53 protein-coding genes and 1 pseudogene (1 of these 54 running past the window's edge) are annotated in these 57,671 nt (G+C 41.3%); 12 read left to right on the top strand and 42 right to left on the bottom strand.

Translation table 11 applies throughout. The annotated features are described in order from the left end of the window. Both FTV50_RS00270 and FTV50_RS00265 read left to right on the top strand, forming a co-directional pair. Window positions 1–67, top strand: the 3' end of a protein-coding gene (locus FTV50_RS00270; protein ID WP_078192338.1) for a peptidylprolyl isomerase. 212 nt of this gene lie to the left of the window's left edge; 67 of the gene's 279 nt are visible here — the last part of the coding sequence; the start codon falls outside the window, past its left edge; the stop codon is at window positions 65–67. A 197-nt stretch (window positions 68–264) separates the two neighbouring features. Then, on the top strand, window positions 265–639 hold the full coding sequence (locus tag FTV50_RS00265) for a hypothetical protein (protein ID WP_005007840.1): 375 nt from the start codon (window positions 265–267) through the stop codon (window positions 637–639). Between the two features lie 38 nt (window positions 640–677). On the opposite strand, the gene mscL is transcribed toward FTV50_RS00265, so the two are convergent. Next, window positions 678–1,109 (bottom strand): large conductance mechanosensitive channel protein MscL, encoded by a 432-nt coding sequence (gene mscL, locus FTV50_RS00260; protein ID WP_078192339.1) that lies wholly within the window; start codon window positions 1,107–1,109, stop codon window positions 678–680. Between the two features lie 291 nt (window positions 1,110–1,400). Further along, complete coding sequence (gene typA, locus FTV50_RS00255; protein ID WP_078192340.1) at window positions 1,401–3,236, bottom strand: translational GTPase TypA; 1,836 nt, start codon at window positions 3,234–3,236, stop codon at window positions 1,401–1,403. A 173-nt stretch (window positions 3,237–3,409) separates the two neighbouring features. Between typA and FTV50_RS00250 the strand changes: the two genes are divergently transcribed. From FTV50_RS00250 to FTV50_RS00240, 3 genes are all read left to right on the top strand, one after another. Then, entirely contained in the window at window positions 3,410–4,780 is a 1,371-nt protein-coding gene (locus tag FTV50_RS00250; RefSeq protein ID WP_078191151.1) for a uracil-xanthine permease family protein, read from the top strand. 66 nt (window positions 4,781–4,846) lie between these two features. Continuing rightward, a complete protein-coding gene (locus FTV50_RS00245; RefSeq protein WP_180023116.1) occupies window positions 4,847–5,881 on the top strand; it encodes a methyltransferase in 1,035 nt (344 codons plus the stop codon). Further along, window positions 5,881–7,344: an amino acid permease gene (locus tag FTV50_RS00240; RefSeq protein ID WP_180023115.1), complete on the top strand. Its 1,464-nt coding sequence runs from the start codon at window positions 5,881–5,883 to the stop codon at window positions 7,342–7,344. The genes FTV50_RS00245 and FTV50_RS00240 overlap by 1 nt, the downstream gene beginning before the upstream one ends. A gap of 240 nt (window positions 7,345–7,584) precedes the next feature. On the opposite strand, the gene ligA is transcribed toward FTV50_RS00240, so the two are convergent. The 5 genes from ligA to FTV50_RS00215 all read right to left on the bottom strand — a co-directional run bounded on the left by ligA (window position 7,585) and on the right by FTV50_RS00215 (window position 15,877). Further along, window positions 7,585–9,618, bottom strand: coding sequence for an NAD-dependent DNA ligase LigA (gene ligA, locus FTV50_RS00235; RefSeq protein WP_180023114.1), 2,034 nt, complete (start codon window positions 9,616–9,618; stop codon window positions 7,585–7,587). 98 nt (window positions 9,619–9,716) lie between these two features. Next, on the bottom strand, window positions 9,717–10,760 hold the full coding sequence (locus tag FTV50_RS00230; RefSeq protein ID WP_180023113.1) for a cell division protein ZipA C-terminal FtsZ-binding domain-containing protein: 1,044 nt from the start codon (window positions 10,758–10,760) through the stop codon (window positions 9,717–9,719). Between the two features lies 1 nt (window position 10,761). Next, the gene (gene smc / locus FTV50_RS00225; protein WP_180023112.1) at window positions 10,762–14,211 is read right to left on the bottom strand and encodes a chromosome segregation protein SMC; all 3,450 of its coding nucleotides are present in this window, start codon (window positions 14,209–14,211) and stop codon (window positions 10,762–10,764) included. Window positions 14,212–14,221: 10 nt separating this feature from the next. Next, the gene (locus tag FTV50_RS00220; protein WP_180021411.1) at window positions 14,222–14,917 is read right to left on the bottom strand and encodes a GntR family transcriptional regulator; all 696 of its coding nucleotides are present in this window, start codon (window positions 14,915–14,917) and stop codon (window positions 14,222–14,224) included. A gap of 147 nt (window positions 14,918–15,064) precedes the next feature. After that, complete coding sequence (locus FTV50_RS00215; protein ID WP_180008514.1) at window positions 15,065–15,877, bottom strand: sulfite exporter TauE/SafE family protein; 813 nt, start codon at window positions 15,875–15,877, stop codon at window positions 15,065–15,067. Window positions 15,878–15,906: 29 nt separating this feature from the next. Between FTV50_RS00215 and FTV50_RS00210 the strand changes: the two genes are divergently transcribed. Then, complete coding sequence (locus tag FTV50_RS00210) at window positions 15,907–16,662, top strand: biotin--[acetyl-CoA-carboxylase] ligase (RefSeq protein WP_180023111.1); 756 nt, start codon at window positions 15,907–15,909, stop codon at window positions 16,660–16,662. A 22-nt stretch (window positions 16,663–16,684) separates the two neighbouring features. Then, window positions 16,685–17,416: a type III pantothenate kinase gene (locus FTV50_RS00205; protein WP_111884792.1), complete on the top strand. Its 732-nt coding sequence runs from the start codon at window positions 16,685–16,687 to the stop codon at window positions 17,414–17,416. A 1-nt stretch (window position 17,417) separates the two neighbouring features. Here the strand turns inward: FTV50_RS00205 and FTV50_RS00200 are convergent, their stop codons facing one another. The 3 genes from FTV50_RS00200 to ffh form a co-directional block, all read right to left on the bottom strand. Next, window positions 17,418–17,984 (bottom strand): alpha/beta hydrolase, encoded by a 567-nt coding sequence (locus tag FTV50_RS00200; protein ID WP_111884791.1) that lies wholly within the window; start codon window positions 17,982–17,984, stop codon window positions 17,418–17,420. Between the two features lie 390 nt (window positions 17,985–18,374). Continuing rightward, on the bottom strand, window positions 18,375–18,470 hold the full coding sequence (locus FTV50_RS16825) for an alpha/beta hydrolase (RefSeq protein ID WP_373683662.1): 96 nt from the start codon (window positions 18,468–18,470) through the stop codon (window positions 18,375–18,377). A gap of 456 nt (window positions 18,471–18,926) precedes the next feature. Then, window positions 18,927–20,330 (bottom strand): signal recognition particle protein, encoded by a 1,404-nt coding sequence (gene ffh, locus FTV50_RS00190; protein ID WP_078191163.1) that lies wholly within the window; start codon window positions 20,328–20,330, stop codon window positions 18,927–18,929. 138 nt (window positions 20,331–20,468) lie between these two features. Between ffh and FTV50_RS00185 the strand changes: the two genes are divergently transcribed. Beyond that, window positions 20,469–21,278: an inner membrane protein YpjD gene (locus tag FTV50_RS00185; RefSeq protein WP_180023110.1), complete on the top strand. Its 810-nt coding sequence runs from the start codon at window positions 20,469–20,471 to the stop codon at window positions 21,276–21,278. A 133-nt stretch (window positions 21,279–21,411) separates the two neighbouring features. Here the strand turns inward: FTV50_RS00185 and FTV50_RS00180 are convergent, their stop codons facing one another. Beyond that, on the bottom strand, window positions 21,412–21,621 hold the full coding sequence (locus tag FTV50_RS00180) for a cold-shock protein (protein ID WP_067761877.1): 210 nt from the start codon (window positions 21,619–21,621) through the stop codon (window positions 21,412–21,414). 449 nt (window positions 21,622–22,070) lie between these two features. On the opposite strand from FTV50_RS00180, the gene FTV50_RS00175 reads away from it, so the two are divergent. Further along, the gene (locus FTV50_RS00175; protein WP_180023109.1) at window positions 22,071–23,003 is read left to right on the top strand and encodes a tRNA-dihydrouridine synthase; all 933 of its coding nucleotides are present in this window, start codon (window positions 22,071–22,073) and stop codon (window positions 23,001–23,003) included. A gap of 92 nt (window positions 23,004–23,095) precedes the next feature. Here FTV50_RS00175 and FTV50_RS00170 read toward each other — a convergent pair whose 3' ends face one another. The 9 genes and pseudogenes from FTV50_RS00170 to rpe form a co-directional block, all read right to left on the bottom strand. Next, window positions 23,096–23,464, bottom strand: coding sequence for an SseB family protein (locus tag FTV50_RS00170; protein WP_180023108.1), 369 nt, complete (start codon window positions 23,462–23,464; stop codon window positions 23,096–23,098). 62 nt (window positions 23,465–23,526) lie between these two features. Then, window positions 23,527–24,178, bottom strand: a pseudogene (locus FTV50_RS00165) (nuclease-related domain-containing protein). 39 nt (window positions 24,179–24,217) lie between these two features. Continuing rightward, on the bottom strand, window positions 24,218–24,700 hold the full coding sequence (locus FTV50_RS00160) for a methylated-DNA--[protein]-cysteine S-methyltransferase (RefSeq protein WP_168378519.1): 483 nt from the start codon (window positions 24,698–24,700) through the stop codon (window positions 24,218–24,220). A 37-nt stretch (window positions 24,701–24,737) separates the two neighbouring features. Then, entirely contained in the window at window positions 24,738–25,055 is a 318-nt protein-coding gene (gene sugE / locus FTV50_RS00155; protein WP_078191206.1) for a quaternary ammonium compound efflux SMR transporter SugE, read from the bottom strand. Window positions 25,056–25,110: 55 nt separating this feature from the next. Beyond that, window positions 25,111–25,428, bottom strand: coding sequence for a multidrug efflux SMR transporter (locus tag FTV50_RS00150; protein ID WP_078191168.1), 318 nt, complete (start codon window positions 25,426–25,428; stop codon window positions 25,111–25,113). 301 nt (window positions 25,429–25,729) lie between these two features. Further along, window positions 25,730–26,677, bottom strand: coding sequence for a copper resistance protein B (locus tag FTV50_RS00145; protein WP_180023107.1), 948 nt, complete (start codon window positions 26,675–26,677; stop codon window positions 25,730–25,732). Continuing rightward, window positions 26,664–28,646 carry a multicopper oxidase domain-containing protein gene (locus FTV50_RS00140; RefSeq protein ID WP_180023106.1) on the bottom strand — a complete coding sequence of 661 codons (1,983 nt, stop codon included), beginning with the start codon at window positions 28,644–28,646 and terminating at the stop codon, window positions 26,664–26,666. The genes FTV50_RS00145 and FTV50_RS00140 overlap by 14 nt, the downstream gene beginning before the upstream one ends. Window positions 28,647–28,692: 46 nt before the next feature. Continuing rightward, window positions 28,693–29,208 (bottom strand): hypothetical protein, encoded by a 516-nt coding sequence (locus FTV50_RS00135; protein ID WP_180023105.1) that lies wholly within the window; start codon window positions 29,206–29,208, stop codon window positions 28,693–28,695. 614 nt (window positions 29,209–29,822) lie between these two features. Then, window positions 29,823–30,509 (bottom strand): ribulose-phosphate 3-epimerase, encoded by a 687-nt coding sequence (rpe, locus tag FTV50_RS00130; RefSeq protein WP_078192356.1) that lies wholly within the window; start codon window positions 30,507–30,509, stop codon window positions 29,823–29,825. A gap of 245 nt (window positions 30,510–30,754) precedes the next feature. Between rpe and FTV50_RS00125 the strand changes: the two genes are divergently transcribed. Next, on the top strand, window positions 30,755–31,051 hold the full coding sequence (locus FTV50_RS00125) for a DUF2218 domain-containing protein (RefSeq protein WP_180023104.1): 297 nt from the start codon (window positions 30,755–30,757) through the stop codon (window positions 31,049–31,051). Between the two features lie 31 nt (window positions 31,052–31,082). On the opposite strand, the gene FTV50_RS00120 is transcribed toward FTV50_RS00125, so the two are convergent. The 9 genes from FTV50_RS00120 to FTV50_RS00080 form a co-directional block, all read right to left on the bottom strand. Continuing rightward, entirely contained in the window at window positions 31,083–32,144 is a 1,062-nt protein-coding gene (locus FTV50_RS00120) for a M48 family metallopeptidase (protein WP_180023103.1), read from the bottom strand. Window positions 32,145–32,158: 14 nt separating this feature from the next. Further along, entirely contained in the window at window positions 32,159–33,265 is a 1,107-nt protein-coding gene (locus tag FTV50_RS00115) for a YjgN family protein (protein WP_180023102.1), read from the bottom strand. Between the two features lie 130 nt (window positions 33,266–33,395). Further along, window positions 33,396–34,241, bottom strand: a complete 846-nt coding sequence (gene fghA, locus FTV50_RS00110) for an S-formylglutathione hydrolase (RefSeq protein WP_180023101.1) — start codon at window positions 34,239–34,241, stop codon at window positions 33,396–33,398. 28 nt (window positions 34,242–34,269) lie between these two features. Continuing rightward, complete coding sequence (locus FTV50_RS00105; protein ID WP_180021433.1) at window positions 34,270–35,661, bottom strand: C13 family peptidase; 1,392 nt, start codon at window positions 35,659–35,661, stop codon at window positions 34,270–34,272. Between the two features lie 125 nt (window positions 35,662–35,786). Continuing rightward, a complete protein-coding gene (locus FTV50_RS00100) occupies window positions 35,787–36,605 on the bottom strand; it encodes a class I SAM-dependent methyltransferase (RefSeq protein ID WP_218950684.1) in 819 nt (272 codons plus the stop codon). Next, window positions 36,599–37,423: an undecaprenyl-diphosphate phosphatase gene (locus tag FTV50_RS00095; protein ID WP_078191179.1), complete on the bottom strand. Its 825-nt coding sequence runs from the start codon at window positions 37,421–37,423 to the stop codon at window positions 36,599–36,601. The genes FTV50_RS00100 and FTV50_RS00095 overlap by 7 nt, the downstream gene beginning before the upstream one ends. Window positions 37,424–37,435: 12 nt before the next feature. Continuing rightward, a complete protein-coding gene (gene tsaB, locus FTV50_RS00090) occupies window positions 37,436–38,101 on the bottom strand; it encodes a tRNA (adenosine(37)-N6)-threonylcarbamoyltransferase complex dimerization subunit type 1 TsaB (RefSeq protein WP_180023100.1) in 666 nt (221 codons plus the stop codon). Window positions 38,102–38,264: 163 nt separating this feature from the next. Further along, complete coding sequence (locus tag FTV50_RS00085) at window positions 38,265–38,795, bottom strand: gamma carbonic anhydrase family protein (RefSeq protein ID WP_180023099.1); 531 nt, start codon at window positions 38,793–38,795, stop codon at window positions 38,265–38,267. A 35-nt stretch (window positions 38,796–38,830) separates the two neighbouring features. Further along, window positions 38,831–39,439, bottom strand: a complete 609-nt coding sequence (locus FTV50_RS00080; protein ID WP_078192365.1) for a CoA pyrophosphatase — start codon at window positions 39,437–39,439, stop codon at window positions 38,831–38,833. 126 nt (window positions 39,440–39,565) lie between these two features. Here FTV50_RS00080 and FTV50_RS00075 point away from each other — a divergent pair, with 126 nt between their 5' ends. Next, window positions 39,566–40,114 carry an NUDIX hydrolase gene (locus FTV50_RS00075; RefSeq protein ID WP_180023250.1) on the top strand — a complete coding sequence of 183 codons (549 nt, stop codon included), beginning with the start codon at window positions 39,566–39,568 and terminating at the stop codon, window positions 40,112–40,114. A 68-nt stretch (window positions 40,115–40,182) separates the two neighbouring features. Here the strand turns inward: FTV50_RS00075 and FTV50_RS00070 are convergent, their stop codons facing one another. The 6 genes from FTV50_RS00070 to FTV50_RS00045 form a co-directional block, all read right to left on the bottom strand. Then, the gene (locus tag FTV50_RS00070; RefSeq protein WP_180023098.1) at window positions 40,183–42,198 is read right to left on the bottom strand and encodes a hypothetical protein; all 2,016 of its coding nucleotides are present in this window, start codon (window positions 42,196–42,198) and stop codon (window positions 40,183–40,185) included. Between the two features lie 22 nt (window positions 42,199–42,220). Further along, the gene (gene filE / locus FTV50_RS00065) at window positions 42,221–43,570 is read right to left on the bottom strand and encodes a putative pilus assembly protein FilE (RefSeq protein WP_180023097.1); all 1,350 of its coding nucleotides are present in this window, start codon (window positions 43,568–43,570) and stop codon (window positions 42,221–42,223) included. Between the two features lie 14 nt (window positions 43,571–43,584). Further along, entirely contained in the window at window positions 43,585–45,249 is a 1,665-nt protein-coding gene (locus FTV50_RS00060; RefSeq protein ID WP_078192369.1) for an OmpP1/FadL family transporter, read from the bottom strand. 12 nt (window positions 45,250–45,261) lie between these two features. Beyond that, window positions 45,262–46,461 (bottom strand): hypothetical protein, encoded by a 1,200-nt coding sequence (locus FTV50_RS00055; RefSeq protein ID WP_180023096.1) that lies wholly within the window; start codon window positions 46,459–46,461, stop codon window positions 45,262–45,264. A gap of 60 nt (window positions 46,462–46,521) precedes the next feature. Continuing rightward, window positions 46,522–47,355 (bottom strand): C39 family peptidase, encoded by an 834-nt coding sequence (locus FTV50_RS00050; RefSeq protein ID WP_111884773.1) that lies wholly within the window; start codon window positions 47,353–47,355, stop codon window positions 46,522–46,524. A 198-nt stretch (window positions 47,356–47,553) separates the two neighbouring features. Beyond that, entirely contained in the window at window positions 47,554–48,510 is a 957-nt protein-coding gene (locus FTV50_RS00045; RefSeq protein WP_078192372.1) for a DUF6160 family protein, read from the bottom strand. Window positions 48,511–48,765: 255 nt separating this feature from the next. Between FTV50_RS00045 and pabB the strand changes: the two genes are divergently transcribed. Continuing rightward, a complete protein-coding gene (gene pabB / locus FTV50_RS00040; protein WP_180023095.1) occupies window positions 48,766–50,106 on the top strand; it encodes an aminodeoxychorismate synthase component I in 1,341 nt (446 codons plus the stop codon). A gap of 118 nt (window positions 50,107–50,224) precedes the next feature. On the opposite strand, the gene hisC is transcribed toward pabB, so the two are convergent. The 7 genes from hisC to FTV50_RS00005 form a co-directional block, all read right to left on the bottom strand. Continuing rightward, on the bottom strand, window positions 50,225–51,322 hold the full coding sequence (gene hisC, locus FTV50_RS00035; RefSeq protein ID WP_180023094.1) for a histidinol-phosphate transaminase: 1,098 nt from the start codon (window positions 51,320–51,322) through the stop codon (window positions 50,225–50,227). A 181-nt stretch (window positions 51,323–51,503) separates the two neighbouring features. Further along, entirely contained in the window at window positions 51,504–52,805 is a 1,302-nt protein-coding gene (gene hisD, locus FTV50_RS00030; protein ID WP_180023093.1) for a histidinol dehydrogenase, read from the bottom strand. 200 nt (window positions 52,806–53,005) lie between these two features. Then, entirely contained in the window at window positions 53,006–53,707 is a 702-nt protein-coding gene (hisG, locus tag FTV50_RS00025) for an ATP phosphoribosyltransferase (RefSeq protein WP_180021457.1), read from the bottom strand. Next, window positions 53,707–54,963, bottom strand: coding sequence for a UDP-N-acetylglucosamine 1-carboxyvinyltransferase (gene murA / locus FTV50_RS00020; protein WP_078191193.1), 1,257 nt, complete (start codon window positions 54,961–54,963; stop codon window positions 53,707–53,709). Before murA ends, hisG begins: the two co-directional genes overlap by 1 nt. A 6-nt stretch (window positions 54,964–54,969) precedes the next feature. Continuing rightward, window positions 54,970–55,221 (bottom strand): BolA family iron metabolism protein IbaG, encoded by a 252-nt coding sequence (gene ibaG / locus FTV50_RS00015; protein ID WP_078191194.1) that lies wholly within the window; start codon window positions 55,219–55,221, stop codon window positions 54,970–54,972. A 135-nt stretch (window positions 55,222–55,356) separates the two neighbouring features. Then, window positions 55,357–55,689, bottom strand: a complete 333-nt coding sequence (gene hpf, locus FTV50_RS00010) for a ribosome hibernation-promoting factor, HPF/YfiA family (protein WP_078191195.1) — start codon at window positions 55,687–55,689, stop codon at window positions 55,357–55,359. 169 nt (window positions 55,690–55,858) lie between these two features. Further along, entirely contained in the window at window positions 55,859–57,313 is a 1,455-nt protein-coding gene (locus FTV50_RS00005) for an RNA polymerase factor sigma-54 (RefSeq protein ID WP_180023092.1), read from the bottom strand. Between the last annotated feature and the right edge of the window lie 358 nt (window positions 57,314–57,671).

The raw sequence follows: 57,671 nt of genomic DNA, 5'->3' as shown, positions 1-57,671 counted from the left end.
TGAACTGCATGGTCCGATCAAAAGCCAATTTGGCTGGCATTTATTAGAAATTAAGTTTCGGATGTAACATAGCACCCACATTGAACATGCTATAACGAGTATATCGCGAATATGTGCTTTTCATCTTAAAGCACATAATCCCAGTATTTTTTTCAATCGTTCAGAACATTGGCTGGCGGTTTTCAATCATATAATATAAATCATAGCAACCAGATAACATTGCACTAAATCAATTCTACTTAATAATAAATAAAGGACATTCCATTGGGCTATTACAACTATTTTCGTCTTGGCACTGTCGATACAACAGATTTTACAATCATTCGAGGTGAACGAAAGCATGCACTTATCCAAGCATTATATGATGATCAAGATATGAACCCTCATGGTGAAGTCCAGTTGGCACTAGATTTAGATGGGAATCGTAACGATGAATCAAAATGGTATGATGCGATACAGCAAATTAGCAAATTATCCAAAAATCACCCTTTAGTCTTATTTATATTAGGTCAACAAGCCTGCGCACCCGAATCACCTGAAGAAGCAAATGAAGTATTTACAGGCATTCGAAATGGCATTGTTTTTTCGACATCAGAACCTAAGTTTATGAAAATGACGCCTCAACAAAATTCACAATAAAAAACGGCGCTTTAAGCGCCGTTTTCACTGCTAAAGGATTAACCTTTACGTTTTAATTCATCACGAATTTCACGAAGTAATTCGATATCTTCTGGAGTCGCCTCTGGAGCTGGCTCTTCAACTTTTTGACGGCGCAATTTGTTCATCAATTTCACTAACCAGAATACGACCCATGCCAAAAGCAAGAAGTTGATTAAGATGGTTAGGAAGTTACCGTAAGCCAAAACATTAAGGCCTGCATCCTGTGCTGCTTTTAGCGTGGTTAAATTGTTTGGGTTATCGCCCAATACTAAGAACCAATTTGAATAATCAACGTCACCACCAAGGATCCAAGAAATAAAAGGCATGATAATGTCTTTTACCATTGAATCGATGATTTTACCGAAAGCACCACCAATGATGACACCTACAGCCAAGTCCATCACGTTGCCTTTTACGGCAAATTCTCTAAATTCTTGAATAATACTCATGTGATCTCCAGAAATTTTTTTCAGCTTTAATTTTGTGACGAAGTATACATTATATCTATATAACTATTTCCAGCTAATTTACTTGGTTTATATTAGATTCTAAATACCATGTATAAAAATTCACACAAAACATTTTTGATTTTGGTAATACATTCTATTAAAAAGGATTTATCAAAATTATGCATGTCGAATTAAATGAATAAAGTCATTCAACTTTTGCATTTTTATTCAAAACGCCCATGCATAAAAAAACCGCTAACCTAAGTCAGCGGTTTTTTTGAAACTGTAAAATTAAACGTTACGGTTACGTTTACGTTCGTTTTCAGTCAACCAGCGTTTACGGATACGGATTGACTTAGGCGTTACTTCAACTAATTCGTCGTCTTCAATAAATTCAAGCGCTTGTTCAAGCGTAAATTCAATGTGCGGAACGAGAGTCAACGCATCATCAGTACCAGAAGCACGTACGTTAGTTAACTGTTTCGCTTTAGTTGGGTTAACAGTCATGTCGTCTGAACGTGAGTTAATACCAACGATCATACCTTCATAAACTTCTAACTGAGGTTTAGCGAATAGACGGCCACGGTCTTGTAAGCTGAATAGTGCATAGCCCAAGCAAGTACCTTGAACCATAGAAATCAACACACCGTTTTGACGTTTCGCCACAGTACCTTGTTTCATAGGACCGTAGTGCGAGAAGCTTGAAGTCATGATACCTGTACCTGAAGTCATAGTTAAGAATTCAGAACGGAAACCAATCAAACCACGTGAAGGAACTGTTGCTTCAATACGGATACGGCCTTTACCGTCAACTTCCATATTGGTCATTTCACCTTTACGGTGACCCATTTGTTCCATTACAGCGCCTTGGTGCTGCTCTTCAACGTCAAACGTTACGTTTTCGTATGGCTCTTGTTTTTCACCATCAATTTCTTTGATGATTACTTGTGGACGTGATACGCCCATTTCGAAGCCTTCACGACGCATGTTTTCAATAAGAACTGAAAGGTGAAGCTCACCACGACCAGATACTTTGAAACGGTCAGGACTGTCAGTATCTTCAACACGTAATGCTACATTGTGAATCAATTCGCGATCTAGACGTTCACGGATATTACGTGAAGTTACGAATTTACCTTCTTTACCAGCAAACGGTGAGTTGTTTACTTGGAAAGTCATCGATACTGTAGGTTCGTCTACAGAAAGTGCAGGTAAAGCTTCAACTGCTTTTGGATCACAGATTGTGTCAGAGATATGAAGTTCATCAATACCCGTTACACAAACGATGTCACCAGCAGAAGCTGATTCAACATCGATACGCTCTAAACCATGGTAACCCATGATTTTTAAGATACGACCGTTACGTGTTTTACCGTCTTTGTCGATTACAGTTACAGGAGTGTTTAATTTCACTGAACCACGTTGAATACGACCAACACCGATAACACCTACGAAGCTGTTATAGTCAAGTGAAGACACTTGCATTTGGAATGGACCGTCAACGTCAACCGCTGGTGGTTCAACGATGTCTACAATTGTTTCGAACAATGGAGTCATGTCTTCAGCAAGTTCTTCTGGAGAAGGACCAGCCACACCACGAAGACCTGAAGCATATACAACTGGGAAGTCTAACTGTTCGTCAGAACCACCAAGGTTGTCGAACAAATCGAACACTTGGTCAATTACCCAATCTGGACGAGCGTTTGGCTTGTCGACTTTGTTAATAATTACGATTGGTTTCAAACCACGTGCGAACGCTTTTTGCGTTACAAAACGAGTTTGTGGCATTGGGCCTTCTTGAGAGTCAACAAGAAGAAGTACGCAGTCAACCATTGACATTACACGTTCTACTTCACCACCGAAGTCGGCGTGTCCCGGGGTATCCACGATATTGATACGGTATTCAGTGTTAGTACGCTTGTCTAACCATTTGATTGCAGTGTTTTTTGCAAGAATGGTAATACCACGTTCACTTTCAATAGCGCCAGAATCCATTACACGTTCGATCTCGCCTGCGCGATCGCCAAGAGCACCTGATTGCTGTAAAAGTTTGTCTACAAGAGTAGTTTTACCATGGTCGACGTGCGCGATGATGGCAATGTTACGGAGAGTTTTAATATCTGACATGTGAATTCGATACGCCTAAAGTTTGAGGGCAAATTATACAGAAAAAATATAGATTTTAGTAGTGACAGTTTATTGACAATCGCATTTTTTTTGACGACTGGTACGCTTTTGGTTTTGTAAAGCTGTGTAAACAGATTAGAATAGCGCCACCTAGCCTTAATTTTCAGTGCCGCATGTCTGATTTAAACCAATCTCCCGAAGCAAAAGATCAACTCGATTTAGTCTATGGATTGAATGATCGACCAAAACCTTTTATTGCTTTTCTCGCTGCGTTCCAACATTTATTGGCCATTATTGTCCCAATTGTGACGCCGGGTCTGCTGATCTGTTTGGCACTTGGTGTGTCAAAAGAAGACACCAATATGATTCTGTCGATGTCATTGGTGATCTCTGGTATCGCAACCTTTTTACAATGTAAAAAAGTCGGTCCATTTGGTGCAGGTCTCCTGATTGTACAAGGAACCAGCTTTAACTTTATTGGTCCTATTATCGGTATTGGTTCTGCGATGGTTGCGGCAGGCACACCTGTAGAAGCAGTCATGGCATCTATCTTTGGTGTGGTGATCGCGGGTTCATTCATTGAAATGGGTGTGTCACGGATCTTACCTTGGGTGAAAAAACTGATTACCCCATTGGTAACAGGTATTGTGGTGCTATTGATTGGTCTGACTTTAATTAAAGAAGGTCTGATCAGCATGGGTGGTGGTTATCAAGCCATGGGCGATAAAACATTTGCCAATGCAGACAACCTCATCATGTCATGTACCGTTTTGGCACTGATCATTTTATTGAACCGTGTGCGTATTACATGGGTAAAAAGTTCTGCCATCCTAATTGCCTTAGTCGTGGGTTACATCCTTGCAGGCTTTATGGGTCATTTAAACTTTGATGGTTTAAAAGATGCGCCACTGGTTCAAATTCCAACACCGATGCACTTTGGCTTAAGCTTCTCTTGGAGCTTGTTTATTCCAATGGCATTTATCTACCTTGTGACATCTTTGGAAGCGATTGGCGATATTACCGCGACTTCTAAGCTTTCAAATCAAGCTGTAGATGGCCCTGAATGGATGAAGCGTATTAAAGGTGGTGTATTGGTGAATGGTGCAAACTCATTCCTTGCCGGTATCTTTAACACGTTCCCAAGTTCTGTATTTGCGCAAAACAACGGTGTTATTCAGTTAACAGGTGTTGCAAGCCGCTATGTAGGCATTTGGATTGCTGCCTTATTGGTTATTTTAGGCTTACTTCCTGCTGTTGCAGGTGTCATTCAGGCGGTTCCACAAGCCGTGCTTGGTGGTGCTGTGATGGTGATGTTCGGTGCTGTGGCTGCATCTGGTATTAATATTTTGTCAGGCATTCATTTAGACCGCCGCGCACTATTAATCATTGCGATTTCATTGGCATTGGGTCTAGGTGTTGCACAAGTACCACAAATCCTTGAACATCTTCCTGAATTGTTCCGTAATATCTTCAGTTCAGGCGTTGCCACTGGTGGTATCGCTGCCCTTATTTTGAATATTGTTCTTCCTGAAGTGAAGAAGTAAGTTCATTTGTCAAAGAACACTGCCTAGGTTCCGCCCTAGGCAGTGTTTTTTATGATGGAGAAATCTATGGATCTCACAAGTGAAGTCGTTATACGACAGATCGATTTATTACAAGATCGCGTGCTTTTCGTAAATGCACCGACAGATGACTTACTCAGTCAATTGAATGACAATATTAAGCCATCGATTTGGTGCTGGAATTTTAATGATTTTCAGTACTTTCAAAATCAACAGTCAAACGTCCATTTTGGTGTCGATTTTCCTGAAGGTCAGTTTGATCAAGCGGTTATTTTTGTTCCTAAATCAAAAGAACTGCTGAATTATTTATTACACAATGTGGCAAGTCACCTTGCTCAAGGTGCGTCTATTTTCCTCGTGGGTGAGAAAAAAGGCGGTGTTGAACGCGCAGCAAAGCAATTACAACCCTTTGGTAAAACCCTAAAAATTGATAGTGCGCGTCACTGTCAAATGTGGCAAACCCTATTGGAAAAAACTGTAGCACTGAAGCCACTGCAAGAATGGGTGCAAAAATATCCAGTAGAGACCCCAAATGGTGAGCTTACGATTTGCGCACTGCCGGGTGTATTTAGCCAGAACCGTTTAGATGTGGGTACGGCTACCTTATTGCCTTATTTATCACAGGTGACTTCGGGCAAAATTGCAGATTTTGGCTGTGGTGCGGGTGTTATCAGTGCTTATTTAGCCAAACTGAATCCTAAAAATCGTATCTTTGCCATGGATGTAGATGCCTTTGCACTAGCGTCTACACAAATGACATTTGAACAAAATTTGCTTGAACCTGAACAACTTGAGATTAAAGCGGTCACAGGAATCGAGGATGCTCCATTATTTTTACATGCCATAGTCAGCAATCCACCCTTCCATCAAGGGATTCAAACCGACTACAATGCCAGTGAAAATCTATGCAAAACTTCGCGCAGACATTTGAAGTCTGGGGGGGAGCTTTGGATTGTTGCCAACCGATTCCTCAATTATCCGACTTTAATTGAGCAACATTACGGTCAATGTACAATCAAAGCCGACCAACAAGGATTTAAAGTCTTGTTTGCGAGCACGCAAAAAAATCTTAAGGAACAATGATGAGCGAAACTCAAAAACCAGCTCAGCTTCAGCGTAAGTTGGGTGCTCGCCATCTCAACATGATTGCAATTGGTGGATCAATTGGTACAGGTTTATTCCTTGCCTCAGGTGCAACCATTGCCAATGCAGGCCCGGGTGGCGCCCTGCTTGCATACTGCTTAATTGGTATCATGATTTACTTCTTGATGACCAGTCTAGGTGAGCTTGCAACACATAATCCAACTTCGGGTGCATTCTTTACCTACGGCACCAAATATGTCGAGGGTGGTTTCGGCTTCGCTTTGGGTTGGAACTATTGGTATAACTGGGCGATTACCGTGGCATTTGAATTGGTTGCAGTCCAATTCATTATGAAATTCTGGTTTCCAGATATTCCGGGCTTTTACTGGAGCGCGATTTTCCTCGCAATCGTCTTTGCCATTAATGCGCTAACCGTAAAAGGCTTCGGTGAATCCGAATTCTTCTTCTCGCTTGTTAAAGTGCTCGCAATTGTTGCCTTTATCATTATCGGCCTGTTTATGATTGGCAAAATCATGCTGACACCGGGCGTAGAAACATTTGCCAATTGGAGCAAAGGTGAAGCCCCATTTGTTGGTGGTCTATCTGCCTTGATTGGTGTGGCCATGATTGCCGGTTTCTCTTTCCAAGGGACTGAAATGGTTGGTGTGGCTGCAGGTGAATCGAAAGATCCTGAAAAAACCATTCCTATTGCCATCAAGCAAATTTTCTGGCGTATCTTGTTGTTTTATATCGTGTGTATTTTCATTATCGGCACTCTTATTGCCTATGATGACCCACGTTTATTACAAGCAGCATCTACTGAAAATATTGCACTATCACCATTTACCTTACTGTATGAAAAAGCAGGTTTTGCCTTTGCTGCATCAGTAATGAATGCGGTGATCTTAACTGCGATTTTATCAGCGGGTAACTCTGGTATGTACTCCTCTACTCGTATGCTGTTTGATATGGCACGTAAAGGCAGTGCGCCGAAAGTCTTTGGTCGCTTAGATGCACGTGGCGTACCGATGAATGCGCTTTATGCAACAACGGCGATTGCGGCACTGTGCTTCTTAACCACATTTATCGGTGAACAAGCGGTCTTTAACTGGTTACTGAACATGTCAGGTATGTGTGGCTTTATTGTGTGGCTCGGTATTGCAGTTTCACATTATCGCTTCCGTAAAGGCTACTTGGCTCAAGGCAATAAATTGGAAGATCTTGCTTACCGTGCAAAATTCTTCCCATTTGCACCGTGGTTTGCCTTTATTTTATGTACCATCGTGGTCCTTGGTCAGAACTATCAAGCCGTTTTAGATGGTGAGTGGTTAGCCGTTGTTTCTACCTATATTGGTATTTTCTTATTCCTTGCCATTTGGTTTGGCTATAAGTGGAAACACAAAACCAAGTTGGTTTCATATCAAGAAATGGATGTAAAACCAATGAAAGTTGATCAAGAATAATGTGATCACTGAATAAAAAAAGCAGCTCCTAAGCTGCTTTTTTTATGGCTAAAATCGTATCTCAATACATTCACGCTTTAACAAAATGCTTAGTGTCTATTTAAAGTACGCTGTCTCACCTATAACCGCCAATTTATCTACTCATTCGATCATTTTTAAGCGCTCAAATAAAAACGCCCAATGCAATGCATCAGGCGTTTGTTCAAAATTAATCACCTTTTCAGGTTTGATTTTCAATACTTAAGAAGCATTATGCTGTTGTACAAATCTAATAAACTCTTCTTCGCTCATCACAGGTACACCCAACTTTTCAGCCTTTTCTAATTTAGAACCTGCCTTTTCACCTGCAACTACACATTTGGTTTTACCCGAAACACTACCACTGACACGTGCGCCTAAGGCTTGAAGCATTTGCGTCGCTTCATCACGACCCATGGTACTCAATGTCCCAGTAATCACCCAACTCTCGCCATTCAGTGGCTGACGACTTGGTGCAACGGGTGCATCCCAATGAATCCCAGCTGCCAACAAACGATCAACCACTTCAAGGTTATGCGGCGCTTGGAAAAAATCGACAATCCATTCAGCGGTAATATCACCAACGTCTGGCGTTTTTTTCAAGGATTCGAGATCTGCATGACGAATCGCATCAAAGGTTTGGAAGGTATTGGCGAGCATGCGTGCCGTGGTTTCACCCACGCCTCGAATGCCGAGTGCATAAATAAATGCACCTAGTGTCGTTTTCTTACTGTTTTCAATAGAATCGATGAGGTTTTGAACCGACTTTTCACCCATTTTTTCAATGGTCAGTAATTTTTCACGATGCTTATGCAAGCTATAAATATCAGCAACATCTTTGAGCAGATCCAAATGTAAAAGAGATTCCGCCCAACGATCGCCTAAGCCCTCAATGTCCATAGCTTTACGCGATACAAAGTGACGAATCGCCTCAATACGCTGTGCAGCACAGTACAAACCACCTGAACAACGTGCCAAGGCTTCTCCTTCGGGCATCACCACAGGTGAAGAACAGACAGGACAACATTCGGGCAATTGAACTTCAACTGTTTCTACAGGTCGAAATTCAGGCCAAACTTTTTCCACTTTGGGAATCACATCGCCACTACGGTAAACACTCACGGTATCGCCTACACGGACATCTAGGCGGTGAATTTCACCAATATTATGAAGAGTGACATTGGAAACCGTTACCCCTCCGACTGCCACAGGGTTTAAACGTGCGACTGGGGTCAAAGTGCCTGTACGCCCCACTTGCCAATCAATATTTTCAATCGTCGTCAGCGCTGCGACTGCAGGGAATTTATATGCCGTTGCCCAGCGTGGCTCACGGCTTAAAAAACCTAAAGTTTGCTGCTGTTTCAAACTATTCACTTTAATCACCATGCCATCAATTTCAACACTCAGGCTTGGTCGATCAATGATCATTTGCTCATACGCAGCTTGTACGTCCTGAATGCTGTCACATATAAAGTGACGTTCACCGACAGCAAAACCAAACTGTGTCAGCCATTCTAAGCTAGCAGACATGGTGGTTTGACCATGATGTGGTTCGCACTGTGCAATGCCATAAGCATAAAAAGCCAAGGGACGCGAAGCCGCAATTGCAGGATCGAGTTGACGTAAGCTTCCTGCTGCTGCATTTCGTGGATTGGCAAAGGTTTTTTCACCTTTGGCTTCGTTTTCAGCATTAAGCTTTTCAAAGCCTGATTTTGGCATCAGAACTTCACCACGGACTTCAAGCAGACTTGGAATTTCAGTCTGTGTAGAGGTCAGTACTTTAGGTAAATTACGAATGGTTTTTACATTTTGGGTAATGTCTTCCCCTGTTTCACCATCGCCCCGTGTCACACCACGGACTAAAATGCCATTTTCATACCAGAGAGAAATCGCCAGCCCATCAAATTTTAATTCGACATCATATTCAATTTTTTGATTCGGCAAGCGCTCTTCCGCACGACGCGCAAAGGCAAATAAATCTTCTGCATTAAACACATTCCCCAATGACAACATGGGTACTGCATGGGTTACAGATTCAAACTTAGACAAGGCCTTTCCACCCACTTTTGTAGTTGGTGTATCAGGTTGTACTAAATCAGGGTATTGCTCTTCTAAAGCTTTTAATTGGTGAAAAAGTTGATCATATTCACTGTCCTCAATTTCTGGCGTGTCCATAACATAGTAGGCATGGTTATGCTTCGCCAAGAGTTGAATCAGTTGTCGCATCTGTGCAACGACAGTGGATTGTTGTGTCATACATTCACCATAAAAAAGGGCGGTTCATGCTCCGCCCTCAAATTTCATTATCTGTTGCTATTATAGAAACCCACTCGGTGAGTTTCAATCAAAGACGCTTAGACTTCGATAGCTTGACCTTGACGATAATCAATGGCTTGATGACGCCAATGTTCACGCATCTGCGGTGTAAATTCTTGGTTATTTTGATCATACACAGTACCGTCAATTTCACGGGCAATTAGACGTGAAATGCTATCCATGGTATCAAAGGCATTTTGTACATCGCTGTGTGGCAGCGCCAAGAAGAAAGCCAAACCTTTTACTTCTTCAGTCGATAAAGTTTCAAGATCAAAACCTTGCGCAGCGCCATCATTATTCATTTGCAATACAGAGAATAATAACTTTGTACCTTCTTCATCATAGCGATGGAAACAGGCCATTTCGCCAAAACGCAGGCCATATTTGAGTAAAACTTTTAATGCTTTTTCACCTGACAATGCACGGCTATCTGGGAAAACATTTAAGGCGATATAAGTTTCCGCAGTTGCTAAAGCACTTTCTTCATCAACAATTTTTTGTTCATGTAAATGAGCATCCAAAATACTGCTTTCTTCATCAAAATCGCTGATTTCAGCTTTTTCAATTGCGCTATTTACACTAAACTCTGGCGCTTTTTCCGCAGGAACAGCGTCAGCCTGAACGTGTGTCGCAGCAGTCGCTGCGTCATTGGCATCGGCGGCTACAGATGCAACAGTTGTAGATTCAGTTGCTTCTGTAGACAATGTACTGTCTTCTGTTGCAGTTTGAGCGTTTTCAACTGAAACGGGATCTGTCGTTGTCGTCTCAGTCTTTGCCGTAGCCTCAACACTCTGCTCTGCTTGTTCCGTTGCCGTTGCTTCTGGCGTTACATTTGCTTGAACAGCTTCAACCGCTGTAACTTTTTTCTCAGCCAAAGTCGGCTCTACACGTGGCGTGGTTTCAGATGTATTTAACTGATTTCGTACATGGCGCGGAATAACAGGTTGCTGACTATCAGGATTAATATGTAATTCGGTGTCAAGTGATGGCGCTGCATCTGCAGGTTTACGAAACATCATTCGAATACCCACAACCATGATAATTACAGCGATTACAATCCCAGCTATAGTGGTGATTTCCATGTTATGCCTCCGCAGCTAAACCGTATTCTTTGGCTTGCTCTATATTCACAGTCACTAATTTTGAAGTTCCTGGTTCTGGCATGGTCACACCAAGTAAGTCAGTTGCCATTGTCATAGCCAGTTTATTGTGTGTAATGTAGATAAATTGCACTTGTTCTGAAAGCTCTTTTACAAGATTACAAAATCTTCCTACATTTGCATCGTCTAAAGGTGCATCGACTTCGTCTAAAACGCAAAATGGTGCAGGATTTAGGCGGAAAATCGCAAAAACCAAAGCCAATGCGGTCAGTGCCTTTTCACCACCTGACAATAATGCCAAAGAGCTATTTCGTTTACCCGGTGGTCGTGCCATCAGTTTTACACCCGATTGCCAACCATCTTCAAGGCTTAAACTTGCTTCACCACCATTAAATACTTTCGGAAACAACGCTTGAAGTTCTGTATTGACCTTATCAAAAGTGGTCATAAACAGCTTCCGCGTTTCCTGATCAATGCTTTTCATCGCAGCTTGCAGTTGTTCAACGGTCTTTTGCAAGTCATCAATTTGGTGGCTTAAATCATCAAAGCGTTTAGAAACTTCAGTATATTCTTCTGCCGCAGCCAAGTTGACTGCACCCAATTTATCAAACTGCTGCTGTGCTTTTTCTAGTTTTTGCTGATGGGATACCACATCAATGCTTAAGCCCGTCAGCATTTCGCTGTTCATTTCTTTCAGCTGTTCAGAATAATGCTGTAAATCAGACTGCGCGGATTGCCAAGCCAGACGCTTTTCTTCCAATTGCATACGCAATTTTTCATCTTGCTGTTGATGTGAATGGCGTTGTTCCGTCAATGTCTGTTGTTTGCTCTGAACATTATTGAGTTCAAGCTGCCAGTCATTCCAGGTTTTTTGTAAACGTTCAGTGACTTGGGCCTGTTCAGAATACTGGGACTCAAGCGCAGGCAATTCTAACTGTACCGGATCGACAAATTTCTTTGCCTGCTCCATCTGTCCAATAATTTGCTGAGTTTGCGCTTTCAAAAAGACCGTGTCTTTTTCTAATAATTCAATCTGTTGTTTCGTCTGTACAGACTGACGACGCACGATTTCCAATTCTTGCTGACTGTGTAATGCCAATTGTTGAGCACTTTCCAGCGCTAGACTCAATTCCTCAACTTGGAATTGCAAGGTCTTATAATTGGGCAAGGCTTGCTCAAGCTTCATTGTCAGCGCATGCAGATCAATTTCCAAATCGTCTTTTTGCATGGCATCTTCTTCAAGCTGTGCTTCAAGTTGCTGCAATTGATCTTCTAACTGCTGCTTTTGTAAAGCAAAAGCCTGATTGGAACTTTGTACCTTCGCAATGGCAACATCAGTATTTTGAATGTCTTTTTGCCAAGTTTTTAATTGGCTGTGTTGCTGTTGCAGACTTTGCTGTAAAGCTTGTACGGCATTTTGCAACTCAGGCAATTGGCCTTCTAGTTGCGTTAGCTTTGGCTGCTGCTCTGCAAGTAATTCATTCAATTCATCTAAGCGAATACGGTGGCTCAATGCACCTTGCCCTGCTTGGCTGTCCTCATCATAATCTAGACCAATCACCCAATCTGCACCGACATGATAACCATCGAGCGTGAGTATTGACTGACCTGCGGCCAGTTTAGCCTGATGGCTCAATGCCACCGTCAATGTTTCAGCAATCGCGACCTGCTGCCAGATCGAAAGTTGAGGGGCTTCAATCCACGTCGCCAAAGCGTCTAATCCAACGATTTGTACTGCGGTGTGGTGATTGCCTTTGACCTGACGTGCAATACTGTCTTGAAAATTATCACTGTGTCCTAAGACTTGGGCACTCAGCCATTTAGACAAAAATTTTTCGACCAGTTGTGCATGCTGTTTACCTTGTGTGCTCAACTGCAACTGCTGCATTAAATGTTGACGCTGGCTTTGCTGCTTTGGACTGGCTTTAATCATCAATTGATTTAGGTTTTTTTGCTCTGACAACAACACCTGTATTTCTGACTTTAGCTGCAGCACCATATTTTTATGCTGTGCCTGCTGTTCTTGTGCAGCTGCAAGCTGTGTCTGCGTTTCGGCAATCACCTGCTCTTGTTGCGTAATTTGTTGTTCGAGCTGTTGCTTATCTTGCTGATACTGCTCCAACTCATCTTGCTGCGCCTGATGCTGAATTTGACCTCGTTGCTGTTGCAGAGTCTCACGTTGTTGCTCAATACGACCAATATTTTTGGTCAATTGTTCACTCTGCGCCAGCATCTGTAGCTTTTGCTGTTGCTGCTTTTCAACTTGCCCACGGCATTGTTCAAATTGTTGAACCGCTTGTTGATGCTGAGCTTTCAAATCGGCTAACTGCTGGGTCTGTTCCTGACTACTGCTTTCTTGACGCTGTAATTGTTCAACAAATCCATCTTGTTGTTCTTGCAGCGTTTCCAGTTGTAACTCTAATAGCTGTAAACGTTCTTTGGTTTGCGCTTTTTGCTTTTCAAGCTCCACCAAACTTGCCGAATTTTGTGCAAATAAACTCTGCTTTTGCTCCAGCGTCATTTTCAACTCAGACAGTTTCTTTTCCGCCTGTTGCCATTCGCTTTGTAATGGCGTGGACTGTTGAATAAGCCGTTGAAATAAAGCACTGGTGGAAGATAAGTCATGCTCTAGAGTATTCAGCTCAGAACGAACCAGTTTGAAGGTTTCCCCGAGCTCATTCATCTGAAGCGTGTATTCTTGCTGTAAACGCGTGCTTTGTTCACATTGGAAAGACAACACTTCGATCTTAATGGTACGAATTTGGGTTTCTAATTCTTTGTATTGCACCGCCGTTTCAGACTGGCGTTTTAAGGTTTTCAGCTGAGATTTCAGTTCTGATGCAATGTCTTCGAGACGTTCTAAGTTTTGAGTGGTGTGTTCTAGATGCTGTAAAGTTTCACGACGACGAGCTTGATAGCGAGAAACCCCAGCGGCTTCTTCAATATACACACGCATTTCTTCAGGTTTGGCATCGACCAAACGGTTGATCATGCCCTGTTCAATAATCGCATACGAACGTGGACCTAAACCGGTACCTAAGAAAATATCGGTAATATCACGACGGCGGCATTTGGTGCCATTGAGGAAATATTCGGATTTACCATCACGATTGACCTGACGACGAACTGCTAGTTCAGTATAGGCATTATAAGCGCCACCTAGCTTGCCATAGGTATTATCAAAACGCAGTTCAACACTCGCCATCCCGACTGGTTTACGCTTTGCCGTTCCGGTAAAAATAACATCTTGCATGGTGCCACCACGCAATTGACGGGCACTGGACTCCCCCATAACCCAACGAATGGCATCAATCACATTGGATTTACCACAGCCGTTCGGTCCAACAACCGCACTACGGTTGCCTTCAAATTTTAGAGTTGTGCTATCGGCAAAAGATTTGAAGCCGGAAAGTTTTAAACTGCTTAAACGCATAATGTCCTGATCAGCGGCGTGAACGTCTCGCCCACGCTAATTCGATTTGTTTCATCCGTGTTAGTGATTCCAACACAAGGTTGCGTAAGTGTCGACAAAAATCTTCCATAAATAAAGTGGCTTGATGTGATTTTCTGATTAAAACTGCATCAGTCACTAATTTAAACAAATCAAAAGATTCTTGTATTTCACGTCGTGAAATATTCAGTGTCAGAAAATAACTACGTCTGAGTGATGGCAACAATTCTTGGTAATAACGCATCAGGTAGGTATTTCCCACCATTTCATGCTGACGAGCCATGCCCTGAAAAATCAGATCATAAAACTTTTCAGTATTGCCTTGGCGAGTTTCCACGTCTAATTGTTCAAGTAATAACTGAATACGCTCAGCTTCATGGCTGCGCCACGTTTCCGCCATACGATGCACAATTTGGCCCAACAATAATGCTGCAATATCAAATAATGAGCGCACTTGTAAAGCCGACATTTCAGAGACTAAGGCGCCACGTCGCGGGTAGATTTCAATGAGCTGGGTCCGTTCTAAAATCAATAAAGCTTCACGAACAGAGCCACGGCTCACATCCAATTCGGCCGCAATTCTGAGTTCCTGAATACGCTCGCCTTCGACCAACTCACCGCGAATGATTTGTTCACCGATGTGTTTGGCAATTTGTTCTGACAAACTGTCCGCTTCTTGTTGTTGCATACTGTTCCTATCTTTTTTTTATAAGATGCAATGTTCAGATTTACACTCAATCTATTTGCATTAGAAACGATAAGCAACCTAATTGAACATGACATTGTCTGACAATCTTGTGTCAACAAAGCCAATTTTGTCAGTCAAAACGGACAATCAAGCGCCAAAGGCTTGCACACCTTGATAAATAAAATAGCAACCAACTGTTGTTAATAAGCATGCAAAACAACGCTTTAGCATAAATGGCGACAACATATGAGCCACTTTCGCACCCAATTTCGCAGTGATAAAGCTCATTACACTAATCCCGATAAATGCATAAATATGGATATAACCAATAGTATTGGGAACCACGATATCGGCTTGATGACCAAACCACATAAAGCCGAGGGCCCCAGCAATCGCAATCGGTAAACCACATGCAGCAGACGTTGCGACCGCTTTTTGCATAATGACGCCATTTTTATTCAAATATGGGACGGTTAAGCTGCCACCACCAATACCGAAGATCGCAGAGGCAATCCCAATACCACCCCCTGCTGCCATTTGCATGGCTTGTGAGGGTAAATGTTTATTCGGATCGACTGGTGTCGCTGCACCGCGAAACATTTTAAAGGCCACCCAGACCGCAAAAAAGCCAATTAACAGTTGCAAACCCTGCCCTGATAAATAATCTGCAATGCCTGCACCGAGAAATGAACCGATCACCAAACCCGGTGCCAAATTCCGAAAGACATTCCACAGCACGGCACCTTTTTTATGATGCGCCGAAACCGAGCTAAGTGAGGTGACAATAATCGTGGCTAAAGATGTGCCCACCGCCATGTGCATAATCACACTGGGATCATACTGAAGTTGGGTAAAGACGATGAATAAAATCGGTACAATAATCAGGCCACCGCCAACACCAAATAGCCCCGCAGCAAAACCAGCGATTGCACCAATCAGTAAATATATGATTAACTCCATCAATATTATTCCACAACTCTCAGATTCAAATGGATTTAGAGACCAGACACTTACAGCAATTGCTGAGCACAGTACCTCAACCGCCTGAAGTTTTATTACTGAAGCCCATAACAACATCGACCAATGACGATGTCCGTGAGATTGCCAAAAAAGGCATTCAACATGTTTTGGTATGCAGTGAAGAGCAAACTCAGGGGCGTGGGCAACGCGATCATCAATGGGTCTCACCCGTTGGTAATATCTATTTAAGCACATTGCTGAATTTACAGACAGCTATAGATGGGCGGCTTGCACTCGAAATAGCCTTAAATATCTTACAAATGCCTAGTTTGCAAAATCTCGCATTACAAGTGAAATGGCCCAATGACCTATATAGCCCACAAGGCAAATGGGGCGGGATTTTGATTGAACCAATTTCGCCACATCAAGCGATTGTCGGCGTGGGCATGAACTTATTTCCGATTCCATCCACAGGAATTGAGCAACGCGCAACGTCGTTATATGAACTCGGACTTCATTCGCCAAACCGTTTACAGTTAATCGCTGAACTCTATGCAGCGATTCAACTTGCAGGTGAATGGTTCGATCATAACTGCTATAACCTCGCTGCAAGATTCAACCATTATGCTGCATTTATGCAACAGCCTGTTGAGCTTGAACACCTACAAGGCAAAAGCCAAGGTCTCTTTCTCGGTATTGAAAATGATGGTTCGATCAACATCCAAACTTCGCAGCGCTTAGAAAATCATTTCCAAGGTCGCTTACGTTTAGCAGATCAATCATAAACAGGATTGCAAAGGCCTACTGATGAAAAAATTATGGCTCGATGTCGGTAATACTCGGCTGAAATACTGGATTACTGAACACGATCAAATCATAGAACATGCTGCGGAACTGCATTTACAGTCGCCTGCCGAACTCCTACTCGGTTTAATCCAGCACTTTAAAAGTTTGGATTTAGATCAGGTCGGGATTTCCTCGGTACTCGACAAGAAAAATAATGATCGGATTCAAAAAATTCTTAAATTTTTAGCCGTTCCTGTCACCATTGCCAAAGTTCATGCCGAATATGCGGGCTTGCGCTGTGCCTACGAAGATACCAGTAAATTCGGGATCGACCGTTGGCTGCAAATGCTGGCTGTGGTCAAAGACCCTACACAAAAATACTGTGTGATTAGCTGTGGAACAGCACTCACCATTGACTTAACGGATGGATTACAACATTTAGGTGGCTATATTTTGCCAAATTTATATTTGCAACGTGATTCGCTCATCCAAAACACCAAAGGCATTAAAATTCCAGATGCCATCTTTGACGAGCTGTCTCCTGGTAAAAATACCATCGACGCTGTTCATCATGGCATATTGCTCAGTTTGGTCAGCACCATTGAAAAGGTGCTTGATAAATATCCCAGTCGCTTAATTTTAACTGGGGGCGATGCTGCGCTATTTGCCAAATACCTGCAGCGCTTTACGCCTGAAGTCCATAATGATCTGCTTTTAAAAGGCCTACAAAGCTATATTGGCCAACAACCGTAGATTAAGCCCGGATCAAATACGGCTCCACAGCATCCCAGACTTCGGGCAATTCGGTACAGCCTTCAGAGTCAATAAAATGCCCCTGATGACGCGCTTCAATCACCTGTGCATCTAGGCTTTTTGCCTGAGCCAAGCTGAATTCGGGTTGCACTCGCTCATCGCCTTTTGAATAGATCACTACCCGATGCTCAACCTGCTGTTTTAGCAAGTCAAAATCTATTTTAGCCGCATCTATAAAAGGATTCACCTGCTCTAGACGTCCCAAGCGGCCATTAAAACCGGCCGCAAGCACAAGAGCTTTTATGTTCTGATGCTGCAGTTTTTGCGACAGATAATGCAGTGCAGCGATACATCCCAAACTATGGGCAATTAATATAGAGTTTTCATTTAATGCGTCAATCTGCGCATCCATTTGCTTCATCCACACATTTAAGACCGGTGTTTCGGATGGATCAAGCCGAAGCACCTTTAGGCTGACGCCCGCTTTTTTTGCCTTTTGCGCGATCCACGGAAACCAATTCTCTTCAGGGCTCGCGGTATAGCCATGCACCACAATTACTTGCGCCATTTCATACTCCATTCCTCTTTTTGAATTCAGTCTGAAATAAAAATTAGAGATTGAGGGTAAACAATTGTGAATTTTTGCAAAACTTGACTATTTGCTAGAACACTTTCATGAGCTGATTCAAAATATCCAGCAATTCTGGAAACATTATGAAGCCATAAAAGTCCTGTATTTTCCCTTCAGTGTTCTACCTTTGGATCACTATTGATAACTTCAGCGTGAACGGTGGCGGAACAAAAGGATCATCACTGGACAGCATGCGCACGGCCAATGGCAAATGCTGATGCAGCATATGACGGTTCAATTTGCATTTTAAAATAAAGCTGCCTAATTCAGAAAAAAATTAAAGGAATACACAAATCCAGAAATAAAAATGTCCGCTTAAATCTTGCCTTACCGCTGGCTGAAATGCGCTGTCAAACAATGCAGCGCTGTCAGACAACCCAAACTGTGCGCAATAATAATTTTATTTTCATCGAGCTTAGGTATTTGCAGGGAAATAAACTTCTAACAATCGTCAAAATCTGGTTGTACTGCATTTGCCATATCAATGCGCCAAGAATAATGTCCTACCCCTTGCTGCTTTTGTCTCAATAAGGAAACTAATACTCATTAGGGGAAGCCTGATGAGCATGAATCAGATAGATGTTTTGGCTCTCTGGCGTATAAGGTGTATTCATTATTTGATTCTTATTTTGGGTAAAGCTTTCAATTTGCAGTTAGGCAAACTTTCACCTCTGTTTTAGACCTGTCATCTACACGGTCTCAATGTCAATTTCGCATGTTTTTGTAATGATGTAGCTCAGTTCGGTATATATCGGATCATATAGCCAAATTGCTCTAGTACTTTCTATCAAATGCACTCAATCACTTTGCTTAAGCGCACAGTCTCGTCAAATTGCAGCCATAAAAAAAGGCGCTAAATGCGCCTTTTTTAAGTCCAAATTACTTCGGATCTTTACTGCCGAACAATGGACCCATGCCACCGCCGCCAAATTGTTTTTGCATATTGCCCAATGATTTCATCATTTTTGCCATACCCGTTGGGTTGGCAAATTTCTTCATCATTTTCGCCATTTGCGCATGTTGTTTGATGAGTTTGTTCACTTCCGCAACATCCATACCACAGCCTGCTGCAATACGTTTTTTACGGCTTGGATTCATCAAGTCTGGGTTACGACGTTCTTTAATGGTCATCGATTGAATAATCGCTTCCATTTTCTTCACTTGCTTTTCAGGATTTGCTTGTGCAATTGCATCTTGAATCCCTGAGTTGCTCATGCCTGGAAGTTTATCCAAGAAGCCCATCATGCCGCCCATTTTGTTCATTTGTTCAAACTGCATAAGCATATCTTCAAAGTTGAAGCTACCGCCTTTTTGCAGTTTTTTCGCCATTTTTTCGGCTTTTTCTTTGTCGATTTTACGTTCAACTTCTTCGACCAAAGAAAGTACGTCACCCATACCCAAAATACGCTGTGCGATACGTTCAGGATGGAATGGCTCTAGGGCATCGAGTTTTTCACCCATACCCAAGAATTTAATTGGCTTGCCAGTAATGGCACGAACAGAAAGTGCCGCACCACCACGGGCGTCACCATCCGTTTTCGTTAGGATCACACCGGTTAAAGGCAAAGCATCGTTAAAGGCTTTTGCAGTATTCGCCGCATCCTGACCGGTCATGGCATCAACCACGAACAATGTTTCAGTTGGCTTAATTGCTGCATGTAGCTCTTTAATTTCATCCATCATTTCGTCGTCTACATGTAAACGACCTGCTGTATCGACAATCAAGACATCAGCAAATTGAATTTTTGCTTGCTCAATCGCACGATTTGCGATGGTAATCGGTTTTTCGTCTGCGCTTGATTCAAAGAAAATCGCGCCAACTTCACCTGCAACTGTTTGTAGCTGTTTAATCGCTGCTGGACGATAAACGTCGGCAGACACCATTGCTACTTTTTTCTTTTGACGTTCTTGTAAGAAACGTGCAAGTTTTGCCGCAGTAGTAGTTTTACCCGCACCTTGCAAACCTGCAAGAAGAACTACAACTGGTGGTTTTGCCGCTAGGTCTAGGCTTTCATTCGCCTCACCCATCATTTTGGTCAATTCGTCATGAACGATTTTGACGAAAGCCTGCCCCGGTGATAACTGAGTCATCACTTCTTGGCCCAATGCTTCTTCCTTAACTTTCGCGATGAATTCACGAGTTACAGGTAACGCAACATCGGCTTCAAGAAGTGCCATACGTACTTCGCGTAACGTATCTTTAATATTGTCTTCGGTTAGCTGCCCTGAGCCAGTAACATTTCTTAAACTCTGCGTGAGTCGTTCTGTTAAGGTATCAAACATTGCAAAATCCGCTTAAAATAGCCATGAGCAAAAAATTGTTTCTTAAAATAGAAAATTTATGCATAGAATGCTATAGGATACTTTAGTTCTTGCAGAATTTATATAAATGAATATTCAACATCCTGAAAAAGGTTTGACATGATCAGTCTCCCCTTGGTTTACACGATCCTAGCATTAATCGCTTATACCACGTCTTTTTGGTATTTATTCAGCCATTTAATGTCTAAACGTGCGCCGAACCATTGGTTTATTGGTGTTGTACTTGGTTTAGGCATGTTATTGCATGCAGGTGTTTTATATAACGACATGTTGACGCTTATGGGTGTGAACTATGACGTGTTCAACCTGATGTCTTTTACTTCAGGTCTCATGCTATTACTCAGTGTATTATTTAGTACCTATCGGCCTGTGCTTGCGATGAACCTATTGGGCATTCCTGTGGCAGCGACGGGATTGATTTTGGGCTTTGCATTTAGTCGACAAAATCAATTTATAGAACAACATTCACTGGGTTTAGACATCCATATTATTTTGTCACTTTCCGCATATGCCGTCCTGCTGATGGCAACAATTCAAGCGGTTATTTTGCGTTTACAAGACCGTGAACTAAAAAACAAGCAGAAAAAGCGTGTATGGGTGAGCCTACTTCCATCCTTCCAAGCCATGGAATCTTTGCTATTTGATTTATTGATTGCTGGATTTGCACTACTGACCGTGGCACTTGGGTTTGGTTTCTTCACCATCGATAACTTCTTTGCACAGCATTTGGCGCATAAAACTGCCTTTAGCATCATTTCATGGTTCGTCTATGGAGCTTTGCTTATTGGACACTATCGATTTGGCTGGCGTGGTCAAAAAGCTATTCGCTTTACCATTATTGGTTTTTGTCTCTTGGCAGTTGGCTTTATTGGATCTAAGTTTATTTTAGAAATGGTTTTGGGCCGCTAAGTCGACGATGAAACGATTTAATATTTTATCAAGAAGGGAGCTAAAGCTCTCTTTTTTATAGCTTGATTATTCACACAGAAATAACAGGCATAAAAAAAGCGCTATACAGCGCTTTTTTTTCATTACGTCTAAATTATAGAGCAACGATGTTTACAGCATTTGGGCCTTTTTGACCTTGAGCGATGCTGAAAGAAACCTTTTGGCCTTCTTGCAAAGTTTTGAAGCCAGAACCAGTGATTTCGCTGAAGTGAGCAAAAACGTCAGGACCGTTGTCTTGTGCAATAAAACCGAAACCTTTAGTTTCGTTGAACCATTTAACTGTACCAGTAACTGTATTAGACATAATAATACCTATTAATTTGTTGATTTAGCCATTGGATGATGACTGACTATAACTTGGAAAATAATAAAGAATTGAACTTCATTTCTGTAAAAAACGAAGGATTATGACTAACACTGCGATACTTAAAGAAAATTTACGAAACAATACTTTTTTTCTAGTTGCAGCCATCATACATGAAATCTTAAAAGATTCAAGCACAGTATATGTTGTTGATTCCATTAAAAAACAACAGTATAAGCCATCTTCTTATTATTACTATCCATATGTATTTACTCATTTTATTGTTAAAGTTTTATGTCAGTCAATACTTTACGACTTTGGTCCTAATTTCACCAAATAGTTACATAAAATCTTGTCATTTCGTATTCCGCGTCACCATAAGCACAAAACCTAGACATCCCTTTCAAAACCACGTATAACTCCGTTTTTCAATTTTTGGCTGTGTGACCGTGAAACTTGTTCTTGCGCCGATGGAAGGCTTAACCGACCCAATTATGCGAGATGTGTTGACGCATGTGGGGAGTTTTGACTGGTGTGTAACCGAGTTTATCCGTGTCACGGACTCTGTCCTGCCCGATCATATTTATCATAGCTATTGTCCTGAACTAAACAATGAAGGCAAAACTGCAGCAGGAACACCGGTTCATGTGCAGTTCTTAGGTAACAATCCCACTATGCTCGCGGCAAATGCTGTACGCGCGGTAGAACTTGGTGCCCCTGCGATTGATATGAACTTTGGTTGTCCTGCAAAAACCGTCAACCGCCACCGTGGTGGTTCAGTTCTGCTAGATGAACCTGAAGTGGTGTATGAGTTAGTCAAAGCTGTGCGTGATGCTGTTCCGAGTCATATTCCTGTATCGGCAAAAATGCGTTTGGGCTATATGGACCGTAACTTCACTATGGAAAATGCGCATGCCATCGAAGATGCCGGAGCTGCATGGGTTACAGTCCATGCGCGGACTAAAGCCGATGGTTATACCCCGCCTGCCTTTTGGGATCAGTTGCAACCCATTCGTGAAGCATTGAAAATCAATGTGATTGCCAACGGTGAAATTTGGAATAATGCCGATGCCAAACAGTGCCAACTCGAATCCGGTTGTGAAGACCTAATGATTGGTCGTGCTGCGGTGACCACTCCTGACATTACACAGTGTATCCGTCGTAATACCGATGAACCGCTAATTACATGGCATGAACTACTTGGATTACAAATTCGTTTCTTAAATGGCTCGTATAAAAAAGAAATGAATATGGTCGGTCGTTATAAACAATGGCTCGGCATGATGTCGAAGCACTATCCAGAAGCCAAACTCCTTTGGGATGAAGTAAAACGTGTCAAACCACTTGATGAAATCGTGCAAAAACTCAAAGCCGGTATGTAAGTTTTAAAGCACATCGCCCAATATGAAAACGAAAAAGTGTGAAAACACCTATCTAAGCGTAGCCGCAGAGCCTTTGATTATACCTACAGTGTTCAAAGGCTTTGTTGTTTGGCAAACTCTAAAATTGCGTCGATCTCATCTGCCAAGAACTCTTTAGGATGTTCCGAAGTCGGGTTCATCACCAAGCTTGCGCCTTTGGTAATCGCAAATAATTTTTCAGCACTGATCATGACAAACTCTGCATCTGCACCAACATCCTGTTGAAGCATCGCAAGACTCAGAAAAAATGGAATGGCTTGCTCGCCTTGCTCCGTTTCCATCAATTGAAAATGTAAATGCTGCTCTGTATCACGCTCACCCAAACAATATACTTGGCTGGCTAAAAGTTGCTGATAAAAGTCTTGGTATTGCTCAGGATGATCTAAAGTCGATTCATAAAGATGTTGAAGCGTGTCGTTCATTGTTATTGTCCGTCTATTTTTATCATTCAGATATTGTTCACAATCCACAGCATACAGGAAGTTTATGAATTATGCCGTTGATTTAAATCTTCAACGTGCTGTCGATTTGTTTTCCACGGTTTTTCTACAATTTCTTTTTCTAAACGCAATTGTATTCGTTTAAGTTTCATTTCAGAGACCACGAGTTGCTGAAAGGTTTGAACATAGTCCACCCAAGCTGTACCCCGAAATACATTCGACGGCATCTCTGTTTTAAACACTGCTTCAGGCATAAAAACAATCACAGAATGCATATTGTCTTTATCCACAATATCGCTCAACACCTATTCTAACACTTTCATATGTTTATAATTTTGGTGAATTGGATTTTGAAATTTAAAACTTTTTTTATAAATCTTTTGCGTCCATTGTTTTTGTCTCTCGCTCCCAAAAATCCAGCCCTTATAGTTTTTAGTTTCAATCACAAACACACCAAATGGGCTTAAAAGAAGATGATCAATTTGAGTTGTAGCTCCTTCGCCATCTGGTAAGGTCAAATCATTTAACAATATATAATGGTCTTTCAAATAAAGTTTGACATGAACGGCGACAGCACCCCCCCATTTTCCCCTTTAAATAAGGTTTAAATGCTTTGATTGCCCCCACAATCAGTAACAATGTAATTAGCCACCACAACGTCGAAATGAAGGGTGCAAAGATTTGATAAATATTCATTAATTTGATTCATTATTTTAAATAAGTATATTTTCTATTTTATTGTAATTTCTCAATTTTTAACAATATTTCTTTATTTTCTAGACCACCCGCAAAACCCACTAATTTTCCATTTGCGCCCACGACACGATGACAGGGTGCAATAATTGAAATTGGATTTTTACCATTGGCTGCACCGACAGCACGTACGGCTTTGACATTGCCGATCTGCTCTGCAATTTGTTTATAGCTGCGAGTTTCTCCAAAAGGAATCGTCAGTAAAGCTTGCCAAACTTGTTGCTGAAATGCGGTGCCTTCAAAGTCTAGCGGCAAGTCAAATTGCTGTCTTTTACCTGCAAAATATTCATTTAATTGCTGTGCGGTTTTGAGCAAAATCGGGTGTTGCAGATCTTCAACCAAAGCCGCCAATCGCACACGATTAGGGTTTTCATTTTCCCAAAGAACAGCCACCAATGCGGTTTCATGTGCAACAAGTTTTAATTGTCCAACGGGTGAATCTAAAAACTGATAAGAAAGTTGCATAACATACTCCAAGCTCAAAATCGCAGCACTTCATTATTCAGGAGGACGATAATTTCATCAAGACTAGTCCTGAAATAATCAGGACCGCAGCTAGCATACGCATGGCATTGGCAGGCTCACCCAATACAACGATGCCGAGGATAAATGATCCCACTGCACCAATGCCTGTCCACACGGTATAGGCTGTACCCAGCGGTAAGGATTTCATTGCATAAGACAATAAAGCAAAACTTGCGATCATGAAAACAATGGTCAAAATACTTGGCGTCAGTTTGCTAAAGCCTTCAGAGACTTTCATACAATATGCCCAGACTACCTCAAGCAATCCCGCTACAATTAATAAAACCCAAGCCATATTTTTACCCATAAAAAAAGCACAAAAGGCTTTTACCTCTGTGCTTTAGAACATATTAACTTGAAGATAATTTCATCAAGATTAGACCAGAAATGATCAGTACTGCGGCTAACATCCGCATGGCAGTTGCAGGCTCACCGAGTATAAAAATACCCACGAGGAAAGAGCCAATCGCGCCGATTCCTGTCCAAATGGTATAAGCCGTTCCTAGAGGCAACGTTTTCATGGCATAGGCCAATAAACCAAAGCTCAGGATCATAAAAAATAAAGTGACTAAACTTGGGCCAAGTTTTGTAAAGCCTTCTGAGAGCTTCATCGAATAGGCCCAAACGATTTCAAAAATACCAGCGAATACTAGAACAACCCAGGCCATGATGCCTTCCTCCATATTAGTAGAGTCAGGTCGTCCTGACGATTTTTCTTACTGGCTTTGAACAAAGATGTAAGGGAGGTCGTTCCTCCGAATATTTTCTCAGTATAGCAAATATGCTGAATTTTAGTGCAGTCTTTACATTTTTTGACCAAATTCAGGGCGTTATTCAGTTAATGAAAAACTTGCACAGATGAATTGTGCCAAAACATGGCATGTCTGTTCAAAGGATAGATTCAGACATAAAAAAAAGGCATCACCAAAACCTGTTGATGATGACCTCTTTATTTGGTCTATTTTTCTATTAGAACTTCAGACGAAAGCCTGCGCCATACCACCAGTGTTTTTCACTTCCAGTTTCAGCTTGCCATGCCGTATGCTGATTTCCTTTTTCGTAGCTGTAAGCAACATCGATAAATGGCATTAACTTTTTATTGATTTCATAGCGTGTTTCTAGCCCTAGCCATACAGAACTGAGTCCTGTTTTTTGTGCATAGGCGGAGTCATCACTCAGCACTACATCTAGGTTTAGATACGGTTTTAAAATTAGTTTTTGCGTCAGCAGCAAATCACGTTCGGTTTCTAAAGAAAAACTGACCTGTTTATCTGCACCAAGATATAAATAAGCATCGGTTTCAAAGAAATAAGGTGCCAGACCATGCAAACCCACCACAGCATCTAACTGTTCTTTTTCCGTCACTTGATGTTCATCGACCCGATAACGCGCACCAATTTGCGCATCCCAAAAGTCTGAGATCATACGGCTATACATCACTTGAGCCGCATAATCAGCGTCTTGAGATTCTGCTTTATCGGCATGTAGTTTGATAAAGAGCTCATTTTTATCGGTCCCGATTCGACTCTCAATTTCGGTCTTTAAACTTCCACTGCCATCGGCATTATTGAGCCATCGATTGTCGATCTTGGTCGCTTGATAAATCTGTCCACCATGTTCACGCTTATGATCAACAGGATGCTGCGCAGAATCAGCACGTGACGCAATAGATGATGCTTTTGCATGTTCTGCATGTTCTGCGTGTTCTGCGTGTTCTGCGTGTTCTGCAGTATGCACCATCTGGCTCGATTTAATCTCTGTTTGCATCTCTTGATGCGACGAATCATGTGAGGAATGCGACTCATGTTGAGTTAACATCGACATGCTGTGATGTGCATCTTGCGCCATGGTCATTTGAGTGACCGATGCCAAAGCTAAACTTAGAACCGTATATGTGCATGGTTTAATGATGCGCATGAGACACCTCCTTTTGCGGTACAGATGTCGTTTTCGTATTCTCTGCGACATTTGCGACCACAAGTTTATTCATCATCCCTGCAGACATGTGATACAGCAAGTGACAATGAATCGCCCATTCCCCTAATTCATTGGCCGTTAACAGAGCCGTGATAGTTTTCCCCGGCGGCACAATCACAGTATGTTTATTTGGCATTTCAGAAGACACTTGCCCATTTTCCAATTGCATGAACATGCCATGTAAATGCATCGGATGCGCCATCATGCTGTCATTGACAAATTTCAGTCGAATTCGCTCACCATATTTCACCTTTAGTGGTTCAGCTTCACTGAATTTTTTGCCATTCATGGTCCACATATAGCGTTCCATCGTTCCACCCAAATGAATGACCAAGTCTTGCGTCGGTTCACGTGTATCAGGCTGCGGGGTTAACGCTTTTAAATCACTATATTGCAGTGCCTTATCACCGACAGGTGTTGAAGCATTGGCCCAACCCATAACCGTTGCTGAATTTTCAACTGCCCGCATCTCTCCTTTAGACTGTGCATGCTCCATCGCTGTATGCATATCATGTTTCATAGATGAATCTATTGAGGAGTGGTTCATAGATGAATGATCCATCACACTATGATCCATATTGGCATGCGCTGAATCAGACATATTCTGTTTATGCATATCTGGATGCTGCATAGTAGTATGCGCAGTCACTGGAGAATGGTCCATGTCATGTCCCATAGCTGCATGATCATGAACTTGTTTCGGCTGAATATTTGACGGATTGACAGTATGCGCGCTGTGCTCATGAGCATTCGCTTGCTGGATTGCTGAAGTTTGGGTTGAACCTGTAGTCGTATGTCCCATGTTGCTATGGTCCATATCCGACATTGAACCATGGCCCATATCTTCCATGGTCAGCAAAGCGCGTGGCCGAGCTTTTGGCATGTGAATGCCTGAGTGCTGAGGCTGCGTTTCATCATGTAAAGTACCTATCGCAAATCCTGTCCGATCGATCGACTCAGCCTCTATCTGATAGTGCGCAGATTTAGGCTCTACGATCACATCGTAGGTTTCCGCAGCACCAATTCGGAATTCATCGACATTGACCGGTTTTACCGCTTGGCCGTCTGCACTGACCACCGTCATTTTGAGCTGAGGAATGCGCACATCAAAAAACGACATGGCCGCAGCATTTACAAAACGAAGTCTGACTTTTTCATTGGGCTTAAACATCCCCGTCCAGTTCTGCTGTGGTGTTTTGCCGTTTACTAAAAACGTATAACCCGTGACATCAGACAAATCCGTTTTCAGCATACGCATCTGATTCCACATCGAACGATCTTTCCAAGTGTTTTTTAAACCTGTTCGTTGAATTTGCGTCCATACATCTGAAACTGTTTCACGCTGATTTTGATAGTATTCGGCAGACTTTTTCAGATTTGCCATAATCTGAGCGCTAGATGATTCATGAAAATCCGATAGCATGACCACATAATCACGTTGTGTCTGTTCATGTGCGGCAAGTGATTGTTTACCTTTCGGATAAATCACTAAAGCGCCATACAATCCGTCTTGTTCTTGACCTTTGGAATGCGCGTGATACCAATAGGTTCCGCTTTGACGGACTTTAAATTTGTAAGTAAAGCTACCGTCGGGCTGAATTTCATTGAAACCATTAAAACCGGGTACACCATCCATTAAACCGGGCAGCAATAGACCATGCCAATGCACCGAGGTATTTTGTTTTTTGAGCTGATTATGTACATGGATGACCGCATCATCGCCTTCTTCAAACTCCAGTAAAGGCGCTGGAAACTGACCATTGACACTGATTTTTTTGACCGCTTTACCTGTCAAATTGATGGTCTTTTCATCAATATTCAGATGATATTCTTTAATGGCTGCAAATGCCCACGTTGGAGACAGCAGACATACCCCGAGCACGAGGCCTGATTTAAATAAATTAGACATGACTTAACCTTTATAAAATAACGAAAAAACGTATTTAATACTCAGGTTAAGCTTGCGGAGGTCTTAGAATTTCTTGCCAAAAGCCTTTTAAATGCTGTCCAGCAAAAATGAAACGAGGGGGTTCTGCATAGTGATGCACATGGAAGGTCTGCAATGCGACCAAGGCGCTATCGACATAAGAGGTACTGATTTGGCAATGTGCGAGTGTACAGTCCTGACAGTCTGCACTTTGTGTCGTTGAATGATGCGCTTGACCATCTTGCAGTGCAGATGTCGCATCTAAAGATTGATGACAATCCATCATTGAAATGACTTCAGGTGTCGTCTGCTTGCCATGATGTGCTGCATGCTCAGGAGCAGCTTGCCGCTGATTTTGATGGCAATTTGTCATATTTAAATGCGAAGGATCAGCATGTGCTGCACGAACTGATGCCTGATGGGCATTTGCGTTCATCATTTGTTGATGTTGAAAATTTTGCTGAGCACTGACCACACTGCTCCACCCCATGACAAACGCCATGAGCCAAGCAAAGCCAAGATGCTTACGCAAAAAATTGAACAATTTAGTATCCTAATTCAACCCAATGATGCACTGTGACAACATGTGCCTATTAATACATCTTTAGAAACATCACGCGATCAGTTCAGCCGAAATCCGCATGAAACACCATGATGATATTATTTACGATTCAAATGCAATCACATGACATTTGTATCAACATGACATGCAACTCGACCGATTTATCCATCATGAACGATACATTCAGAAATATCTAAAAGCACTATCTAGTGCGATCTATGATGTGTTTTGCCAGTCACAGCGTATCTCAATAGTTGCTAACAGCATAATTAATTGTGCAGTTATTCACAACAGTTTTAAATTTATTGCGCTGTCATAAAAAACAGTGCATATCGTCCAGTTAAAACATAAAAGTTATTTTTTAAACTGATTAATTATTTACCATAGATTAATAAACATACAGTATTTCAAACACTTTTCCCCATAAAAAAAGGACTCAATTGAGTCCTTTTTATACTTAATACGTCTAATTATTAAACCATTGATGCACAATCGTTTATAATTTATCCAAGTTATCCATATAGTTATCTACACAGATATCCATACGGTTATCCATATAGTTATCCACAATCAAGGAGTAACTTATACCCAAAGGCTTAAGCCTCTTGAGCATGCACTTTTGCCAACTCAGAACGCATGTCATCAATCACAGCTTTATAATCAGGCTTACCAAAAATCGCTGAACCTGCAACGAACATATCTGCACCAGCTTCAGCAATGTCACGGATATTGGCTGGAGTAACACCACCATCCACTTCTAAGCGAATATCACGGCCTGAAGCATCAATAATTTTTCGTGCTTGACGCAGCTTTTCCAAAGTCATTGGAATGAACTTTTGACCGCCAAAACCAGGGTTCACACTCATCAACAAGACTTGGTCAACTTTATCTAAAACATAGTCTAAATAATGCAAAGGTGTCGCAGGGTTAAACACCAAGCCCGCTTGCGCACCGCCAGATTTGATTAACTGTAAAGAGCGGTCAATGTGGTCAGTCGCTTCTGGGTGGAAAGTGATGATATCTGCGCCAGCTTCCAAGAAATCACCAATCATACGGTCTACCGGTGAAACCATTAGATGCACATCAATTGGCGCCTTAATGCCGTATTTTTTCAATGCCTTACAAACGCCCGCACCAAAAGTTAAGTTCGGCACATAATGATTATCCATGACATCAAAATGAACAACATCTGCACCTGCTTCTAGAACATTTTCAACTTCTTCACCTAAGCGCGCAAAGTCTGCTGACAAAATTGAAGGTGCGATTAAGAATGGCTTGGACATGAAAAACCTAGCTTTGAAAAGGGAGTGATTGACGCATTATAGCAAAATGTCCCCCTATTCGCTGCCCATACCCTTAGTCGTTTTTTCGATGCCAATGATTGAGATAGCCGGGATGGAGAAGTTTATGGATAAATATGGATAAAAATTTTAGTAATAGAAACACAGCGTTGCATTTTTAGACTTAACGGGCATCTATGTACTTTGCTAAGTTAAAGGACTGACAACTTAACAATAAAATTGCAACTATGAAAAGTTCAACACACATCACCACCGCTCAAGCAGCACGTGTTGCTAAGCGCTTAGTCAATCATTGGAAACATAAATTTGAAGTCAATGAACAGCTCATTGGAGAAAATACTGCATTCAAGATTCAACTGCCGTCTGCAGAAGTCAGTCTTTTACCACAAACTGCATTTTTAGATGTGGTGATTTCAGCCCAAGATCTAAGTGCAAATCTAGATCAATTGGAGCATGTAGTTTTAGATCATTTGATCCGCATGGGACAAGAAGAACTCAGTGCAACATGGCAACGTGAACCATAGTCTACGTCGCCATATTGTCAAAGCCTTTCACTCAATGCTGATGTGATTGGTAATTTCTGACTGCATCAATACGGGCTTTCGTGGCTGGATGCGACTCAAAGAAGTCTGTCCATGATCTCTGATTTTTGGCAGTTCCATCTTTGGCATCTTTCTCTTTTGCTGTTTCAGCATCAGCTTTATCTTCCATACGTTGTAAGAAATTTGCAAAATGCGAAGTTGGTATTTGATGTTTTGAAAGTTGTTTTAAGGCATATAAATCTGCTTCAGATTCAAAGTCTCGTGAGTAGCTCGCACCCACCGCAGCTACCGGTAAACTGGTGAGAATATCTGAACCATCTCCTGTTATCATCAACAAAATAATACTGATGCCTAAACCTGACAAACTTTGCTGCAAACTATGGCGTTGAACTAAATGCCCCTGCTCATGTGCAAGTACACCTATGAGCTCATAATCATTTTTCGCTAATTTAACCAACTCATCTGTCACGATAATGGTGTTATTGGGTATCGCCAATGCATTTGCACCGATGCTGCCACCACCACGGAATAACAACTTCGCAGGACGATTTTCAGCCACCAATTGTTGATATTCTTGCTTCAACTTATCTTGCCGTGCTTGTGGTAATTTTGTGGGTTCAGTTATATCGATAATATATTTTTCCGCCTGATCCCCCCAACTCGTTAAAGCTGTCTCAGGCAGTTGATTGGCCACCACATGTGATGCCGCAGGTATGCCCCATTTAATTAATACAAAAGCAAAAGCCACCACGAAAATCACACTAAAAATGATTAAGGAGGGCGAACGCTCTAATTTCCAAATCGAATGCCAACGCGACTTTACATCGAGATTAAACCACTCTGGCAAAGGTTGATGAAACTCTAAACGAGCATCGTCCTTTAACTCAATCACTGGCTGAATATCACCTAAAGCACCGATCAGCGTCATATCTTGATAGGTGTAATGCTGTGTTTGTTCTAGGTCTTGACCATAACGCACAATCACAGCATGTTCCCCATCTGCGCTGATTTGAGCAACAAAGGGTTTTGACACTTTCCCATCATAATAGGTTGCATTCACTACTGATGTTTTCATGTAATTCACCTGCGTTATAAGGAAATATCTAGGTCAAAAATATCGGATAATTCTTCAGCAATCGCATTGTGATCTTGCTGCATTTGATTTTGTAATTGGTCAGGATCATCGACCAACATTAAGTGTAAAGATTCAGTCTGATATTTATATAGTCGTACAACTGCCCATGGTGTCAGTAAACCGAGGCTAATCACTTTAGCCAACCAATTACTCAAGACAATCCATGCATAGCGCCATTGATTACAGTCCGTATGAAACTGACTGCGGCTCAACGTGGTGTTATTCCAAGTGGTAATAAAAATACGTGCAGCTGTGAGTGGCCAAATAAACATATAGCCAATCAAATACATACCAAAAATAATGAAGACATAAGATGCGTCATTTAAACCATCTGAACTACCAAACAGTATTGCAAAGATTACTGCCAGCAATGCACCAAAGCCCATAAACAGAAATAAAGGCACATACATGGCACGCATATAATCGCCCCACGTATTATTCAGATTAAATTTTAACTGACCCAGATACAAATGATTCAGACATTCACGTTTATATAGCCAGACCGCAACTGGTGTAAACAAACCAAGGGTAAAGACAACCACCGCAAGACATTTAACAAAGCACCAATACGCGCTTTTATTTGTCCCTGAAAAAAAGAATCGGCTATTACTAAATTTACTGTTGCGAGCACGGAAACGAATCGTAGATCGAATAAGCCAAGGAACCGCAAAGAAAATCAGGACAAATCCCGCTAAGAAAGCTTCCCAAGAATACTTTATAGCAAAAGAGAAACCACCATAGACCACTAACGCAATGATTCGTCCAACTAAAATTTTTGTAGGCAAACCAGTAAAATCAAAACGACGCTGAAATACCCAAGTATTACCGTAAAAATAACGTAAACGGCGGACCTTTGCCCAAGGCGCATAAAGTCCAAGCGTGACAATCGTCAGTAAGATATTCACAATCCAAATACCGAAATATTCAGACGCATTACCTTTAAACCTAAAATGATAATTTCGTCCCAAGACATCAGCCTGTTCTGTCTCACCAAATAGACTCGGTGGATTCATTACGGGCAGCTCTGGCGGAAGCGGCGTTTCCATTTGTGAATTTTGCATAAGTACCCTAAATTATTTTTTTTGGTATGTCGAATTTATTCATCTGCATGGTAATGCTCATCACCATGCTTTATTTATACGTATATTAAAGCAAGTTATGCCTCAATATTTTTAACCACTGGCTTTTAGATTAATGAACTACTGTTTGCAATTGGACAGCGTGAAATTTCAAATGATCGTCCATAAAACTTTGAATAAAATAATAACCATGATCATAGCCTGCATGTTCACGCAGTTCGAGTGGCTGCCCAACTTGCTCACACGCTTGCTGAAACAACGCCGGATTTAACTGGCTATAAAATTGATCATCAATACCTTGGTCAATCAAAATGGCTTTAAACAAAGCCCCTTTAGATTGAACTAATGCTGTTGCATCATGCTGAAGCCACTGCTGACGGTCTGAACCTAGATATTGACTAAAAGCTTTTTCGCCCCATGGACACTGACTCGGCGCACAAATCGGTGCAAAAGCAGAAACCGATTTAAACAGGTCCGGATGCTTCAACGCTAAAGTTAATGCACCATGACCGCCCATACTATGTCCGAATATGCCAATCGCAGCTTTTTGTACCAGAAATTCAGCCTGTACTAGCGAATACAATTCTTCAGTGATAAAACGTTCCATTTGATAATGCTCGGCCCACGGTTGTTCCGTTGCATTAATATAAAAACCTGCGCCTTGCCCAATATCCCAATGATCACCTTGTGCTACCTGTTCCCCACGTGGAGAAGTATCAGGGCTAATTAAAATCAGGCCGAGCTGCGCAGCTAAACGCTGTGCATGCGCTTTAATGGCAAAGGTTTCTTCAGTACAGGTTAATCCAGCCAAATAAAACAATGCAGAACACGCTTGGCCTTGCAAGGCTGCTTCTGGCAGAAAAATACCAAACTTTGTCGTGGTCTTTAGACTTGAAGAATCCAATTGATAAATGCGCTGCTCACCCGCAAAACAAGTATTTCGTTGTACTAATTCCATGATCTTTATCCTAAACTTTTTTAATCTTTTAAGGCGTAACCGTCGTAGCCGGTGCAGTAGTCGTCGGTGGGAACAATCGTTGTTCTAATTGAGGCAACATTAATGCCATATTTTTCCCCATCGACCACTGCGGTTCAGAAGGTTCGAAACCTTGCGCTGCTTCCCATTTTGCTACAGTCGCTTTGGTTTCATTAAATGCCGCTTGAATACTGGTCTGCTCACGCATCGCCTGGTCAAAGAACGCACGACCAAAATAGGTGTATTCAGCTTCATTCGAACAGCCAAAAGACTGTCGATCAGCTGCCGATGCTGTAATGATTAAAGTATTATCATTTTGTAGTGCTGGAATAAAACTGCCTGAATAACATGAAGAAATGACAATCACACGCCAACGAATTCCGGATGCATCCAAGGCTTCTTTTAACCATTTAGGATCGACTTGCGCCAAATCCAAAGGTGCATTTTCCATTTCAAAGACATTCGGTAAACCATGTGAGGTCATATATAAAAATAAGACATCACTTTCTCGGTTCATCTGCTGACCAATACGACGCAGCGCCAACTCCATACTGGTTTTAGATGCCAGCGGAATTTCAGTGCGCGTTGCAGGGTTATTGATAAGCTCAACCGAACGCCCATAGGTGCCAAAACGTGTATCAAACTGTTCTTTAATCCGTTCAATTTCCAGTTTAAAGACATCTTGATAACTCGCACCTGCCACCCCTAAGAAGTACCAATGGGATTGGGCAAATTCACCATATTCCACTGCGTCTAAAGATTTATTGAGCAAACGGCTTTGTGCATAAAATGCATCTTCAGCAAAGCTTGGAGGAACTTCTTCTACTTTCCAAATCGGCTGATCTTTGACTGAGACTTGCCACACGACCAAAGTAAATAGCGTCGCACCCATAATCAGTGCTCGCTCCCACCATGGCCATTTCAGCTCACGTGAAAACACCCAAACGACAGCCAGACTTTGCCAAACAAATAGAATAATGAATAACGTTGGAATGTAGTCATACAGAAAGTATGGAAGAAAATCGAGATCTCCCAAATATTGAATCAAACATTGAAACAACATGATGTGCGTATCAAGCACCAACCAAAGCAATGCAGGGACCAACATTAACCGTGGATTATTTACACGTTGTGATAGGAAAATCCCCACAATTAAAGCAATAAATGGCCACAATGCATAACTTATAAGACCTTGAGCGTTAAATTCACCAATACGCCCCGTGCTCAGCCAACTAAATAAACTGTTGGCACAACCACCTAAAATCCCCCAAAACACCAATTGTAAAATCGATGGACGAACGATTTGTAAAGAACGACGAGACCCAAAAAATAACCACATCCCCGCAGTTTGGTTGCTTTTAAAATCATGCCAAAAATTGATGGAGGGTTTGAAATCAATCATAGAGTTCTAATGGTGGCCTTGGCTCGCTTAATTGCACAAATAATTTTATGCCTGATGTCGTTTTTAGCAATGCTATTTTTTAACTATATAACAAATCTTTGAACAATATTGAAGCAAATATCATTTTAAGTCACAAGATCATGTTGGAAATATGCATCAAAGCGACAAGCATCACCTTGCCACTGATGTTGTGGCTCTTGATTCGCTAAAAAAACCGCCAATCGTGGACGTTTAACCACGACACGTTTAGCAATTTTTTGTGCTAAATCCAGTAAATTATCACCTAAATCCATTTCGCCATCTTCAGGCAACAACAAATGCAGTAATTGCATTTGTTTTTTGACCTGCGCTTGCTTTTTGACGGCTTGCTGGTTTTGATCTCGCTGTGGAAACATCGGATCGAGATACACCACATCAAAGATTTGATTGGTCGTCGACAAATGTTTCAAAAAGTCTGCCGAATCTGAAAAGACCAATTCAATTCGAGCTACAACCGAACTTAAAAATGCATCTTGCTGCGCACGTTGATGTGAGTCTTCCAATAGGGTAAATAAAATCGGATGACGTTCCACAAGGGTCACATGAGCACCCAAATGGGCCATCAATAGACTGTCGTGCCCTAGCCCTGCGGTTGCATCCACAAGCTGTGGCTTTTCAGCCAAATTACACGCACGTGCAATCATCTCAGACTTTAAGGATGCTCGCTTTAAACGCCCCACTTCTGCTTTCCAATCGGGTTGTATCTTCATGCCATTGGCCGCTAACCACAAACCATCTGCATCGACACACAAACTGAGTTCAGGGTTTAAACGTAAAAAACGCGCGTTTAATTTTTCAATTAATTCAATATTTACAGATACGCCACGTGAAGAAAGCACAGCAGAATACTGCTGTGCTTTCTCATGAAACTCTTGTTCTGTGTATAAGCGGATTTCGCTTACCATAATTTCCAGCCTGTAAATGCGAACAATAAAATCAATAAACCTGAAACAATTCGATACCACGCAAAAATCATAAAATCACGTTTTGCCACATAAGCGACAAGCGCACGAATTAAAATCAATGCAGAGACAAATGAAACGATTAAACCAACGGCGATCACAGTCCAATCTTGAGTGCCTTGAAATACATCATAGCTTTGATATAAATCCAGTAAACCTGCACCGACAATAACAGGAATACCCAAAAAGAATGAAAACTCAGTGGCTGCTTTACGAGAAACACCCAAGAACATAGCACCAATAATAGTTGCGCCTGAACGTGAAGTCCCTGGAATTAAAGATAAAACTTGAATTAAACCAATCCAAATCGCATCTTTAATGGTTAAATCTTCTACTTCTTTGGCACGCACCTGCGGTGGATTTTTTTCAATCCAAATAATGATCAAACCACCGATAATCAACCCCATAGCAATCGCAATGTTATTGAACAGCAGCTCTTTCACCGTCTGACCAAACGTCAAACCAATCAACACGATTGGAATCGAAGCGAGAATTAAGCCAAAACCTAAACGGCGACCTTTTTCTTCACCAGTCACCATACCGGTTGCTGCGCCCCACAGGCGGCCCCAGTATTCATAAATCACCGCCGCAATCGCACCCATTTGAATTGCGATCACGAAAACATCACTTTTTTCTTTGGTCCAAAAGTTCATTAATTCTGAAGCCAGAATTAAATGCCCTGTACTTGAAATCGGTAAAAATTCGGTAATACCTTCAACAATACCCATGATTGCCGCTTTGAGCAGCAGTAGAAGATCCATATATAACCCTAATTATGGCTTGCCTTGTTCTGAAATTTTCTTCCAGGCGTTATCTCGTAAATAAACGGGCAATGCAAGTTCAGCACTCACCCATGCTTTTCTTTGCGCCGCTTCGCGGGCAATAGTAGCAATATCTTGTGCTGTTGCACTTAAGTCTTTGTATTGTGTTTGTTCTGATTGAATGAGCTCACTACCAGAACCCACGACAGTAAATTTGATCTGTGGTGTGGCATCTGCGTAACTTAATAATTGTTCTTCATCTACAGCCTGCATAATGCCATTGGCATCGAGTTGATAGCTTGCGATATACACTTCTTGCATGCGAGCATCAAGGACTGCTGTTACTTCAGTCAAACCATGTAGACGATGCGCCGCTTGAGCCAAAGCTTGCAAAGTCGAGACTGGAACAACAGGTACGTCATTGGCCCATGCCAAAGCCTGTGTTACCGCTGCATTAATACGAACACCACTAAATGAGCCAGGCCCACGACTAAATGCAATTGCATTTAAATCCGCTAACTCAATAGCAGTTTGATTAAGCCCTTGCTCAATCATTGGGAGAATGGTTTGCGTCTGCGCTTTTGCCCGTAAATCGAGTTGAAAATAAAGCTCTTGAGTTTCATCTACAATCGAGACGGAACACTGCTCATTGGCAGTTTCCAATGCCAGTAATTTCATGCGCAACCTTAATTAAATTTAATCTTAAAAAACGTTGAATATGATACTCCACTCCATCGCAGTTCGCGAGATTTTCCACCTCAGACACAGCGCTTTCTATATTTAATCTATAAAAAAAGCCTCGACAAACGTCGAGGCTCTTTTGCTTGCCATATATAGCGTTCTAAAGTTCAGCGACTTCGAGTTGAGTAAAATTTTTAAAATGAGCGGCATAGTGCATGGCACTCATTTTTAGACGTGCTTCGGCTTGTTCATCTAAAGTCTTGACGACTTTACCCGGTGAACCCATCACAACAGAATTATCCGGAATCACCTTCCCTTCTGGAATTAAAGCATTCGCACCAATGATGCAATTTTTACCAATCACAGCATGATTTAGAACCACGGCATTGATTCCGATCAGACTATTATCACCTACGGTACATCCGTGTAGCATGGCTTGATGCCCAATCGTGACATAATCACCAATGATCATTTCAATGCCCGCATCGGTATGCAGCACCGCATTTTCTTGTACATTGGTAAAATCACCCAGTTTGATACGACTGTTGTCCCCTCGAATGACGGCTCCGAACCAGACACTCACTTCTCGGCCTAATTCAACTTGCCCAATGACCGTTGCATTTTCTGCAACCCAACCATCCCAAGGTTGATGCGTGGCTTTCGGGCTATATCCTTGAAATTTGTACAACATGATCAAACATCCTATTTTGACTTTCTAAAAATGATTTATGGCTCACGGCCCAAATGAAATGAAGGAGAATTTAATAAAAAAGGCCATTCTTTTTGATAATTCAGACCATATTGAAATAAGGAAATCAGCATCCGTGCAGTCAAGCCCCATACGATTTCGTTTTCGATTCTTAAACTGGGAAAATAAAGCGATTGCTGGGCAAAACGAACTTCATATGGCGTTGGCGGTGTTTCTAAAAGCTGTCTTAATGATGCAAAAAAAATACGGTCAATTTCAGTGGGTTGAGGTATCAAATTTACGTCAGGCGGGATCAATCCCACGATCGGTTTAACTAACATTCCATTCCGTGCTTTTTGCATTGGTAAATCACCCAAAAGTTGCACATCAAATGGATTTAGAGCGGTTTCTTCTTGAGCTTCTCTTAACGCCACCACGATATTACTGGTGTCTTGGGCATCACGTTTGCCACCGGGAAAGGACACCTCACCGGCATGATTATTCATATAGAGTGAGCGGCGGGTCAATAAAATGCGTGGATTATCTTCTTGGGTAATCGCAATCAATACAGCAGCATGCGCAGGTTGAATACGCTTAGAAAAACGTAAACTTTGCTGCAATCGCTGAGTCAATAACCCCTCATCCATCCACATTACATCCTTATAATTATCTTGTTTTCATCATAGCTGAATTTCGGCCAAGCTGGTTAGAAATGATGCCAAAGTTTTATTTTTAAGTTATTCTAACGGTTCACACAATCCATGACGATGAATATGAACTTTTGCTCAAACTGCGGACAAAAAACAAAAGAAGCGATCCCGCTTGGAGATCATCAGATACGCCGTATTTGTACCGCATGTGGGTTTATTCATTATGTGAATCCTAAAGTCATTTGTGGTGCTTTAGCCGTTTGGGACAATCAAGTTTTACTTTGCCGTCGTGCGATTGAGCCACGTTATGGGCTGTGGACATTACCCGCTGGCTATATGGAACTCTATGAGACGATGGAGCAAGGAGCAGCGCGTGAAACTCGCGAAGAAGCCGAAGCAGAAGTCAATATTGAGCAACTGTATTGCATGTATAACATTCCCCGTATTGGGCAAATTTATGCCTTGTTCAAATCTGAACTAATCAATGGAGAGTTTGGTGCGGGTGATGAAACCATTGAATCACGATTATTTAGCGAAGAAGATATTCCTTGGGATGATTTAGCCTTTCCTAGTGTGGAAAGAACGCTGCGGCATTATTTTGCTGACCGCAGAACAGGTCAGTTTGAAATGCATCTCGAAACTCTCGGTACGCGACTCGATCACACAGGTTAGTTTGCAGATCTCTTAAATAAAAAAGCCCATCACGGATGGGCTTTTTTATTTTTCCAAGATTTAAATTTTTATTTTACCTTGATGGTGTAACACGGGGCCAATTCTAAAGAAATATCACCACCGCTTAACTTCGCCGTTTGAGCCGCAGCAGTATCATTTGGATTCTTTAAGCTATAAATATAACTAAAGCTGGCCAAACTATTCCCCCACTTCACCACTTTATTATCCGAATCTGTCAAAGCAACGCCAGAGGGACGTGTGCCTGCATTGGCATTAATCATATTGTGTAACTGCACTAAGGCACCGCCTACAACCATTGATGTATCCGCTGAAGTTTTCACACTTGAGTTCATTCCAATCAGCGCGCCATCAAGCGTATGGAAATATGGGTCAGCTAAAATCATACGAATCGAAATGGTATTTGGATTGATATTTCCTTCAGGCGTAAATGTCCGTGTTGTCGTTCCAATACGGTATTGCTGTACACCTTTTTCATCTTTCATTAGCAGTGGATCGAGCACATCTTTTCCGCTACAGCCTTCCGTCGCGTGTGTAGACAAATCGACAATTTGGCTATCTTGACGAGTAAATACATCGTCTGGCACGCCAGATTTTATATTTGTGCGAATATCACCATTACGGTCAATCACCACACCCAATTTCACTGTTTTAATCGAAGTATCGGTAAATTTAAAGGTTAAATCTGCATACAACGGGAAGATATAATTTTGTCCAGCAGCAACATTTTCAACAGACTTAAAGACTTTTTTGTCTAAATACGACAGCGGATAAAGCTTGTATAAATCCATCGTGCCTTTAAATTGCACTTGGTTAATATTTTGCTCCCAAAGACCTAATTTTTTCTTATCATCGGCCGTCAGAACATAATCATCTTTTTTAGCCGTTAACGTTTTATATAAACTTCCACCTGTACCGACCACCATTTTGTCGGCAAGTAGCGTCCCTTGTTTAATAATCAAAGGGCCAGAGTTGGCTTCTTCTGCATCAAAACGGAAACCCAGAATGCCAGGTTTATCAATTTGCTTGGTAAGCGGATCGATCCAATTGTCCTGTGGCGTTGCTGTTAAACGTGTTGGTCGAACCTGCGTCAAGAGCAAGACATTCACACCACCAATGGTACTCAACTGTTGATCAACTTTGCCCTTCCACTGTAAACCGCTACCAAAGGTCATGCCTTGACGGTCCGTCATTAACATGAAATGACCAAATAAATTGACTTTTGAGCTATCGGTCGGCAAACATTCATTTTTGTCACAGCCGACCAGTCCATTTGAACCACTGGCATTGGTAATTACGCCATCAGTTGAAAATAACGCAAACTCAGGCTGATATACCGCAGCCGTTGAGATATTCATGAGTTTTGAAACTAAGGTAAATGCATTTTCATTGCTGACTTCGGACAGGTCTAGCCAAGGTGTAAACAGGTCATTAAATTCCGTATCTGAACTGATACTGAAATCTGCTGTCGCGACATTTCGAGTGATTTGATCAATCAATACTTTATCTGCATTGTTAATATAAACCGCTTGGATATCTGTAGCTGTAACTGCGCTATTATTTTTCAAAGCCAAGGCTTGAATAATTTTGGCTAAACGCATGGCCACTTTAACTGTTGCGTCGGTATTTGAAATCGTTGCAGCAGGTTTACCCGCGATGCCGGCAGCCAAATCCAATAAGGTCAAACGTGGGGGTGTCGTGCCACTGGCTACATTTGAAATTTGTTTCAAATCTACTTTACCCAAATCAATTCGACGTGATTTTTCACCTTGGACAAAGAAAGTCACCGTATCGCCAATTTTACAGGCACCTGTCGAAACACCTTCTTTTAGATCAAATAAAGTAATGTAGGTATTTTTAACGTCGCTCGAACAATTAAAATTCAGACCTTCAATTGGATAATCTAAAACGAACTCAACACAGCCTTCGGTATTACTTTTACAGGTACCATTGGTTGTACTGGTATCATAAATTTCAGGATTCACATTTGCACTTTCACCGCCACAGCCACTAAGCGCTGCAACCAATGCCGTTAAAGCAAACGGTAATAAAATTTTATTTTTCATCCTAATTCTCTTTCTTATGTCCTTAACGGATTGCTGTTAATTTAAGTTGGCCTTGATTGGTTAATACGCGGCCATCGACGTCTATTGCAGTTGCTAAAGGCGTTAAGAATAAATACTGGCTACCTTTAGGCACTTGAATCACGCCTTCAATTTTTTCATGGTAAAGATGATCCGCTTCACCTTGGTTATTTTTGAATCCACCTGCGCCTTCCATGACACATCCATTTTTGTCTAAAAATACCGCAAATGGCCAATAAAATGTAGGATTTTGTACTTTGGATGCAAATGAATGTATACGAATATTTTGTAATGGTGATTTTAGTTTTACGACTTCATAGTCAAATTCGTCAGACAATGGTGCTCGAGGCCATAAGTTAATATCTTGAGCTAAGTCGAGCTCTTTGGCTTTCTTCATTTTTTTATTCGAAAAACATTGCTGACCTAAACCTTGAATGGTGTCAGCTTGTGACACCCGATAATATGATGTGGCTAAAGTGATTGGGCCTGTATCTTCGGGTTGATTACGTTTAAATAAATTATCAATGACGGAGCGACTGACACCTTTTTCACGTTCAATGGTTTGCATCCGCGTTTGCCCCATCTTGCTATCAATAACGCCTTCGGGCATGGTGTAAAAGCGCTTTTTGCCTTCTAAGTTAAACTCTTTATCTTCAAGATATTCATTATTGACATACTTTTCACCAGCCATCGTCGAAAAGCCTTGCTCTTGTTTTGCCTTAGCCGATTGTTTTGAAGGATGATTTTCTAAGTTTTCACCTGAAGATCGTACGGATTGATCAGTACTGACTACTTTCTCAGCAAGGATGTTTTTCTCGACGACAGGTTTATCTTTTTCAGCTAGAACTTTGGACTGATACGCTTCACGAGGTTGGGTTAGCTCTGATTGCTGTAACTTTTCTGTCCATGCGGTTGAAGGTACCACTTTTGCTGTCGTATCTGCCGCTTGTGCTGACTTTTCAGATTTGCGAACTTTATCCCCTGAGACGTCTTTAATTTTATCTACTGTGACAGCTTTAATTTCATCCCGTTTTTCCGGCTCGCGCATACTTAAATGTTGAGAATTCACCGGTCCAACAGCCTGTGCTGTTGGACTCGTTTGACGTGTCATCGGTGTCTTAGTTTGAGACGGACTAATACTTACGGATGGTTGAATAATTTGTTGTACAGGTTGAGAGTCTATCGTTTTAGCAGTTGGACTTTCTTTAGGTTTCTTTGCTGGTTTTTCTTGCACTTGTACCACCATTGGGCGCCCATCTGGCCCAATAATGGTATGAAACGCTCCAGCGTTGGCATACGACACTTGCACCACAGACAGTGCAAGTAACGTTTTTATGAATAAAATCCTTTTCATTCTGTCTGCTTATCCTACCAACGAGTTCTGTAATTTAATCCTAGGATGGTGATTTTCGTATCAGTTTTTACATTCAGTCCAGCATATGGGTTTAAAAGTAAGTTATTCACACCGGTTAAGTTTGCAAGACTACTAGTATTCGCTGGAATGTTATCTTTACTGCGTAAAAAGCCGATTGATAAATCTAAATCCGTATCTGCATCAAAACGATATCCAATCCCCATACCAAAGAGCTGCGCACCATTAATTGGGACCATAGTATTTCGCTTACCATCAGGAATAGAGGTACTCCGTGGTTCATAGCCTGCACGTAATTTCAAACGATCTGTTGCAGAATATTCAATACCAATACCCCAGTTCCAAGGCGATGTAAATTTCAAAGGTAAGGCCAAAGAATTATCGGTCACATTTTCAGATAATAATTTTGCAATTTTCAGCGCTGAAATTTGACGGTCGAATTCAAAACGGAATTTGTCCCAAGCACGATAATCGGTCCAGCCCACATCAAAATTAATTTGTAAATCAGGCATAACCTTATATTTGATCCCGGCCTGTACGTGCTGTGGATATTCAAAATCCATCGAAACCAAACCCGACTCCGAGTTAGGCACGGCATTTGGGAAACCCAAAATTGCAGCTAAAATTTGACCTGTTGGTGATGACATTAATCCCTTAATCATCTCCTGAGGCGCTTTTGCATTATGAATGCGATAACGACCTTTCATGCGCATTTTCGCAGCGCTTTGGTACACCATACCAAAACTAAAATCTTCGCGTGGCTCCCACAAAACCCCTAAGTTATAACTTGGGCTCAGTGACTGCTCTAAAGCCAATTCCATCTGACCAAATTTGCCAAATGGATTCATTCCTTCTTCGGTATTACACATCCCCAATAGCAAGATGTCGGTAATAATGTCCGAATTTTCCTTGAATGGCGTACAGACGACTTCATCAATCATCCTTAACATGCCGATCAACTCATTGGGAAATCGTAGATCTGATTTCAATCCAATGGCTTGATAGGACATCCCTACACCACCACCAATCGATAACTCATCACTAACTTGATAACCCACAGTTGGCGATAGATAAGTAATACGCTCTAGAGCAACTTGTTGCCCCATGAAATTACCTGGGTTGCCATTTTCAGCACCAAAACCCGCAATCAAAGGCGCATAAACGGCGGATGCAAATGTTGCTTTAGAACCTGGTGGATTATAGGCAATCCCCATCGTTGGTGCGGCAATGGGTTGTCCAGCACCAAAATCCACCATCTTTTTTAAGACAGGTACATATAGGGATGCATATTCAACATCACCAGAAACCTTATCTTTAAAGTCCGTACATATATCTGCCGTTACTTCAGGGCCATCATTACAGACCATTGGGTCATCAGAATAACCAAAGACGTTATAACCCGCAGGGACGGTAAATTCACGTTGAATATCAAAGTTTGCAATGATCCCCTGCATATCGGTTTGCAAACCTTCAATTTTAGTTAATGCTGCAGGGTTAAAATGCACGGCACTAATCCCCGGAGGATCAGCAGTTACTGCATTCCCTAATGCAAGTGACCGTACATCAACTGAAAGATTGGTACCCAATTGTGCAAAAGCAGCACTAGAACAGCCCGTTAAAACGATCGCACTAACAAGTGGGCTGAGTCGAATTTTACGCATACGACAGCCCTCTTAACGAAGTTTTTTTCCAAAACCTAGAATATCTAACGGGAAAGAAAGCCCTAATGACACATCTGGTGCATCTTCAGTTAAACCTAGCCCCACCGTACCATTCACAATCGTATCTGGAGATACACGTACACCTAAAGAAATTGCTAGAGTTGAACTAGTTTGGTCTGCAGGTGAATAGGATTCGCCCCTGCTATACGTAAATTCTGCGCCAGTGTTGAAACTTTGTTGATATGACATGGTGAGGGAAACATCGTAGTTAAATGAGTATGCAAAACCGAATGCAAAACCACCACTAATACCCGGCTCAAATTCTTCTATCGTTCTTAAGCCGCGCTTTTGATTTAACCCTGTTTCTTTAAAACCATAATTTGCCGAAACAGAGGCGAACAACACTACGGGATCAATATATTTACGTGTACTTGCACCGATACCTACAGAGTAATATCCCTTGCCAGTGGCTAAATCTTTTGTTGCATTTACTTCGTATGGACTATCACCTGTTTTCGTAGACAAATTACCAAATAAAATCAGTGGCAAACGACCTTGCTTCAATGGGAAGGGTTCCCAACGTGCGCCTAAAGAAATATCCCCTAAACCAGCAGTTGAAGTATCTTTTAATAAATCAGTTTTTGCTACTAAAGGCACAGATGCAGAGAATGTCAAATTGTCCATTACACCGTATTGCACGGTAAATGTATTGGTCATTGAGTGTGTGGCATTCTCTTGTACACGGAGTTGATAAAGTTGGCCTTGTGCCATTTCCATATCAAGTTGAGTATCACGGTAATAGGTATAATCGATATCGTAAAAAGATGATATTTCACCTTTTTTAATCAATGAATACTGACGTTCATTCGAGCTAAATACTTCCTGTAAGTTAGCTTCTTGACTCGCATCACCCTCTTGCTGTTGAAGTGCTGTCGATGCCTTTTCAGTGGCAGTAGCACTTTCGACTTGTGGTGCCTCAGATTGTACTGGCTCTTCAACAGATTCATACTGTCCAATTTCAGGCTCGGCAGCAGCTTCTTGTGCAGTATCAGCTTGGCTTACAGTAACAGGAGATACAGACTCTTCTACGACTGTCTCTTGTTCAACTGGATCATATTCTCCAAGGCTTGGCTCTTCAGCTGCATAGGCAACCCCCATCACCACCTGAATACTCATGGCTAGTAGTGTTTTGTTCATCCATTTACGATTCATGTTCCTTCCCACCGTTGTTATTTTTTTAATCCTGACACTTTGTTATACGCTTTCATCTAATTATTTACTCTTGTAGTAAAGCCTTAGAAAGTTGTAATTCGATTTACCATAAGACTCCGACTCTTCATTCATGTTTTTATCAAGTCGTATCGTAGATGCCTTGTCTGCAATTTTTTCCATGTAAAACTGCGGATATTGAATATCAACCAATGCATAACGGTTCACGGTTGCATCTTCAACATGTCGCAAGTCTGAATCTTGCAAAGCTAATAAATTTTTACGTTGCTCAGGCGCAACGTTGATTAAGAATAATGTGTTGTTTTCCCATATTTCTTGGAATCGAACTTCATCGAAACTGATATTGCCCAGTGCTGGATCTGCAACATAAACACGCCCATCTTTATAGGCTTTAAAAACCACAAAATGTTTAAAACCAGCATATGAAATCGGAACAATCGCAGGTTGGCCTTGCTTAACTAGATCTGAAAACTCACCTTTGTAGCCCCCACTGTCTAATCCGACAGCAGCGACAAAACGTTTCATGTCTAATAAGGAGAAACTTCGACGTTCGATAATTTTTTCAGTTTCACCAAATTTCAGCAAACCATTCATGGTCTGTTGCTCAGTTAGCTGTGTCCCTACATAACCATTTAATAAAGTGGTTAAGGCCGCCGAACCACAACTGTAGTCGTATGCTTGCCGAACGATGCCTCGAAATTGATCTTCTATGGCAGGTTTAATTTTTACAGATTCACGGTGCATCCGAGTAAAGGAATCATTTCGTGAATCCAATGTTTCGGTATAGTGAACTGTTCCGACTGGCTTTTCTTTTAAATCGAAGGACTCTTTGGCAAAGTAATACATCAATGCCGAGCCTACAGCTATCTCTAACATATCTTCTAACTTTTAGTTATCGGCAATGATGTGCCTTTTTTCATTATTTTTTTAGAGCTAATGCTCTACATCCATGTATTATGCAAGATACCTTTTTTTTTATAAAAAAACAGCATTTTTTTATGCTTTATTGGGTCATTCCGCACTTTTTTGTAAAAAAAAGCGCGTGATCAACACGCGCCTTATTTTTATTCTAAATTACTTACTAGAAATTGTAATTACAGAACCTTGGTTATATACACCCATTGCTGGGCTGTAGAACGTTTGTAAGCCTTGAACTTCGATATCACCAATTGAACCAGCGTCTTTACTTCCTAAATGAATACCTTTCACATAGTTGTCAATTGGACCAGAGTTGCTTACCATTTGAATATAACCATTGTTTGTGCCTTCTTTACCATAAACACGAACATCTTGGTTAATCGTTAAGTCAGTTTTATTAGCATCAGCAACTTTGATGCTTTCGATAAAGATTTCACCTGCTTCGCGTGTAGCCGTTTTAGTTGATGCATCTAGGATACCCAGATCTTTAATTTCTAAGCCACCAACCATTGTCGTACTCAGTTTAATCATTGCACCTTGTGGAGCAGCACCCAACTGAACATTTGCAGTCATTGGACCCGTTTTTAGAGAAAGGCCAGATAAAATTGCATTGTAGTTGTTATCGTCACCACCACGGCGAATGCCTGTAGTACCCGCTGTACCAGATGCTGTTACGCCAATTTCACCGATTTTGATATCTAAACCAGAAACATCAGCTGCGATGTTAATGAATGCACCATTTGCACCAGTACCAGCATCAGTATCAATACGTAAATCAGCTAAATTGCGAGAAGCTAGAAGATAAGCCCCACCGTTATCATAGTTTGCACCAATAACGATACCTTTATTTTCTAAAGGATCACCAGCTTTCTTGTTACCTTGAATAACGATCGCACCAGCAGTACTTGTACCGCCCTTAGCTGTATCCGTTAAACCGTCGTTATCGTGAATGAAAAGTTTTTCAATTTCAATTTTAGAGATACCAATCCCGATGTTAATACCATCTTGACCAGTGGTTGAACTCAGTGCAGCATCGTCCATTGCTTGCATAGCCATAGCATTCGCACTAAATGCGATTGAAGAAACTAGAGCTAATTTAGTGAAATTTTTCATACGGTACTCTCCCAAGAGTATTTATTTTTTTTGATTTTCAACCACTCGATTTATTCAGCTGTAATATTATTTTGTGACAACTGCTAAATCTTTCCTTGAGTTGTTTGCTCGCTCGATTAAATTATATCCAAGCTGAAATTTGTTCAACTGTTGTTGGTCGCAATCTAATTCTTACCGATAAACGGTATTTGCAAACCAAATGAATTAGGAATGGTATAAAATCCATTTTAGTCTTTAAAGTTAATTTTTCTGTTGATGCAAAAACCAATTTCTTTTAAAAAATTTATTCTCAAACAAACTGTTAGTGCTCAAAAAATTTTGCAAGCGCTTGCGCCCTTGCCACATGTGATTTTTTTAGAAGATCAAAACCAACCTGTTATTTGCTTTTTGGCAAATCAATATCAACAATTGAAGAATGATGAACTTAAAGCTTATGTCCGTACCAATTTAGATCAATATGAGGAATCTGATACTCAGCCCTTGCAAAATATTGCCTTCCAAGATTTATGTTCAAACTTAGGCAGCGGGTTTTCTGGGGGCTGGGCTGGTTTTATTAGCTATGATTATGCAGCGCAGCAACAGATTTCCTTGCACGCCAAAGTACAACCTCGCTTGTTTTTAGGACAATTTTCCAGTTTTTTAAAATTAGAGAATGATGGTTGGTATTTTTATAGTTCAGATCATTCTGCAGCTAAGATTTACGACTACATTGATCAGTTCATTCAAACAGAGATCACTCAGAATCAATTTAAATTAAGACAAAAATGTACTGCAAGATGGTCTAAGTCAGACTACACGAAAGCCTTTGATCAAGTGCAGGAATATATTAAAGCGGGTGATTGCTATCAAATTAATTTAACACAAGAATTCACAGCTCAAGCAAACGGTTCACTCTTAGATACCGCTCAAGAATTTTGGTCACTGACTGATGCACCATATTCAGGCTACTTACGTATTAATGATTTTGAAATTTTAAGTTGTTCGCCTGAACTTTTTATGGATTTTAAGCCTAAACGCAAGATTATTACTAAACCAATCAAAGGCACGATGCCTCGCTATGAAGATCCAGTTTTAGATGCGCACTCAAAACAACGATTAAAATCATCTGAAAAAGATATGGCTGAGAATGTCATGATTGTCGATTTACTGCGTAATGATTTGAGTGTTTATGCTGAAACAGGCTCTGTAAAAACACCAAAACTTTTTGATATTGAAAGCTTTAATCAGGTGCATCACATGGTCAGTGAAGTAGAGGCCGTGCTGAAAACCGATGTAAACCCTTTTGAGGTTCTGATGTCAGCACTGCCGGGCGGTTCGATTACCGGCGCGCCTAAAATTCGCGCGATGCAAATCATTGATGAACTTGAAGGTGCTCCTCGCGGCGCCTATTGCGGCTCGATGGGTTATTTTAATCACGATGGCACGGGCTCTTGGAATATTTTAATCCGCTCTATTCAAAAATACCAAGATCAGGTTTCGCTGTGGGCAGGTGGCGGAATCACCATCGCGTCTGATTGCGATGCTGAATATCAAGAATGCTTTGATAAAGTCAAAGCGATGCTGGATTTGTTAAACACGTGGTATACGAAAGATTAAACAAAAAAAGCGATTCAATTGAATCGCTTTTTTATAACCCTCCCCTTGCGAAGCAGTGCTTCTCACCTTTTCGAAAGGAAGATTAGGGTAGATTTAAATTTATAGTAGCTTGCAGCAATCAAGCCAAAATATCGTTTTTAAGCGTATCCACAAGGCGCTGATTTTGTTCATCTGTACCAATGGTGATACGTAGGAATTGATTAATCCGCGGCTTATTGAAGTAACGCACAATAATCCCGCGTTCGCGTAATTCAGCAGCCAACTCACCTGCATCTTTATTTGGCAATGAGGCAAAAATAAAGTTTGCCGCAGACGGCAATACCTTAAAGCCCAGCTCAGACAGCTGACCTACAAGTTTTTCACGGCTCGCAATCACCTTGGCATTTTGCTCTTCAAAATAGGCTTGATCCTCAAATGACGCCACGGCTGCTGCAATCGCAAAACGGTCCATCGGATAAGAGTTAAAGCTGTTTTTTACCGCCTCAAGCGCTGCGATTAAATGCGGCTGCGCAATCGCGAAACCGACACGCAAACCGGCCAATGAACGCGACTTAGACGTGGTTTGACAAACCACAAGGTTTTCATATTTGGCAACCAAAGCCACAGCAGATTCCGCACCAAAATCGACATACGCCTCATCAATCACAACCACTGAATTCGGATTGGCTTGCAGGACTTCTTCAATTGCAGACAAACCTAAAGCAATGCTAGTAGGCGCATTCGGATTGGTAATGATGATGCCGCCATTCGGCTGTTTATAGTCATCCACCACAATTTCAAAGGCATCATTCAGGGGTAAAATTTTAGTATTGGCCGCAATGCCAAAAAATTGGCTATATACCGGATAAAAACTGTAGGTAATATCTGGATACAAAACCGGCAGCTCTTGCACAAAAAAGGCTTTAAAAATATGCGCCAGCACTTCGTCCGAACCATTACCAACAAAGACCTGTTCAACAGGCACATGCTGCTGTTTTGCAATCGCTTGCTTTAACTCAGACGCATCTGGATCTGGATATAAACGTAAAACATCAGCAGAATTTGCTAACACTTTTTGTACTGCGTCCACCACTTTTGGCGATGGCGGATATGGGTTTTCATTGGTATTGAGTTTTAAAATATTTTGGATTTTAGGCTGTTCACCCGGTGTGTACGGTTCTAATTCACGTACATCAGGGCTCCAAAAACGCATTTGTTCAGAGGTAATATTTGGCATTTTATTTTGCTCTTTTTCACCCTCTCCTAACCCCTCTTGCACTTCGCTTTAAAGGAATCCTTAAAGCTCGTTCAGGGAGAGGAATATTCATTTTATGAGATTTCCCCTCTCCTTTCAGGAGAGGGTTAGGGAGAGGTTTATAGTTTTGGAAAACTAAGTTTTTCACCTAGTCTATATTTTATTACTGGTAACGATATCTCGCAGATCTCGCATGCGCATCTAAGTTTTCCTGCTGCGCTAATGTATCAGCCGTTTTCGCTAAAGTTTTCACGCCATCTTCAGAACACATGATTAAACTTGAGCGCTTTTGGAAATCATAAACACCGAGCGGCGATGAGAAACGCGCTGTGCCGGAGGTTGGCAACACGTGGTTTGGACCTGCACAATAATCACCAATCGCTTCTGGTGTATAACGCCCCATGAAGATTGCGCCGGCATGGCGGATATCTTCAGCCATTTCCTGCGCTTCATCTAAGCACAGCATCAAATGTTCAGGCGCAACTTGGTTAATCAATTCGGCGCCTTCCGCTCGGTCTTTGACTAAAACCAATGCGCCGCGGTTTTCGATTGAAGTTCGCGCAATATCTGCTTTAGGCAAAGCTTCTAAATGCTTTTCAATCCATTGCTCAACTTGATCTAAAAGTTCTGCATCTGGCGTAATAAATACCGCTTGAGCCACAGTGTCATGTTCCGCTTGTGACAATAAATCCATTGCCAGCCATTCAGCATTGTTTTGACCTTCGGCATAGACCAAAATTTCGGATGGCCCTGCAATCATATCAATACCGACTTGACCAAATACTGCACGTTTTGCTGCAGCAACAAAACGGTTGCCCGGGCCAGTAATTTTGTCCACAGATGGAATAGTTTCTGTACCATAAGCCAATGCTGCAACCGCTTGCGCGCCGCCAATGGTAAATACACGGTGTACGCCGGCTAAGTAAGCTGCTGCCAAAACCAATGGATTCAAATCACCATTCGGCGCAGGCACCACCATAATAATTTCAGGCACGCCAGCAACATGCGCAGGTACAGCATTCATCAATACAGAAGAAGGATAAGAAGCTAAACCGCCCGGCACATAGATACCCACACGGTCCAGCGGTGTGACTTTTTGACCAAGCGTATTTCCTAAAGCATCAACATAGGTCCAGCCGTCTTGCTTTTGCGCTTGGTGAAATTCACGAACACGGTTCGCAGCTAGTTCTAAGGCTTCACGCACTTCTGAACTTAAACCCTCAAATGCTGCTTTCAACTGTGCTTGCGTCAGCTCTAATTCTGAGAATTGATGCGCTGGATGTCGATCGAACTGCTGTGTCAATTTAAGAACATGAGCATCACCATGCTGACGAACATCAGCAATGATTTGGTCAACGGTTTTTAAAAGTTCTGGATCATTCACAGTTTCAAAAGCCAACAAGTCAGCAAAAGCTTGCTTGAAGTTTTGATCTTGAGTCGATAAACGTCGCATCAATTTACCCACAAGGTAATCTATTGGAAAAGATTAGTTTACCTGTTTTACAGCAGCTTGTGGACATCTATCGCATGTGTTCATGTGGAGTTTTATTGAAAATAACTTTCGTTAAAATTGGTGAAATACAGTTTTAACATTATTTTTCAGTTTTCATAAAAAAACCGCCCAAATTTGAGCGGTTTGATCAGCATAGCTAGAAACTTAATAACTTATGCTTTTTTTGCTTGCTCGCGTTCTTCCACGGCTTTTTCTAGCTGTGCAAGAATTGGATTCAACAAAGTTTGTTTACGTTTAAAGCTTGCTTTGTTCACGATTAAACGTGAAGACACTTTACAGATTTCTTCCAAAGGCTCTAAACCATTGGCACGTAAAGTATTCCCGGTATCCACAACATCGACAATGTAATCACCTAAACCAACCAATGGTGCAAGTTCCATAGAACCATACAGTTTGATCACATCAACTTGTTCGCCTAAGCTTGCATAATATTGACGGGTCAAATTGACGTACTTGGTTGCAATCTTTAAACGACCTTTCGGACGAACCATGCCGACTTTACCAGCCGTCATTAACTTACAGTTGGCAATTTTTAAGTCCAATGGTTCATACACATTTTGTGCACCATGTTCCATCAGCACATCTTTACCTGCCACCCCAATATCTGCAGCACCATTTTCAACATAAGTTGGTACATCAGAAGCACGTAAAATTAAAATACGTACGTGCTTATGGGTCGTTGGAAAAATTAACTTACGAGATTTATCCGGATCTTCCAATAAGTTAATGCCAGCTGTTTCCAACAATGGCAAAGTTTCTTTTAAGATACGTCCCTTACTTAATGCTAAAGTTAAACCATGATCAAAATTGCCCATTACGTCAAAATTGGGATCATCGTTTCTCATATCGCTCATTAACTTACTCGCTTAATTTGGGCACCTAAACCTTGTAACTTCGCTTCAACATCTTCATAACCACGGTCAATATGATAGATACGGTCAATCAACGTTTCCCCATCAGCGGCAAGTGCTGCTAAAACCAATGAGAAAGAAGCTCGTAAATCAGTTGCCATCACCGGTGCAGCAGATAATTTCTCTACACCTGTAACAACAGCATCATTACCTTCAACCTGAATATTAGCACCCATACGTGCTAATTCAGGTACATGCATGAAACGGTTTTCAAAAATCGTTTCTGAAATTGTGGCAAAACCACGACCAATTGCATTCACCGCCATCAGCTGTGCTTGCATATCGGTTGGAAATTCTGGGTGTGGTAAAGTTTGGAAACTTACTGCTTTCGGGCGTTTACCCATCATATCCAGTTCAATCCAATCTTCACCGCGCGTAACTTCCGCGCCCATTTCTTCAAATTTATCTAGCACAGACTCCAACAAGTTTGGATCGGTATGTGTGGTTTTGATTTTACCACCTGTGATTGCTGCAGCAGCAAGATAAGAACCTGTCTCGATACGATCTGCAACAACGGCATATTCACAGCCATGTAGGCTTTCAACACCTGTAACAACTAAAGTATCAGTGTCCAAACCTTCGATTTTTGCACCCATCTTGATCAACATATTAGCAAGATCGGTAATTTCAGGTTCACGAGCCGCGTTACGAATGGTCGTTACACCGTCTGCAAGAACCGCAGCAGTTAGAATATTTTCAGTACCACCAACTGTGACCATATCAAAGACAACTTCGCCACCTTTTAGACGACCATCCACTTTGGCATGCACATAACCTGCTTCAACTTCAATCTCTGCACCAAGTGCTTCTAAAGCTTTTAAATGTTGATCTACAGGGCGTGAACCAATTGCACATCCACCCGGCAAAGACACTTTTGCACTACCATAGCGCGCCAATAACGGCCCAAGCACCAAAATAGATGCACGCATGGTTTTCACGAGTTCATATGGTGCAAATTGGTTATCTAAGCTAGAAGTATCTGCCTTAACCGTATCACCTTCATAACTGATTTGAACACCTAAACCTGCGATCAATTTCACTAAGGTGTTCACATCTTTTAGATTTGGAACATTGGTTAATGTAATAGGTGTATCCGCAAGGATAGTTGCAGCGAGTAATGGCAATGCAGCATTTTTCGCACCAGAAATACGAACTTCACCTTCGAGCTTAGTACCGCCCTGAATCAGAAATTTATCCATTAATTATTAAGCTCCGAATAAGCTTGCTTTGCGCCATTCTTCTTTGGTCATTGCACGAATTGTTACTGCATGTACTTCACCGCTGGCAATGTAGGAGTTCAAAGGTGCATAAACAGATTGTTGACGAGCAACAGGACGTTTGCCTTCAAATTGATCATCGACGATGCGTAGATCAAATTTGCCGCCTTGCCCACTAACTGCAACCTCAGCTTCTGGAAAAGCAGCTTTTAAAATTTCAGTGAGCTGTTCACTATTCATCACAAGACCCCATATAGGACTAACGGTGTAAAACCCGTCATTTTACTATAAATCTAAAAAATAATTCATTAGTCACATACATTATATATATAAAAAAAGAGGTTATAAAAAACCTCTTTTTGTACAATGTACAATCTAAACCGTTAAAGGCATATAAATGAGCTGCATTTTTCGATGTTTATGCAATTGTTTTTTTAATTTTTCAGACAATTTTTTGATCGAGGTATACATATCATCAGCGCAAGCTTGCGCAAAAAGTTCGGTCCCGGGTAATCGTATAATCGCTTCTGCAATGTGATTATCACTGCCTTTTTTTGAACGTTTATCAACTTGATGATCTTTAGTCAACTTAACTTGCATACTATTGACCTGATCTAAATGTTTGGTCATTTCCGCAAATTTAAGACGAATATTTTCTTCTATTGCTGGCGTAATTGTTAAATGGTGGCCACGAATTGTAATCTGCATAATTCTATCCCTCACCTTCTTTCAGGACTGGAAAAGTTCAAGCCGAATTATCCAACTCAATATGCGAAGCATACATTTACACGATCAGATCATTTCGGCTATTCCTTATATAAAAAAGAGATTCATTATTTCGTCATAATGAACCTCTAGAATAGTCAGATTTTCAAATTTAGATCAACACTTTTCGCTCTGAAGATGATGGAATATGTAACGATTCACGATACTTCGCAACCGTACGACGAGCAACATCAATACCTTCTGCATTAAGCAACACTGCAATTGCATTATCAGACAAAGGTTTACGTGTATTTTCTTCTGCAATCAACTTTTTAATTTTTGCACGGATTGCAGTCGAAGACGCTTCCCCACCCGATGACGTTCCAACATGACTTGAGAAGAAGTATTTCAACTCAAATAATCCACGTGGTGTGAGCATATATTTATTTGTAGTTACACGGGAAACTGTGGATTCATGGAGTTCAACTTCTTCCGCAATATCACGCAGTACCAAAGGCTTCATTGCCTCAGGCCCTTGTTCAAAGAATGCTCGTTGATGCTCAACAATACAAGTTGCCACTTTTAATAAAGTTTTATGTCGTTCATCAATGCTTTTAATGAAATTCTTAGCTTCAAGCATTTGATTACGTAAATATTGATTGTCATCGCTTTGATCAGCACGCTTGATCATATTAGCATAAAAAGAATTTACCCGTAGTTTTGGCATTACATCAGGATTTAATTGAACCAACCAATGTTCATTCTTTTTTAAGACCACAACATCTGGAATTTGATAGTCTGAATCTTTATCTTCAAATTCTTGCCCTGGATGTGCCTTTAATGTTTTTAACAAAGAAATGGCTAGTTTGAGCTGTTCTGTATTTAATCCTGTTTGCTTAATCAACTTGGGTAATTCATTGGTAATAAGCAACTCATAATTTTTCAATAATAAAATAGCTTCATATCGATATTCAATATGCTCAGGAAGATTTTCAACTTGTACCATTAGACATTCAGCAAGATTGCGTGAGCCTACCCCTACAGGATCTAGACGCTGAATATGCTTTAAAACCACCAAAACTTCGTCATCTTCGACTTCTTCTTCATAATCCATAGAGTCTAAAAGATGCTGAACCGATTGGGTAATTTCATTTAATTCGCAATCTAAAAAACCTTTGTTATCTAGTGCATCGACAATACAGTGCGCAATTAATTTATCGATCACAGAAAAGTGTAAAAGATTAACTTGCTCAAGCAAATGCGCTTGTAAACTTTGATGCCCCTGCCGATTATCTTCGCGCTCTTCAAATTCAGCAGCGCCTAAACTTGTTGGTTGATGGGTATATACATCATCCCATTCTGTATCCACTGGTAACTCATCAGGTAAATGATCGGCATTTAATTCATTGGTTAAGTCTTTATTTTCCCGTTCTTGTTCTTGCAAGCTATTTAAACTTTCAACGGTATTCTGCTCTTCAACTTTCTCTAATAGAGGATTACTGTCGAGTTGGATTTGAATTTCTTGTTCCAATTCCAAACTTGAAAGCTGTAATAAACGAATAGCTTGTTGTAATTGAGGTGTTAATGATAAGGAATTGGCAACCTTTAACCCCATCGCTAATTTCATTAATAACTCCCCCTATAATTAACCGCACTTTATAAGCAATTTTTATGCCGTTTTATTTTTTATAGCATAATTTTGAACAGAACGCCCGATTTTTTGTCTTTTATAGACTCATTATTCAGCTAATTTATTCTTTTATTAGGAACAATTCGCCTTATAAATGAATTATTTAATTAGATTTATTATTAATTTTACTCTAATTCCCTCTCCATTCAGCTTCCCCTTTTTCTTCCGACATAAAAAAACACCCCCTGAGATATCAGGGGGTGTTTTCGAATAATGAGCTGGCGATGACTTACTCTCACATGGGTAACCCCACACTACCATCAGCGCTAAGAGGTTTCACTTCTGAGTTCGGGAA

The sequence above is a fragment of the Acinetobacter sp. YH1901134 genome (assembly GCF_013416965.1).
GTDB lineage: Bacteria > Pseudomonadota > Gammaproteobacteria > Pseudomonadales > Moraxellaceae > Acinetobacter > Acinetobacter amyesii.
This window is presented reverse-complemented; position numbering and strand designations above follow the sequence as displayed.

Bases quoted from the DNA above. Each gene is read 5' to 3' on its own strand.
- mscL (WP_078192339.1), bottom strand. From the start codon at position 1,109: ATGAGTATTATTCAAGAATTTAGAGAATTTGCCGTAAAAGGCAACGTG.
- typA (WP_078192340.1), bottom strand. From the start codon at position 3,236: ATGTCAGATATTAAAACTCTCCGTAACATTGCCATCATCGCGCACGTC.
- FTV50_RS00250 (WP_078191151.1), top strand. From the start codon at position 3,410: ATGTCTGATTTAAACCAATCTCCCGAAGCAAAAGATCAACTCGATTTA.
- FTV50_RS00245 (WP_180023116.1), top strand. From the start codon at position 4,847: ATGGATCTCACAAGTGAAGTCGTTATACGACAGATCGATTTATTACAA.
- FTV50_RS00240 (WP_180023115.1), top strand. From the start codon at position 5,881: ATGAGCGAAACTCAAAAACCAGCTCAGCTTCAGCGTAAGTTGGGTGCT.
- ligA (WP_180023114.1), bottom strand. From the start codon at position 9,618: ATGACACAACAATCCACTGTCGTTGCACAGATGCGACAACTGATTCAA.
- FTV50_RS00230 (WP_180023113.1), bottom strand. From the start codon at position 10,760: ATGGAAATCACCACTATAGCTGGGATTGTAATCGCTGTAATTATCATG.
- smc (WP_180023112.1), bottom strand. From the start codon at position 14,211: ATGCGTTTAAGCAGTTTAAAACTTTCCGGCTTCAAATCTTTTGCCGAT.
- FTV50_RS00220 (WP_180021411.1), bottom strand. From the start codon at position 14,917: ATGCAACAACAAGAAGCGGACAGTTTGTCAGAACAAATTGCCAAACAC.
- FTV50_RS00215 (WP_180008514.1), bottom strand. From the start codon at position 15,877: ATGGAGTTAATCATATATTTACTGATTGGTGCAATCGCTGGTTTTGCT.
- FTV50_RS00210 (WP_180023111.1), top strand. From the start codon at position 15,907: ATGGATTTAGAGACCAGACACTTACAGCAATTGCTGAGCACAGTACCT.
- FTV50_RS00205 (WP_111884792.1), top strand. From the start codon at position 16,685: ATGAAAAAATTATGGCTCGATGTCGGTAATACTCGGCTGAAATACTGG.
- FTV50_RS00200 (WP_111884791.1), bottom strand. From the start codon at position 17,984: ATGGCGCAAGTAATTGTGGTGCATGGCTATACCGCGAGCCCTGAAGAG.
- ffh (WP_078191163.1), bottom strand. From the start codon at position 20,330: ATGTTTGATACCTTAACAGAACGACTCACGCAGAGTTTAAGAAATGTT.
- FTV50_RS00185 (WP_180023110.1), top strand. From the start codon at position 20,469: ATGATCAGTCTCCCCTTGGTTTACACGATCCTAGCATTAATCGCTTAT.
- FTV50_RS00180 (WP_067761877.1), bottom strand. From the start codon at position 21,621: ATGTCTAATACAGTTACTGGTACAGTTAAATGGTTCAACGAAACTAAA.
- FTV50_RS00170 (WP_180023108.1), bottom strand. From the start codon at position 23,464: ATGAACGACACGCTTCAACATCTTTATGAATCGACTTTAGATCATCCT.
- FTV50_RS00160 (WP_168378519.1), bottom strand. From the start codon at position 24,700: ATGCAACTTTCTTATCAGTTTTTAGATTCACCCGTTGGACAATTAAAA.
- sugE (WP_078191206.1), bottom strand. From the start codon at position 25,055: ATGGCTTGGGTTTTATTAATTGTAGCGGGATTGCTTGAGGTAGTCTGG.
- FTV50_RS00150 (WP_078191168.1), bottom strand. From the start codon at position 25,428: ATGGCCTGGGTTGTTCTAGTATTCGCTGGTATTTTTGAAATCGTTTGG.
- FTV50_RS00145 (WP_180023107.1), bottom strand. From the start codon at position 26,677: ATGCGCATCATTAAACCATGCACATATACGGTTCTAAGTTTAGCTTTG.
- FTV50_RS00140 (WP_180023106.1), bottom strand. From the start codon at position 28,646: ATGTCTAATTTATTTAAATCAGGCCTCGTGCTCGGGGTATGTCTGCTG.
- rpe (WP_078192356.1), bottom strand. From the start codon at position 30,509: ATGTCCAAGCCATTCTTAATCGCACCTTCAATTTTGTCAGCAGACTTT.
- FTV50_RS00125 (WP_180023104.1), top strand. From the start codon at position 30,755: ATGAAAAGTTCAACACACATCACCACCGCTCAAGCAGCACGTGTTGCT.
- FTV50_RS00120 (WP_180023103.1), bottom strand. From the start codon at position 32,144: ATGAAAACATCAGTAGTGAATGCAACCTATTATGATGGGAAAGTGTCA.
- FTV50_RS00115 (WP_180023102.1), bottom strand. From the start codon at position 33,265: ATGCAAAATTCACAAATGGAAACGCCGCTTCCGCCAGAGCTGCCCGTA.
- fghA (WP_180023101.1), bottom strand. From the start codon at position 34,241: ATGGAATTAGTACAACGAAATACTTGTTTTGCGGGTGAGCAGCGCATT.
- FTV50_RS00105 (WP_180021433.1), bottom strand. From the start codon at position 35,661: ATGATTGATTTCAAACCCTCCATCAATTTTTGGCATGATTTTAAAAGC.
- FTV50_RS00100 (WP_218950684.1), bottom strand. From the start codon at position 36,605: ATGGTAAGCGAAATCCGCTTATACACAGAACAAGAGTTTCATGAGAAA.
- FTV50_RS00095 (WP_078191179.1), bottom strand. From the start codon at position 37,423: ATGGATCTTCTACTGCTGCTCAAAGCGGCAATCATGGGTATTGTTGAA.
- tsaB (WP_180023100.1), bottom strand. From the start codon at position 38,101: ATGAAATTACTGGCATTGGAAACTGCCAATGAGCAGTGTTCCGTCTCG.
- FTV50_RS00085 (WP_180023099.1), bottom strand. From the start codon at position 38,795: ATGTTGTACAAATTTCAAGGATATAGCCCGAAAGCCACGCATCAACCT.
- FTV50_RS00080 (WP_078192365.1), bottom strand. From the start codon at position 39,439: ATGGATGAGGGGTTATTGACTCAGCGATTGCAGCAAAGTTTACGTTTT.
- FTV50_RS00075 (WP_180023250.1), top strand. From the start codon at position 39,566: ATGAACTTTTGCTCAAACTGCGGACAAAAAACAAAAGAAGCGATCCCG.
- FTV50_RS00070 (WP_180023098.1), bottom strand. From the start codon at position 42,198: ATGAAAAATAAAATTTTATTACCGTTTGCTTTAACGGCATTGGTTGCA.
- filE (WP_180023097.1), bottom strand. From the start codon at position 43,570: ATGAAAAGGATTTTATTCATAAAAACGTTACTTGCACTGTCTGTGGTG.
- FTV50_RS00060 (WP_078192369.1), bottom strand. From the start codon at position 45,249: ATGCGTAAAATTCGACTCAGCCCACTTGTTAGTGCGATCGTTTTAACG.
- FTV50_RS00055 (WP_180023096.1), bottom strand. From the start codon at position 46,461: ATGAATCGTAAATGGATGAACAAAACACTACTAGCCATGAGTATTCAG.
- FTV50_RS00050 (WP_111884773.1), bottom strand. From the start codon at position 47,355: ATGTTAGAGATAGCTGTAGGCTCGGCATTGATGTATTACTTTGCCAAA.
- FTV50_RS00045 (WP_078192372.1), bottom strand. From the start codon at position 48,510: ATGAAAAATTTCACTAAATTAGCTCTAGTTTCTTCAATCGCATTTAGT.
- pabB (WP_180023095.1), top strand. From the start codon at position 48,766: ATGCAAAAACCAATTTCTTTTAAAAAATTTATTCTCAAACAAACTGTT.
- hisC (WP_180023094.1), bottom strand. From the start codon at position 51,322: ATGCCAAATATTACCTCTGAACAAATGCGTTTTTGGAGCCCTGATGTA.
- hisG (WP_180021457.1), bottom strand. From the start codon at position 53,707: ATGAGCGATATGAGAAACGATGATCCCAATTTTGACGTAATGGGCAAT.
- murA (WP_078191193.1), bottom strand. From the start codon at position 54,963: ATGGATAAATTTCTGATTCAGGGCGGTACTAAGCTCGAAGGTGAAGTT.
- ibaG (WP_078191194.1), bottom strand. From the start codon at position 55,221: ATGAATAGTGAACAGCTCACTGAAATTTTAAAAGCTGCTTTTCCAGAA.
- hpf (WP_078191195.1), bottom strand. From the start codon at position 55,689: ATGCAGATTACAATTCGTGGCCACCATTTAACAATTACGCCAGCAATA.
- FTV50_RS00005 (WP_180023092.1), bottom strand. From the start codon at position 57,313: ATGAAATTAGCGATGGGGTTAAAGGTTGCCAATTCCTTATCATTAACA.